The 56,796-nt window shown below is 67.2% G+C and carries 50 protein-coding genes (2 of these 50 cut by a window edge); 32 read left to right on the forward strand and 18 right to left on the reverse strand.

Going from position 1 to position 56,796, the window contains the following annotated elements; translation table 11 throughout:
- From DOM67_RS18110 to DOM67_RS18120, 3 genes are all read right to left on the reverse strand, one after another.
- Positions 1 to 1,193 carry the 5' portion of an enolase C-terminal domain-like protein gene (locus DOM67_RS18110; protein ID WP_110678524.1) on the reverse strand. 175 nt of this gene lie to the left of the window's left edge, so the window shows 1,193 of its 1,368 coding nt (coding positions 1–1,193); the start codon lies at positions 1,191 to 1,193; its stop codon lies beyond the left edge, outside the window.
- Positions 1,194 to 1,323: 130 nt separating this feature from the next.
- Positions 1,324 to 2,241: a 5-dehydro-4-deoxyglucarate dehydratase gene (gene kdgD / locus DOM67_RS18115; RefSeq protein ID WP_110678526.1), complete on the reverse strand. Its 918-nt coding sequence runs from the start codon at positions 2,239 to 2,241 to the stop codon at positions 1,324 to 1,326.
- Between the two features lie 274 nt (positions 2,242 to 2,515).
- Entirely contained in the window at positions 2,516 to 3,007 is a 492-nt protein-coding gene (locus tag DOM67_RS18120) for an Lrp/AsnC family transcriptional regulator (RefSeq protein WP_110678528.1), read from the reverse strand.
- Positions 3,008 to 3,235: 228 nt separating this feature from the next.
- On the opposite strand from DOM67_RS18120, the gene DOM67_RS18125 reads away from it, so the two are divergent.
- A complete protein-coding gene (locus tag DOM67_RS18125) occupies positions 3,236 to 4,252 on the forward strand; it encodes a 1-aminocyclopropane-1-carboxylate deaminase (RefSeq protein ID WP_035471958.1) in 1,017 nt (338 codons plus the stop codon).
- 60 nt (positions 4,253 to 4,312) lie between these two features.
- Positions 4,313 to 5,797: an amidase gene (locus DOM67_RS18130; RefSeq protein ID WP_198651862.1), complete on the forward strand. Its 1,485-nt coding sequence runs from the start codon at positions 4,313 to 4,315 to the stop codon at positions 5,795 to 5,797.
- A gap of 53 nt (positions 5,798 to 5,850) precedes the next feature.
- Here the strand turns inward: DOM67_RS18130 and DOM67_RS18135 are convergent, their stop codons facing one another.
- From DOM67_RS18135 to DOM67_RS18145, 3 genes are all read right to left on the reverse strand, one after another.
- Positions 5,851 to 7,704 (reverse strand): M14 family zinc carboxypeptidase, encoded by a 1,854-nt coding sequence (locus DOM67_RS18135; RefSeq protein ID WP_232825314.1) that lies wholly within the window; start codon positions 7,702 to 7,704, stop codon positions 5,851 to 5,853.
- Between the two features lie 242 nt (positions 7,705 to 7,946).
- On the reverse strand, positions 7,947 to 9,248 hold the full coding sequence (locus DOM67_RS18140) for an SLC13 family permease (protein WP_110678530.1): 1,302 nt from the start codon (positions 9,246 to 9,248) through the stop codon (positions 7,947 to 7,949).
- Positions 9,249 to 9,347: 99 nt separating this feature from the next.
- Positions 9,348 to 10,181, reverse strand: coding sequence for an amidohydrolase family protein (locus DOM67_RS18145; protein WP_110678532.1), 834 nt, complete (start codon positions 10,179 to 10,181; stop codon positions 9,348 to 9,350).
- Positions 10,182 to 10,363: 182 nt separating this feature from the next.
- Between DOM67_RS18145 and DOM67_RS18150 the strand changes: the two genes are divergently transcribed.
- From DOM67_RS18150 to ugpC, 6 genes are all read left to right on the forward strand, one after another.
- Entirely contained in the window at positions 10,364 to 11,101 is a 738-nt protein-coding gene (locus DOM67_RS18150) for a GntR family transcriptional regulator (RefSeq protein ID WP_110678534.1), read from the forward strand.
- Positions 11,102 to 11,254: 153 nt separating this feature from the next.
- The gene (sbmA, locus tag DOM67_RS18155) at positions 11,255 to 12,481 is read left to right on the forward strand and encodes a peptide antibiotic transporter SbmA (protein WP_110678536.1); all 1,227 of its coding nucleotides are present in this window, start codon (positions 11,255 to 11,257) and stop codon (positions 12,479 to 12,481) included.
- Between the two features lie 169 nt (positions 12,482 to 12,650).
- Positions 12,651 to 13,973, forward strand: a complete 1,323-nt coding sequence (gene ugpB, locus DOM67_RS18160) for a sn-glycerol-3-phosphate ABC transporter substrate-binding protein UgpB (RefSeq protein WP_198651863.1) — start codon at positions 12,651 to 12,653, stop codon at positions 13,971 to 13,973.
- Positions 13,974 to 14,055: 82 nt separating this feature from the next.
- Positions 14,056 to 14,931, forward strand: a complete 876-nt coding sequence (gene ugpA, locus DOM67_RS18165; RefSeq protein ID WP_110678538.1) for a sn-glycerol-3-phosphate ABC transporter permease UgpA — start codon at positions 14,056 to 14,058, stop codon at positions 14,929 to 14,931.
- Entirely contained in the window at positions 14,931 to 15,776 is an 846-nt protein-coding gene (gene ugpE, locus DOM67_RS18170) for a sn-glycerol-3-phosphate ABC transporter permease UgpE (protein ID WP_110678540.1), read from the forward strand. The genes ugpA and ugpE overlap by 1 nt, the downstream gene beginning before the upstream one ends.
- A 25-nt stretch (positions 15,777 to 15,801) precedes the next feature.
- Positions 15,802 to 16,983 carry a sn-glycerol-3-phosphate ABC transporter ATP-binding protein UgpC gene (gene ugpC, locus DOM67_RS18175; RefSeq protein ID WP_110678542.1) on the forward strand — a complete coding sequence of 394 codons (1,182 nt, stop codon included), beginning with the start codon at positions 15,802 to 15,804 and terminating at the stop codon, positions 16,981 to 16,983.
- 21 nt (positions 16,984 to 17,004) lie between these two features.
- Here the strand turns inward: ugpC and DOM67_RS18180 are convergent, their stop codons facing one another.
- The 5 genes from DOM67_RS18180 to DOM67_RS18200 all read right to left on the reverse strand — a co-directional run bounded on the left by DOM67_RS18180 (position 17,005) and on the right by DOM67_RS18200 (position 22,685).
- Positions 17,005 to 18,003 carry a dipeptide ABC transporter ATP-binding protein gene (locus tag DOM67_RS18180; RefSeq protein WP_110678544.1) on the reverse strand — a complete coding sequence of 333 codons (999 nt, stop codon included), beginning with the start codon at positions 18,001 to 18,003 and terminating at the stop codon, positions 17,005 to 17,007.
- Positions 18,000 to 19,043, reverse strand: coding sequence for an oligopeptide/dipeptide ABC transporter ATP-binding protein (locus tag DOM67_RS18185; protein ID WP_110678546.1), 1,044 nt, complete (start codon positions 19,041 to 19,043; stop codon positions 18,000 to 18,002). Before DOM67_RS18185 ends, DOM67_RS18180 begins: the two co-directional genes overlap by 4 nt.
- A 63-nt stretch (positions 19,044 to 19,106) precedes the next feature.
- Positions 19,107 to 20,006 (reverse strand): ABC transporter permease subunit, encoded by a 900-nt coding sequence (locus DOM67_RS18190; protein ID WP_110678548.1) that lies wholly within the window; start codon positions 20,004 to 20,006, stop codon positions 19,107 to 19,109.
- Between the two features lie 11 nt (positions 20,007 to 20,017).
- Positions 20,018 to 21,022 carry an ABC transporter permease subunit gene (locus tag DOM67_RS18195; protein ID WP_110678550.1) on the reverse strand — a complete coding sequence of 335 codons (1,005 nt, stop codon included), beginning with the start codon at positions 21,020 to 21,022 and terminating at the stop codon, positions 20,018 to 20,020.
- A gap of 73 nt (positions 21,023 to 21,095) precedes the next feature.
- The gene (locus DOM67_RS18200; RefSeq protein ID WP_110678552.1) at positions 21,096 to 22,685 is read right to left on the reverse strand and encodes an ABC transporter substrate-binding protein; all 1,590 of its coding nucleotides are present in this window, start codon (positions 22,683 to 22,685) and stop codon (positions 21,096 to 21,098) included.
- A gap of 382 nt (positions 22,686 to 23,067) precedes the next feature.
- On the opposite strand from DOM67_RS18200, the gene DOM67_RS18205 reads away from it, so the two are divergent.
- From DOM67_RS18205 to DOM67_RS18255, 11 genes are all read left to right on the forward strand, one after another.
- Positions 23,068 to 24,039, forward strand: a complete 972-nt coding sequence (locus DOM67_RS18205; RefSeq protein ID WP_110678554.1) for a LysR family transcriptional regulator — start codon at positions 23,068 to 23,070, stop codon at positions 24,037 to 24,039.
- 125 nt (positions 24,040 to 24,164) lie between these two features.
- Positions 24,165 to 25,217: a TRAP transporter substrate-binding protein DctP gene (gene dctP, locus DOM67_RS18210; protein ID WP_110678556.1), complete on the forward strand. Its 1,053-nt coding sequence runs from the start codon at positions 24,165 to 24,167 to the stop codon at positions 25,215 to 25,217.
- Positions 25,218 to 25,301: 84 nt separating this feature from the next.
- Entirely contained in the window at positions 25,302 to 25,823 is a 522-nt protein-coding gene (locus DOM67_RS18215) for a TRAP transporter small permease (protein WP_110678558.1), read from the forward strand.
- Positions 25,820 to 27,100 (forward strand): TRAP transporter large permease, encoded by a 1,281-nt coding sequence (locus DOM67_RS18220; RefSeq protein ID WP_110678560.1) that lies wholly within the window; start codon positions 25,820 to 25,822, stop codon positions 27,098 to 27,100. Before DOM67_RS18215 ends, DOM67_RS18220 begins: the two co-directional genes overlap by 4 nt.
- Positions 27,101 to 27,107: 7 nt before the next feature.
- Positions 27,108 to 27,890 (forward strand): M15 family metallopeptidase, encoded by a 783-nt coding sequence (locus DOM67_RS18225; protein WP_232825315.1) that lies wholly within the window; start codon positions 27,108 to 27,110, stop codon positions 27,888 to 27,890.
- A 155-nt stretch (positions 27,891 to 28,045) separates the two neighbouring features.
- Positions 28,046 to 29,110, forward strand: a complete 1,065-nt coding sequence (locus DOM67_RS18230) for an iron ABC transporter permease (RefSeq protein WP_110678650.1) — start codon at positions 28,046 to 28,048, stop codon at positions 29,108 to 29,110.
- Positions 29,107 to 29,901, forward strand: coding sequence for an ABC transporter ATP-binding protein (locus DOM67_RS18235; RefSeq protein ID WP_110678562.1), 795 nt, complete (start codon positions 29,107 to 29,109; stop codon positions 29,899 to 29,901). Before DOM67_RS18230 ends, DOM67_RS18235 begins: the two co-directional genes overlap by 4 nt.
- Positions 29,902 to 30,181: 280 nt before the next feature.
- Positions 30,182 to 31,696: a glycerol-3-phosphate dehydrogenase gene (gene glpD / locus DOM67_RS18240; RefSeq protein WP_110678563.1), complete on the forward strand. Its 1,515-nt coding sequence runs from the start codon at positions 30,182 to 30,184 to the stop codon at positions 31,694 to 31,696.
- Between the two features lie 127 nt (positions 31,697 to 31,823).
- Positions 31,824 to 32,531, forward strand: a complete 708-nt coding sequence (locus tag DOM67_RS18245) for an MIP/aquaporin family protein (RefSeq protein WP_232825316.1) — start codon at positions 31,824 to 31,826, stop codon at positions 32,529 to 32,531.
- Positions 32,532 to 32,588: 57 nt separating this feature from the next.
- Positions 32,589 to 34,097 carry a glycerol kinase GlpK gene (glpK, locus tag DOM67_RS18250; protein WP_110678565.1) on the forward strand — a complete coding sequence of 503 codons (1,509 nt, stop codon included), beginning with the start codon at positions 32,589 to 32,591 and terminating at the stop codon, positions 34,095 to 34,097.
- A 227-nt stretch (positions 34,098 to 34,324) separates the two neighbouring features.
- Positions 34,325 to 36,520 (forward strand): OsmC domain/YcaO domain-containing protein, encoded by a 2,196-nt coding sequence (locus DOM67_RS18255; RefSeq protein WP_110678567.1) that lies wholly within the window; start codon positions 34,325 to 34,327, stop codon positions 36,518 to 36,520.
- A 62-nt stretch (positions 36,521 to 36,582) separates the two neighbouring features.
- Here the strand turns inward: DOM67_RS18255 and DOM67_RS18260 are convergent, their stop codons facing one another.
- Positions 36,583 to 37,626, reverse strand: a complete 1,044-nt coding sequence (locus DOM67_RS18260; protein ID WP_232825317.1) for a LysR family transcriptional regulator — start codon at positions 37,624 to 37,626, stop codon at positions 36,583 to 36,585.
- A gap of 130 nt (positions 37,627 to 37,756) precedes the next feature.
- On the opposite strand from DOM67_RS18260, the gene DOM67_RS18265 reads away from it, so the two are divergent.
- Positions 37,757 to 38,932: an alkene reductase gene (locus DOM67_RS18265; RefSeq protein ID WP_110678571.1), complete on the forward strand. Its 1,176-nt coding sequence runs from the start codon at positions 37,757 to 37,759 to the stop codon at positions 38,930 to 38,932.
- A 31-nt stretch (positions 38,933 to 38,963) separates the two neighbouring features.
- Here the strand turns inward: DOM67_RS18265 and DOM67_RS18270 are convergent, their stop codons facing one another.
- Positions 38,964 to 39,887 carry an ornithine cyclodeaminase gene (locus DOM67_RS18270; protein ID WP_110678573.1) on the reverse strand — a complete coding sequence of 308 codons (924 nt, stop codon included), beginning with the start codon at positions 39,885 to 39,887 and terminating at the stop codon, positions 38,964 to 38,966.
- 81 nt (positions 39,888 to 39,968) lie between these two features.
- A complete protein-coding gene (locus tag DOM67_RS18275; protein ID WP_110678575.1) occupies positions 39,969 to 40,412 on the reverse strand; it encodes a CBS domain-containing protein in 444 nt (147 codons plus the stop codon).
- A 293-nt stretch (positions 40,413 to 40,705) separates the two neighbouring features.
- On the opposite strand from DOM67_RS18275, the gene DOM67_RS18280 reads away from it, so the two are divergent.
- Positions 40,706 to 42,274, forward strand: a complete 1,569-nt coding sequence (locus tag DOM67_RS18280; protein WP_110678577.1) for an alkaline phosphatase D family protein — start codon at positions 40,706 to 40,708, stop codon at positions 42,272 to 42,274.
- A 238-nt stretch (positions 42,275 to 42,512) separates the two neighbouring features.
- On the opposite strand, the gene DOM67_RS18285 is transcribed toward DOM67_RS18280, so the two are convergent.
- Positions 42,513 to 43,334: a helix-turn-helix transcriptional regulator gene (locus tag DOM67_RS18285; RefSeq protein ID WP_110678579.1), complete on the reverse strand. Its 822-nt coding sequence runs from the start codon at positions 43,332 to 43,334 to the stop codon at positions 42,513 to 42,515.
- 232 nt (positions 43,335 to 43,566) lie between these two features.
- On the opposite strand from DOM67_RS18285, the gene DOM67_RS18290 reads away from it, so the two are divergent.
- Positions 43,567 to 45,039, forward strand: coding sequence for an alanine/glycine:cation symporter family protein (locus DOM67_RS18290; protein WP_110678581.1), 1,473 nt, complete (start codon positions 43,567 to 43,569; stop codon positions 45,037 to 45,039).
- A 67-nt stretch (positions 45,040 to 45,106) separates the two neighbouring features.
- On the opposite strand, the gene DOM67_RS20245 is transcribed toward DOM67_RS18290, so the two are convergent.
- Positions 45,107 to 45,469 (reverse strand): FAD-linked oxidase C-terminal domain-containing protein, encoded by a 363-nt coding sequence (locus tag DOM67_RS20245; RefSeq protein WP_348627309.1) that lies wholly within the window; start codon positions 45,467 to 45,469, stop codon positions 45,107 to 45,109.
- A 4-nt stretch (positions 45,470 to 45,473) separates the two neighbouring features.
- Complete coding sequence (locus DOM67_RS18295; protein ID WP_280951082.1) at positions 45,474 to 46,526, reverse strand: FAD-binding protein; 1,053 nt, start codon at positions 46,524 to 46,526, stop codon at positions 45,474 to 45,476.
- 288 nt (positions 46,527 to 46,814) lie between these two features.
- Between DOM67_RS18295 and DOM67_RS18300 the strand changes: the two genes are divergently transcribed.
- A complete protein-coding gene (locus DOM67_RS18300; protein WP_110678583.1) occupies positions 46,815 to 48,098 on the forward strand; it encodes an MFS transporter in 1,284 nt (427 codons plus the stop codon).
- On the opposite strand, the gene DOM67_RS18305 is transcribed toward DOM67_RS18300, so the two are convergent.
- Positions 48,095 to 48,679, reverse strand: a complete 585-nt coding sequence (locus DOM67_RS18305) for an NAD(P)H-dependent oxidoreductase (protein ID WP_110678585.1) — start codon at positions 48,677 to 48,679, stop codon at positions 48,095 to 48,097. The two genes, DOM67_RS18300 and DOM67_RS18305, sit on opposite strands and share 4 nt — an antisense overlap.
- A 189-nt stretch (positions 48,680 to 48,868) precedes the next feature.
- Here DOM67_RS18305 and DOM67_RS18310 point away from each other — a divergent pair, with 189 nt between their 5' ends.
- The 9 genes from DOM67_RS18310 to DOM67_RS18350 all read left to right on the forward strand — a co-directional run.
- Positions 48,869 to 49,771 carry a LysR substrate-binding domain-containing protein gene (locus tag DOM67_RS18310; RefSeq protein WP_110678586.1) on the forward strand — a complete coding sequence of 301 codons (903 nt, stop codon included), beginning with the start codon at positions 48,869 to 48,871 and terminating at the stop codon, positions 49,769 to 49,771.
- Positions 49,772 to 49,976: 205 nt separating this feature from the next.
- On the forward strand, positions 49,977 to 50,981 hold the full coding sequence (locus DOM67_RS18315) for a LacI family DNA-binding transcriptional regulator (protein WP_110678588.1): 1,005 nt from the start codon (positions 49,977 to 49,979) through the stop codon (positions 50,979 to 50,981).
- 61 nt (positions 50,982 to 51,042) lie between these two features.
- Entirely contained in the window at positions 51,043 to 52,065 is a 1,023-nt protein-coding gene (locus tag DOM67_RS18320; RefSeq protein WP_198651866.1) for an ABC transporter substrate-binding protein, read from the forward strand.
- A gap of 2 nt (positions 52,066 to 52,067) precedes the next feature.
- A complete protein-coding gene (locus DOM67_RS18325) occupies positions 52,068 to 52,946 on the forward strand; it encodes an ABC transporter permease (protein WP_198651867.1) in 879 nt (292 codons plus the stop codon).
- Positions 52,947 to 52,967: 21 nt separating this feature from the next.
- Complete coding sequence (locus DOM67_RS18330; protein WP_110678592.1) at positions 52,968 to 53,783, forward strand: ABC transporter permease subunit; 816 nt, start codon at positions 52,968 to 52,970, stop codon at positions 53,781 to 53,783.
- Entirely contained in the window at positions 53,780 to 54,862 is a 1,083-nt protein-coding gene (locus DOM67_RS18335; protein ID WP_110678595.1) for an ABC transporter ATP-binding protein, read from the forward strand. Before DOM67_RS18330 ends, DOM67_RS18335 begins: the two co-directional genes overlap by 4 nt.
- Entirely contained in the window at positions 54,856 to 55,677 is an 822-nt protein-coding gene (locus DOM67_RS18340; protein ID WP_110678597.1) for a phosphodiesterase, read from the forward strand. Before DOM67_RS18335 ends, DOM67_RS18340 begins: the two co-directional genes overlap by 7 nt.
- A 136-nt stretch (positions 55,678 to 55,813) precedes the next feature.
- On the forward strand, positions 55,814 to 56,521 hold the full coding sequence (locus tag DOM67_RS18345; RefSeq protein WP_110678599.1) for a GntR family transcriptional regulator: 708 nt from the start codon (positions 55,814 to 55,816) through the stop codon (positions 56,519 to 56,521).
- Positions 56,518 to 56,796 carry the 5' end (the start) of an ADP-ribosylglycohydrolase family protein gene (locus DOM67_RS18350; protein ID WP_110678601.1) on the forward strand. It continues 753 nt past the right edge of the window, so only the first 279 of its 1,032 coding nucleotides appear in the window; the start codon lies at positions 56,518 to 56,520; its stop codon lies beyond the right edge, outside the window. The genes DOM67_RS18345 and DOM67_RS18350 overlap by 4 nt, the downstream gene beginning before the upstream one ends.

The following is a 56,796-nucleotide window of genomic DNA, read 5'->3' on the forward strand; positions in this document are numbered from 1 at the left end:
CGGCCGTCGACGATGGTCGGCGGCTCGCGGGTCAGGCGCGCATCGCCCTCCTGCCAGATCCAGTGGGTATCGAGCGCTGTGACCCGCCCCACCGCCGCGGCGCCCACATGCGCGAACATCGCCAGCGAGACATCGAAATGGTTGTTGGAGTGCGAGCCCCAGGTCATGCCGTGATCCTGGCACAGCTGGGAGACGCGCACGGCGCCGGAGAGCGTCCAGAAGTGTGGATCGGCGAGCGGGATATCCACCGCTCGCAGCATCAGCGCGTGGGCCATCTCGCGCCAGTTGGTGGCGACCATGTTGGTGGCCACCGGCAACCCCGTGGCGTGGCGGAACTCGGCCAGGATCTCGCGCCCCGAGAAGCCCTGCTCGGCGCCGCAGGGGTCCTCGGCATAGGCGAGTACCCCATGCAGGCCGCGGCAGAGCTGGATCGCCTCGTCGAGGGACCAGGCGCCGTTGGGGTCGAGGGTGGTCCGCGCCTCGGGGAAGGCCGCATGCAGCGCGCTGACCGCCTCGATCTCCTGCGCCCCCGGCAGCACCCCACCCTTGAGCTTGAAGTCCCGAAAACCGTAACGGTCGTGCGCGACCTGGGCCTGCTCGACGATCGCCTGCGGCGTCATCGCGGCTTGGTCGCGCAGGCGATACCAGTCGTGCCCCACCCCGCCGCGGCCATCCGCGGTCTCGCGCCGATAGCCGAGCGAGGTGGCGTGGCCGTCGCCGACGAAGAAGAGATAGCCGAGCACCTCGACCTGGTCGCGCTGGCGCCCGTCACCCAGCAGATCCACCACCGGCACCCCGAGGAACTGGCCCATCAGATCGAGCAGCGCCGCTTCCAGCGCCGCCACCGCGTTGACACGCAGCTCGAAGGTCCAGGAGCCACGGCCGAAGTCTTCGAAATCGGCATGGCGCCCGCGCGAGTGCAGCGACGCCACCACGCCGCGCAGCTGGCCCAGCGACTGGCCCAGTACGCGCTCGCGGGCCTGCTCCAGCGAACGCTGGATGGTCTCGCCCCCCGGCGCCTCGCCGACCCCGACATGGCCGGCACTGTCTTCGAGAATCACCAGGTTGCGGGTGAACCAGGGGGCGTGGGCACCACCGATATTGAGCAGCATGCTGTCGCGGGCGGCGACCGGGATCACCCGCATGGCGGTGATGGTCGGCGTGGCGTGACGGGTCCGTGCGTGGCTGGGCATGGCGACTCCCGCGATGAGATCGGTGCGGCCCGCCGCCGAGCGGACCGCGCAGGGATAACGACAGCGGCCGCCGGCGATGGGCGGCGCTGAGATAACGACAGCGGCCACCGCAGCGCGGCGGCCGCAAGGATCACAGACGCTCGGCGCGCTCGATCAGCCGTTTCAGCGTCTCCAGCTCCTGGGCGCTGGGCATCACCAGCGGCGCCCGCACCTCGCCCGCCGGATAACCGACCAGCCCGGCGCCGGCCTTGATCAGGCTCACCGCATAGCCCTTGGTGGTATCGCGCAGGGTGACGAAGGGAATGAAGAACTCCTGGGTGACCCGGCGCACGAAGTCGTGGTCGCCCTCGCGCAGCGCCTGATAGAACTTCACCGCCAGCGACGGCACGAAGTTGAACACCGCCGAAGAGTAGGTGCTGACGCCGATCGCCAGATAGGCCTCGGCGATGATCTCGGCCGTGGGCACACCACCGACGTAGGCCAGGCGATCACCCAGCGTCTTGATGGTGATGTTGAGCGACTGCATGTCGCCCTTGCCATCCTTGAGGCCGACCAGATTGGGGCAGCGCTCGGCCAGCGCCTTGACGCCGTCGACATCGAGCACGCCGTTGGCGCGGTTGTAGTAGATCACCGCCAGCTCGGTGGACTCGCACACGCTGGCGGCATACTCGACGATGCCCGCCTGCGGGCACTCGGTGAGATAGGGCGGCATCAGCAGAATGCCGTCGGCCCCCGCGTCCTGCGCGGCCTTGGCATGCGCCTTGGCCAGCTCGGCGCTCTGCCCGGCGCTGGCGATGATCGGCACGTGGCCGCCGAGGACCTCCACCGCGACCGTCACGATCTCGCGATACTCATCCAGCGTCAGGTTGAAGAACTCCCCGGTGCCCCCGGCGACGAACAGCGCCGAAACGTCGTAATCCTTGAGCCAGGCGAGCCGCCGGCGGTAACTCTCGGCGTCGAACTGGCCGTGGGCATCGAAGTCGGTCACCGGAAAGGAGAGCAGACCGTCGGTGATGGAGGCTTTGAGCGCGTCTCTGGAAAAATTCACCTGGATTCCTCGCTAAGGGCTGGCAAGCACATAAACGCTGGCACGAGCATGAGCGCTGGCACGGGCAGACGGCGACAGCGCCATACCAGCATCGCGCCTGGCGGTGCGGCACCGGCAGGCTTTATGACGGCGATGTTGTCATACATCATACTATAGTGCCGTTATACCTTAGCCCAAAGCCCCCGGGACGCCCACCCGGCATCCGTTGCCGCGCGTCCGCGTGGAGGCGAGGCCATGCCTTTCCGGGGGCGAGGTCGGCTCAGCCGGGGAAGGCTCAGCGCCCCAGCGGAATCTGGGTACTCGACAGCACCTCGCGCAGGCCCATGAAGGAGCGGATCTGGCGCACCCCGGGCAGGTAGATGAGCTGCTCGGCATGCAGCCGATTGAAGCTCTGGCTGTCGCGGGTGCGGATCATCAGGAAGTAGTCGAACTCACCGGTGACCAGATGACACGCCATGCAGCCGGAGATATGCCGCGCCGCCGCCTCGAAGTCGGCGAACGACTGCGGCGTGGAGCGATCCAGGACCACGCCGATCACCACCACCATGCCGGCATTGAGACGCTCGGCATCGAGTAGCGCCACCACCCCCTTGATCAGGCCGGCGCGCTTGAGCCGCTCGACCCGGCGCAGGCAGGCCGGCGGGCTGAGATTGACCCGCTCCGCCAGCGCCACGTTGGAGAGCGAGGCGTCGTGCTGCAGCACATCGAGTATCTGACGATCGATACGATCCAGCGGTGGCGCCTCGGGCGCGTCAGAGAGGGGCATGACAGAGCCTCCGCTTAATTTTGTTGTCGATAATCTCTTTTTAGCACAATGAAAGATGCCACAAATCTAAATCCTTATTACATGAGATCGAAAATCGCGATTAACTTGCAATATCACTCACCGACTTTCCTGATAGCGTTTTAGGCACTGCCTGCCAAGTATCCAGGCATCGCCTCTTCACGATCGGCGGCCTTGCCGCTGCTACCACAACGACAATCAGGTGACCCCATGCGACTCGACCGCTTTCCCCGCTACCCCCTTACCTTCGGCCCCTCTCCGATCACGCCGCTCAAGCGCTTGAGCGAACATCTCGGTGGCGAGGTCGAGCTCTACGCCAAGCGCGAAGACTGCAACAGCGGGCTCGCCTTCGGCGGCAACAAGACACGCAAGCTCGAATACCTGATTCCGGAAGTGCTCGAGGGCGGCTACGACACCCTGGTCTCGATCGGCGGCATCCAGTCCAACCAGACCCGACAGGTCGCCGCGGTGGCCGCACATCTCGGTCTCGAGTGCGTGCTGGTACAGGAGAACTGGGTCAACTACGACGACAGCCACTACGACAAGGTCGGCAACATCGAGCTGTCACGCATCATGGGTGCCGACGTGCGCCTCGATCCGGCGGGATTCGATATCGGCATCCGCGCCAGCTGGGAGCGCGCGCTGGAGGATGTGCGCGCCCGCGGCGGCAAGCCTTACCCGATCCCCGCCGGCTGCTCGGAACACCCCTACGGCGGCCTCGGCTTCGTCGGCTTCGCCGAGGAGGTCCGCCAGCAGGAGCGCGAGCTGGGCTTCACCTTCGACTACATCGTGGTCTGCTCGGTGACCGGCAGCACCCAGGCCGGCATGGTGGTGGGCTTCGCCGCCGACGGCCGGGCGCGCCAGGTCATCGGGATCGACGCCTCGGCCAAGCCGGAGCGGACCCACGCCCAGATCCTGCGCATCGCCCAGAACACCGCCGAGCTGGTCGAACTCGGCCAGCCGATCGAAGCCGACGACGTGATCCTCGACACCCGCTTCGGCCATCCGGAGTACGGCCTGCCCAACGACGGCACCCTGGAAGCGATCCGCCTCTGCGGCCGGCTCGAAGGCGTGCTCACCGATCCGGTCTACGAGGGCAAGTCGATGCACGGCATGATCGACAAGGTCCGCCGCGGCGAATTCCCCGCCGGCTCCCGCGTGCTCTACGCCCACCTCGGCGGCGCCCCGGCGCTCAGCGCCTACAGCGAGCTGTTCCACGCCGGCTGAGCGCCCTCGGCCCGAGGTATGCTGGAGGCTTCCCGCCACCCATGCAGCGAGGAGACACGCATGCCCCCTGCCAACGCCGGCCCCGACGCCATGGGCGCGCTCGATGAGATCGTCACCTGGAGCGCCACCACGCTCTCCCGGCGCATCCATGCCCGCGAGGTATCCTGCCACGAGGTGATGAGCGCCTATCTGGCGCATATCGATGCCGCCAATCCGCAGCTCAACGCACTCGTCTCCCGACGCGCACCAGAGGCGCTGCTGGCAGAAGCGCAGACGGCCGACCACGAACTCGCCGCCGGGCGCTCGCGGGGCTGGCTGCACGGCATCCCCCAGGCGATCAAGGATCTCTCCGACGTGCAGGGGCTGCCTACCGTGCAGGGCTCGCCGCTGTGCATCCATCATCGCGCCGACGCCGACAGCCTGATGGTCGAGCGCATGCGCGCTGCCGGGGCCATCGTGATCGGCAAGAGCAACACCCCGGAGTTCGGGCTCGGCTCCCACACCTACAACCCGGTGTTCGGTGCCACCCGCAACGCCCATGCCCCGACCCGAACCGCCGGCGGCTCCAGCGGCGGTGCCGCCGCCGCGCTGGCCATGCGCCTGCTGCCGGTGGCCGACGGCAGCGACATGATGGGCTCGCTGCGCAACCCCGCCGCCTTCAATCAGGTGATCGGCCTGCGCCCCTCCTTCGGACGCGTCCCCTGCGCGGCGCCGGAGGCGTTCGGCCAGCAGCTCGCCACCTATGGCCCCATGGGCCGCAGCGTCGAGGACGTGGCCCGGCTGCTCGCCGTGCAGGCCGGCTACGACCGCCGTGCGCCGCTCTCACTGGGCGAGCCGCTGCTGCCCGCCGGGCAAGACCCGGCCGCGGCGCTCGAGCGCGATGGTGACGGCCTGCGTATCGCCTGGCTGGGGGACTGGTCGGGGCATCTGGCGCTGGAACCGGGGGTGCTCACGCTGTGCGAAGCCGCGCTGCAGCGGCTGGAAGCGGGCGGCTGCCGAATCGAACCGGCGGCCCTGCCCTACTCGGCCGAGGCCCAGTGGCAGAGCTGGACCACCCTGCGCCACTGGGCGGTATGCGGCAGTCTCGGCGGCTACTACGCCGACCCCGACAGCCGACGCCAGCTCAAGCCGGAGGCGCAGTGGGAAGTCGCCCGCGGGCTCACGCTCTCGGCCCAGGACATTCATGACGCCAATGTGCGCCGCAGCGAGCTCTATCGCGCCTGGTGTGCGCTCTTCGAACAGGTCGACTACGTCGCCATGCCCAGCGCCCAGGTGTTCCCGTTCGCCCTCGACACACCCTGGCCCGAGACGATCGACGGCCGCAGCATGGACACCTACCACCGCTGGATGGAGGTGGTGGTGCCCGCCTCGCTGGCGGGTCTGCCCGCGATCAGCGTGCCCGCCGGGGTCGATGCCCGGGGCCTGCCGATGGGGCTGCAACTGATCGGCGCACCGCGGGATGACTGGGGGTTGCTGCAACTGGCACGTCTCTACGAGCGCATCAGCGGCGAGCTGGCCCCCATGCCCGCCGCGCTGAACGGTTGAGGCACCTCATCGGCCGATCGGCACCAGACCCGCCCCGGAGGTATCCCGGCCACTCACGTCGGGTCCGGTTCGAGGAGCGCCGCCGGCAGACGCTGAAAGGCCTCGTAGGCCGCCAGCACCGTGGCCCGCTGGGCCGCGGCGGCGGCCTGGAAGGCGTCGGTGTAGACGGTCTCGTCGGGATATTCGGTGATCAGTGTCAGCGGCACCCGGTGGCGCTCGTCGACCGCGAGCCAGCAGGGAAAGCCGTTGATCCGCTCGAAGCCATCGTCGCCGGCGTGGGCGTTGAACTGCGCCAGTTGGCGCCGATTGAGTGCCTGCAGCGCCGCCTCCTCTGCCAGCGCCCGGGTGACCGCCTCCAGCAACCAGCGCGCGGCCGCCTCCCAGCCCGGGCGATAGCGCAGGATCAGGAAGCATCCCTTGGGGATCGTCCACATCTCGAAGCCCCGCGGCACATAGCCGGAGAGCGGCCGGGTCCACTCGTGCGCCGGGTAGCCATGCAGATTGAGGTGCAACTGCGCACCGCTGAGCTGCTCGGCCTGGCTGCGGATGGTGCTCTCGAAGCGTGCCGGCTCGCGGTACTCCAGATCGTCGCCCAGCGCGGTGTAGCGGGCGGCGTGGTGCATGTGCCTTGGGTTGTCGGCGATCAATTGCTGGTGCAGCGCATAGCCGTCCGGGTTCTCCAGCGGACACAGGGTGAAGTGGGCGCCGGGCCGACGCGCCAGCGTGAACGCCGCCTGCAGCGAGCCGGCAGGCGATGAGGTCTCGTTGGCATGCTGGCCGGCGGAGATTATCACCGCACGGTCACGACCGGCGATATGGCACCCGCTCAGCGTGCGCCCGGCGACCGAGCGCGCCTGGAAACGGCTGCCGGGCAGCGCCGCCAGCGCGGCTTCGATCACCGCCGGCGGCAGCGGCCCCTGGGGCGCCGAGAGCTGGGCCTGCCAGTCGCCCGCGGGTATGGCCGGAAGTGTGGCCTGCGGTAATGCCGCGTGGGCGACGGCCCGCACGCTGAGCGTCTCGCCGCGACGCACTTGGGGCACGATCTGGCCCGGCTGCAGATGGCGGTCCCCCGGCGGGCGGCCGCTGCGACGCTGGAAGACCTCCAGCAGCGAGAAGTAGAGCTCCTCGTGGAGCGCCTCGCGCAGCGACAGCACCTCGTCGTCGTAAGCCAGCGGCTCGTCGTCCACCGGCAGCGTCACCGCGATCTCGAGCCGCGCGAAATAGGGCTCGTTCCCCCAGTCGGCATCGCGGATCGCACTCACGCTGTCGTGATAGAGCGCCTCGAAGGCGGTCCACAGCGCCCGTCCCCCACTTGCCGTCTCGGCCGCTTTCTCCTCCATCGCCGCCCCCGCCAACCCACCCTCGCGGCACCAGCCGCAGGGCGAGAGCGCCGGTTCGCCGGTGAAGTCGTCATGCACGCGGTTGGGCGCCAGTACCTCGCACTCGCGCTCACGCCCATCGGCATAGCGCAGACGCAGCCGGTAAACCGGCAGCGCCGCCCGGCACACCCCGGCGACGAAGCGAAACGCCACCTGTGGATAGCAGGCGGCGAGGGGGTAGCTCTCCAGGCGGAAGCGCTGCTCGCTGGCCTGGGGGTGGCGCGGATAGATGACTTCGCAGGCGAGGAGATCGCGGGTCTCGATCTCCTCGCGGAAGGCGCACAGCAGCGGCTTGTAGGCGGAGCGGCAGCACGCCGCGATACCGCGCTCGGCCAGCGCCGCCTCGGCCTGGCGCCGTGTCGCCCGGTCGTCGAAGGTCCAGGTCTCGAGGCGCTCACCGCTGAACTCGGCGGCGAGCGTCGTCAGCGTGGCGGCGTAGGTTCGAGAGAACAGCTCAGTGGCAGAGGCGCCGGTGACAGAAGCGTCGGTAAAAGCGGTGTCTGTGGCAGAGACAGCTGACGGGCTCAAGGCGGGCTCCTGATGGTTGATGACATCCTGAGGGCCGGCCGTGCACGCCCGCCGGCCAGCGCGATGCAATAGCGCAGTGTAGCGCGCATCGGGCGCTGCTCGGCGTCTCCTGGCACCCGACGTCGATTCGCTCGCCGCGAACACGGATACGGCGCCGCGGATACGCAGAGACACAGAAAGACCAAGGGCGGCATCGAGGATGCCGCCCTTGGTGTAGCGCACGTTGATCCCGCAGACGGTGCCTAGAAGATGAAGGTCAGCAAAAGGTTGAACACCATCGCCGCGACGAAGCCCAGCGGTGCGGCACGGAACAGCAGCTTCGGCAGCAGGCCGGCGCGGGCACGGTCGTCAGGGCAGGAGCCGAGGATCAGGCTGCCGCCGGAAGAGAACGGCGAGATCGAGGTGGCCTGGGCGCCGACCACGATGGCGATGAAGATGATCATCGGATCGATGGCCAGGGTGTTGGCGATCGGCAGCACCAGCGGGAAGAGCGCCGGAGTGACTACGCCCAGCGTGCTGGCGAACAGCGACATCAGCGCCGCCGCCACGCCGAAGGCGACCGGGATCAGCGCCGGCGGAATATTGGTGCCGATCCACGAACCCAGCAGATCGATGGTGCCGGCCTTGATCGCCACCGAGATCAGCATGCCGACCCCGCAGATCATGATGATGGTGCCCCACGGCAGCGAGGCGATCGCCTGACGCTCGTCGCCCAGCTTGAGCAGCAGCGCGATGACCGAGAACACGCTGGCGATCAGGCCGATGTCGACCTTGGCGTTGACGAAAGCGACCGCGGCATTGTCCGGCAGCAGCAGGCTGGCGATCGGCGGCAGCAGCACTGTGGCCATCATGATCAGGGTCAGGGTCAGGGTGGTCTTCTGCTCGCGGTTGAGCGGCGACGGGCGTTCGACATGTTCCAGTGAGGCCACCGCGCTGCCGCGCCGGCGCCCGACCACGATCAGCCCGGCGAGTACCACCACCGGCACGATCAGAGTACTGGCGAAGATACCCAGGGCGTTGAGGAAGGCCTGGTTGTCGGAAACCCCGGCGCTGGTCATCAGGGTGCGGAAGATGATCCCGCTCTGGCTGGAGACGAAGTTGGCCCCGGCCAGCGCGCCGTAGTTCACCGCCATGCCGCCGACGATCAGGCTAAGCCCGGTGCGATTGCACAGCAGCAAAGTGATCGGCGCCATGAACGCCAGCACGGTGTAGTAGCCGGCGCCGAGCCCGGAGATCACCGTGGCGGCGAGGAAGATCGCGAACGGCATCAGGCTGGGCACGTTGCGGCAGCGATACATCAGATGCTCGGCGAGCTTCTCCAGGGTGCCGTTGACGATGGCGAAGCTGTAGAACAGGCAGACCGAAAAGATGATGAAGAAGATCTTCAGCGGCCAGGTGGCGATCACCTCCTTGGGACTCATGCCCATCCCGAAGCAGCCGATCAGATAGGCAAAGGCGATCGCGAACAGCCCGATATTGAGCTTGAAGCGGTAACCGAGAACGATGGAGACGATGATCGCCCCCACCACCAGCAGACTCATCATGTCAGTTCCCCTCGTGCGTGATCCCGGTACCGGCGCATCCGGCTCCCGGTGTGATGTTATTGGCGTGCCTGCGCAGGCGGACGCTCATGTCTCTGTCATTCACTCCCCGCTCAGCGCGATCCGAAACAGCCGCGCCGGGTTGTCGACCAGCACCTGGCGGCGCTCCACCGGGTCGGGCAGCAGTCTCTCCAGCAGCGCGAACTGGGCGTCGTAGTCGGTGTCGGCCTCGAAGCGGGTGTGCGGCCAGTCACTGCCCCACAGCAGGTTCTCACTGTGGCCGTAGGCGTCGCGCAGGCGCTCGATCGAACGGCTCGCCTGATCCAGACTCGAGCGGCTGCGATAGGTGGCCGACAGCTTGACCCACAGCGGCTGGTACGCCATCCGTGACAGCAGGGCGCGATGCGCCGGGTTCACCGGATCGATCTCCCCGCCCGGCAGGCCGAAGTGATCGATCACCACGTCGCAGCCAGCGCCCAGGATCGGTGCCACCACGCTGTCGAGATCCTCCATCCCGCGCTGGATCTCCACCGACCAGCGGCGCCGGGCCAGATCCGTGAAGAATCGCTGCCACGCTGCCGAGGCGTAGTCGTCGAGCGTCTTGCCGATCAGGTTGAGGCGCACGCTCACCACCCCGGCGTCGGCCAGCGTGTCCAGCGCCGCGGCGGAGATCGTCGGCTCGACCACCGCGGTGCCGCGCAGCCGCTCGGGATAACGGCGTAGCGCCGCCACCAGATAGTCGTTGTCGGTACCGAGAAAGCTGGGCTGCACCAGGACACCGTGCGACAGGCCACAGCGGTCCAGATGTGCCAGATACGTTTCCACCTTGGCGTCGTAGTCCGGGCTGTAGCGCCGCCCCTCAGCCAGCGTCAGATCGCGCTGGAAGATGTGAGCGTGAGTATCAACGCCCGTCACGACCTTGGCAGTAGACTGCATCTAGGAATCCTTGAATCACGTGATATAAACCTGTGCAATCGAGCACATGCGGTCGCTTCGACCCAACTATTCATATATATGAATAGTTGAATTCTCAGCATACACGCTTTTAGTCGCACTTGGCGTTACCTACGACTAAAGGTGATACATTGAGATGAATAACAGGCAGGGAACCCAACGTGATGAGAACTTCGGGCACGCAGACCGACGAACGTCTGCCGCTCTATCAGCGCCTGCGCGACGACATGCTTTCGCGCATCGCCTCTGGGGAGTGGACCCCCGGCATCGCCATCCCCACCGAAGCGGAACTCACCAAACAGTACGGCGTGGCGGTGGGCACCCTGCGCAAGGCCGTGGACACCCTGGTCCGGGACGGCCTGATGGAACGCAGCCAGGGTCGCGGCACCTTCATTCGCCGCCCCAACTTCCAGGGCTCTCTGTTCCGCTTCTTCCGCCAGGTGGATACGCTCGGCGAACGCCAGGTACCCACCAGTCGAATTCTGAGTCGAACCCGAATCCAGGCCTCGGAGAGCGTGGCCCAGGCACTGGAGCTCGCCCCGGAGAGCGAGGTGATCCGGCTCGAACGGCTGCGTCAGATCGGCGGCAGCAACGTCTCGCGGGAGGAGATCTGGTTGCCGGCGTCACGCTTCGGCGGATTGATGTCGGTGGAGCCGGAAGCGTTCGGCAATCTGCTCTACCCCTTCTACGAGACCCAGTGCGGCCAGCTGGTGGCCTCGGCGCGCGAGACCCTCACCGTGGAGACCGCCGACGCCCGCACCGCCGAGGCGCTGGAGATCGCCCAGGGAGCACCGGTGGTGAACATCGAGCGCCTGGCACTGGGTTACGACGGCACCCCGCTGGAGTACCGCCGCACCCTGGGGAATGCCGAGACCTTCCGCTACCAGGTCGATATCACCTGAGACGATGGCCCGTTAGCGGGTACCGCCACTCTCCCGGTGGCAGCCCGCGAGACGCGGGTAATGGCCGGTAAGGGAACGTAACGCGCGCGTCACGGTCGATGGAGAGGGGCCCGCGATCCCGGGCCCGCTCCCATCGCCGCTCAGGACGTCACCGTGTTTCGATCCTTCTTTCCCCGACCCGCGCTGCTCGCCGTCAGTGCGCTCGTCTGGTCCCTGCTGTGCCTGGTGCTCTGGGACACCACCGCCAACGCCTGGGGCGCCGTCATCGGCCTGCCTCCGCTGGCCCCCGGCGCCGAGCTGCCGATCGACGTCTCGCGCTTCTGGGCCCCGTCGTTTTTATGGTTCTATCTCTACTATGCGCTGTGCACTGCGCTCTTCGCTGCGGCCTGGTTCCGGTTCAGCCCGCACCGCTGGCAGCGCTGGTCGATTCTCGGCAGCGCGCTGATCGTGTTCATGACCTACTTCTCGGTTCAGACCAGCGTCGCGGTCAACGCCTGGTACGGGCCGTTCTGGGACATGGTGCAGCAGGCCCTGGGCGGTGACAGCTCGGTGAGCGCGGCCGATCTCTACCGCGAAATGCTCGCCTTCGCCGGGATCGCCTTCGTCGCGGTCACGGTGGGCGTGTTCAACCTGTTCTTCGTCAGCCACTACATCTTCCGCTGGCGCTGGGCGATGAACGACTACTACATGCACCACTGGTCGCGCCTGCGCCACGTCGAGGGCGCGGCCCAGCGCGTCCAGGAAGACACCATGCGTTTTTCCACCACGCTGGAGGGGCTGGGCGTGAGTCTGCTCAAGTCGGTGCTGACGCTGATCGCCTTCCTGCCACTGCTGGTGACGATGTCGCACAACATCACCGAGCTGCCGCTGATCGGGCACGTCTCCAACGCTCTGGTGTGGTCGGCGATCGCCTGGTCGCTGTTCGGCACCCTGTTTCTGTCACTGGCGGGGATCAAGCTGCCGGGGCTGGAGTTTCGCAACCAGCGGGTGGAGGCGGCCTACCGCAAGGAGCTGGTCTACGGCGAGGACGCCGCCGAGCGCGCCCGGCCGGCCACCGTGGCGGAGCTGTTCCAGGCGGTACGGCGCAACTACTTTCGGCTCTACTGGCACTATGCCTACTTCAATATCGCGCGCATCTTCTATCTGCAGGCGGACGTGGTCTTCGCCTTCATCGTGCTGGCACCCTCGATCGTCGCCGGCAAGCTGACCTTGGGTCTGCTGCAGCAGATCCTCAACGTCTTCGGCCAGGTGCGCGACTCCTTCCAGTATCTGGTCAACTCCTGGTCGACCATCATCGAGCTGCTCTCGATCGTCAAACGCCTGCGTACCTTCGAACGGGTGATCGAAGGCGCACCGGAGGCCCCCCAGGCGGCAACCTGAACGATAACGGCAGGGCGCGCGCCGTGCCCTGCCGACGTCGTTGACCTCGTGCCGTCATCTCGCAGTCACGACGCCATCATCCCCGTGACATCCGAATGTCACAGTACTGACATCGTGCCGTCCTAGGGTACGCACCACACCCTGTAACGCCCTGTCAGGAGATGTCACCGTGCGCCTTAGCCACCTGCTTCCGTTCGTCGCTGTCACCGCGCTATCCCTCTCCCCCTCGGCCCAGGCCGCCACCACCATCACCTGGTGGCACGCCATGGAGGGCGTACTCGGCGAGAAGGTCAACGCCATCGCCGACGAATTCAACGCCTCCCAGGACGACTATGTGGTCAAGCCCGTCTACAAGGGCAGCTACAGCGACAACCTGACCGCGACCATCGCCGCCTTCCGCGCCGGCCAGGCGCCGGCGATCACCCAGGTGTTCGAAGTCGGCACGGCGACGATGATGAGCGCCAAGGGCGCGATCTATCCGGTCTACCAGCTGATGCAGGACACCGACACGCCGTTCGATCCCGACGCCTTCCTGCCGGCGGTGAAGAGCTACTACACCTCGAGCGACGGTCATATGCTGTCGATGCCGTTCAACTCCTCCACCCCGGTGCTCTATTACAACCAGGACGCCTTCGCCAAGGCCGGCATCGAGACGCCGCCCAAGACCTGGGCCGAGCTCGGCAAGGACGCCCACAAGCTGGTCGAGAGCGGCGCCGCCGAGTGCGGCCTGACCACCGCCTGGCCGAGCTGGACCCAGCTTGAGAACTTCAGCGCGGTCAATGACCTGCCCTTCGCCACCCAGGCCAACGGCTTCAATGGCACCGACGCCCGCCTGGTGTTCGACCAGCAGCCGGCCACGGTGGCCCATATCCAGGATCTGGCCGAGTGGCAGAAGAGCCACGCCTTCGAGTATGGCGGCCGCGCCGACAACGGCACCAAGCGCTTCCAGTCGGGCCGCTGCGCCATGCTGACCACCTCCTCCGCCTCGCGCGCCGGCATCCAGGAGGCCGCCAAGGGCAAGTTCGGCTTCGGCATCGCGCCGCTGCCCTATGACGCCAATGCGGTGAGCCAGCCCCGGAACTCGATCATCGGTGGGGCCTCGCTGTGGGTCATGCGGGGGCAGTCGGACGCGGTCTACAAAGGCGTGGCCGAATTCATGAACTTCCTCTCCTCACCGGCGGTGCAGGCCGACTGGGCCAGCTTCACCGGCTATGTGCCGATCACTACCGCGGCCTACCAGCGCCTGAAAGACGATGGCTTCTACGCCAAGACGCCGGGCGCCAGCGTGGCGATCGACCAGCTGACCCGGGGCACGCCGGATGACAACGGCCGCGGCCTGCGCCTGGGCAACATGCCGCAGATCCGCAATATCATCGCCGAGCAGCTGGAGAAGGCGTTCAACGGCAGCGAAACCGCTGCCCAGGCGCTGACCACCGCCGCCAAGCGTGGCAATGCGGAGCTCGAGCAGTTCGAGCGCAGCGTCTCGAACTAGGCACCCATTTCCGGCGTCGACACCCCTTTCTCCTGCTGAGTCCCTGAAAGCGGGCGGCGCAAGCCGCCCGCTGCCGATCAAGATGACCACCTTCGAACGTCACTCCCTCACCCCGTGGCTGCTGCTGGCGCCCCAGCTCGTCGTGGTCGCCATCTTCTTTTTCTGGCCCGCCGCCGAATCGCTGCGCCAGGCGTTCTACGTGCAGGATGCCTTCGGCCTCGGCGAGCGCTTCGTCGGGCTCGCCAACTTCCAGCACGTGCTCGCCTCCCCCGGCTACTGGCACGCCTTCGGCGTCACCGCGCTGTTCAGTCTGCTGGTGGCGGCAGGCGCCATGGGCCTGGCGCTGCTGCTGGCGGTGCTCGCCGACCGCGTGCTCCATGGCGCCAGGCTCTATCGCGTGCTGCTGACCTGGCCCTATGCCGTGGCGCCGGCGGTGGCGGGTCTTCTGTGGCTGTTCATGTTCGACCCGGTGCTCGGCGTGCTGACCCACGCCCTGGCCGCCATCGGCGTGCACTGGGATGCCCAGCTCGATCCCGGCCAGGCGCTGGCGCTGGTGGTGATCGCCTCGATCTGGCAGCAGATGAGCTACAACTTCGTGTTCTTTCTCGCCGGGCTGCAGATGATCCCCGCCTCGCTGCTCGAAGCCGCCGCCATCGACGGCGCGGGCCCCTTCCGGCGCTTCTTCGGTATCACCCTGCCGCTATTGTCGCCGACCGCCTTTTTCCTGCTGGTGATGAACAGTGTCTACGTACTGTTCGAGACCTTCGCCACCATCGACAGCACCACCCTGGGCGGCCCCGGCGGCGCCACGCGCACGCTGGTCTACAAGCTCTACGAGGATGGCTTCGTCGGCCGTGACCTGGGCGGTTCCAGCGCCCAGTCGGTGCTGCTGATGATATTGGTCGGGGTGCTCACCTTCATCCAGTTCCGCTACCTCGAACGCAGGGTCGCCTACTGATGCGCTATCGTCGTCCCGGCCTCGACGGCCTCACCCATCTGCTGCTGATCATTGGCGCGGTGATCTTCGGGCTGCCACTGTGGCTCGCACTCACCGCCTCCACCCACAGTGCCGGCGACCTGCAGAGCGGCATCGCCCCGCTGTGGTTCGGTGACCAGGGGCTCGCCAACTACTGGCAGCTACTGTCCCAGCCGATGCCCGGGCTGGGGGTCAGTGCGCTGCGCCTGCTCGGCAACTCGCTGGTGATGGCGCTGGGCATCGCGCTGGGCAAGATCGCGATCTCGCTGCTGGCCGCCTACGCCATCGTGTTCTTCCGTTTCCCCTGCCGCACACTCTGCTTCTGGCTGATCTTCGTCACCCTGATGCTGCCGGTGGAGGTGCGCATCGTGCCGACCTACGGCGTGGTGGCGCGCTTCGGGCTGATCGACACCTACGCCGGGATGATCCTGCCGCTGATCGCCTCGGCCACCGCCACCTTCCTGCTACGCCAGTGCTTTCTGAGCCTGCCGTCGGAGCTGTTCGAGGCGGCGCGGCTGGATGGCGCCGGGCCGCTGCGCTTTCTCAAGGATTTCGTGCTGCCGCTGTCGCGGACCAATCTCGCGGCACTGTTCGTGATCATGTTCATCTACGGCTGGAACCAGTATCTGTGGCCGCTGCTGGCGGCCAACTCGCCCGATCACGCCACCGCCGTGATCAGTCTGAAGAACCTGGTGCAGTCCACCGACACCCTGCCACCGTGGCAACTGGCCACCGCGATGACGGTGCTCACGGTCCTGCCCCCGGTGGTGGTGATCGTCGCCATGCAGCGCTTCTTCGTGCGCGGGCTGACCGATGCCGAAAAGTGACCTTCAACGCAGAGAGACTCGACCCATGGCCACACTGACCTGTCGCCAGCTCGTCAAGACCTACAAGGGCGGCCAGCGCGCCGTCGATGGTATCGACCTGACCCTAGAACCCGGGGAGCTGATGGTCGTGGTAGGCCCTTCGGGCTGCGGGAAGTCGACCTTCCTGCGGATGGTGGCGGGGCTCGAGACGATCAGCGACGGCGAGCTGAGAATCGGCGGGACGCTGGCCAACCAGCTGGAGCCGGCCCAGCGCGGGGTCGCGATGGTGTTCCAGAACTACGCCCTCTACCCGCACATGAGCGTGTTCGACAACATGGCCTATGCGCTCAAGCTGCAGAAGCGCCCGCGCGAGGAGATCACGCGCCGGGTGCGCGAGGCCGCGGCCCTGCTGGGGATCGAGGCATTGCTCGAACGCCGCCCACGCCAGCTCTCCGGCGGCCAGCGCCAGCGCGTGGCGATGGGCCGGGCGATCGTGCGCGAGCCGCGCGTGTTCCTGTTCGACGAGCCGCTCTCCAATCTCGACGCCGCGCTGCGCGTGCAGATGCGCCTGGAGATTCGGCGCCTGCAGCAGCGCCTGGGTGCGAGCATGCTCTATGTCACCCACGATCAGGTCGAGGCGATGACCCTGGCCGACCGTTTAGTGGTGCTGCGCGATGGCCGGATCGAGCAGATCGGCACCCCGATGAGCCTGTTCGAGACACCCGCCAGCTGCTTCGTGGCGCGCTTCATCGGCTCACCGGCGATGAACCTGCTGCCGGTGACCCAGGCCGACGGCCGTGCACGGCTGCCCGGCGGCCTGATCCTCGACACAGAAGCACTCAAGACCGAAATCATCGAGACAGCCCCCGAAACCAAGGCCGATACGGCGGCGAGCGCAGACGCCGCCGAGCCCCCCGCTGCCGCCACCCTAGGGGTGCGCCCGGAGCACCTGCGCCTCGACCCGCAGGGCGAGTTCGCGGTCACGCTGGAGATGATCGAACGCCTGGGGGTGGATGCCCTGGCCTACTGCCGCCTGCCGGGACTCGACGCACCGCTCACCGCACGGCTGCCGCTGGCCACACTGGAGGCCGCGGCACTGCGCGAGGGCAGCGAGATACGGCTCGCGGTCGACGGCCCGCTGCACCTGTTCGACGCCGAGGAGCGCCGTGTGGCACGGCGGGCGCGCCTCAGCGCCGACACGTCGGCGGCGACATCGAGCATCGCCTGAGAGGGCATCGGGCCGACGAGTTCAGGAAGCCGCCTGGCTGGCTCGGGTCTCGACATGGATACAGGCCACGCTGACCGCATCGTCCACCGGCTCCAGCGGCGGGTCGGTGCGGCTGCAGGCCTCGGTGGCACGATGGCAGCGCGGGGCGAACGGGCAGCCCGGCGGCGGCGCCAGCGGCGAGGGCGGCTCGCCCTTGAGCCGCACCCGCTCGCGACGCCGGTTGGGATCGGCGACCGGGGTGGCCGAGAACAGCGCCTGGGTGTAAGGGTGGCGCGGCTGACTGAACACCGTCTCCGCCGGCCCCGTCTCCACCGGCTGGCCGAAGTACATCACGATGACGTCGTCGGCGATGCGCCGCACCACCGAGAGGTCGTGGGAGATGAACACGTAGGCCAGCCCGAACTCCTCCTGCAGATCCGCCAGCAGATTGAGCACCTGGGCCTGGATCGACAGATCCAGCGCCGAGACCGGTTCGTCGAGCACCAGGATCTTGGGGTTGAGCATCAGCGCCCGGGCGATCGCGATACGCTGGCGCTGGCCGCCGGAGAACATGTGTGGGTAGCGGTCGGCGTGCTCGGGCCGCAGGCCCACCTTCTCGATCATCTCCAGCGCCGCCGTGCGCCGCTCGCTGGCGCTCATCTCACGACGGTTGAGCTTGAGCGGCTCCTCCAGCATGGTCGCCACGGTCTTGCGCGGGTTGAGCGAGCCATAAGGGTTCTGGAAGATGATCTGCACCTCGCGGCGCAGCGCCGCCGGTGGACGTTGCCCCGGCTTGAGCGCCACCGCCTGGCCGTTGATGGTCAGCTCGCCACTGGTGGGCGGCTCGATCATCGTCAGCACCCGGGCCAGGGTCGACTTGCCACAGCCCGACTCGCCGACCACCGCCAGCGTCTGACCCGCGAACAGCTCGAACGAGGCCTCGTTGAGCGCCTTGACCGTGGCCGGCTTGGAGAAGGGCCCACCCTTGATCTCGTAGTAGCGCGTCAGATGACGCGCGCGCAGTACCGCTTCACGGCTCATGGACGCACCTCCGGTCGCGACGGGGAAGATGTCTCGGGCGAGACGCCGGGTGAAGGTCCGGAGGATGGCTCGGCATCCGGCCGCCCGAGCGGATAGTGGCACAGCGTGCGCGCCGGGTCGTCCGGCGCCGCCACCGGCTCCACCTCGCGGCAGCGCTCGGTGGCATAGCGACAGCGCGGGTTGAACAGGCAGCCCGTGGGGCGGTCGTGCTGGCCCGGCACCACGCCGGGGATGGTCGGCAGCCGCGTCTGCCCCGCGGCGCGCTCCGGCAGGGCCGAGAGCAGCGCCTCGGTGTAGGGATGGCGCGGATGGGCGAACAGCGATCTCACCTCCTGCTGTTCCACCTGGCGCCCGGCGTACTGCACGATCACCTGCTTGGCGGTCTCCGCAACCACACCCATGTCATGGGTGATCAGGATCAGCGCCATGCCCTTCTCCTCCTGCAGCTTGAGCAGCAGTTCGAGGATCTGGGCCTGAATGGTGACATCCAGCGCCGTGGTCGGCTCGTCGGCGATCAGCAGCCGCGGGTCGCAGGAGATCGCCATGGCGATCATCACCCGCTGACTCATGCCGCCGGAGAGCTGATGCGGATACGCCTTGATCCGCCGCGCCGGGTCGGGAATCCCCACCTGGGCGAGTAGCTCCAGCGCCCGCTCGTGGCGCTCGCGGCGCGAGCCGCCCTTGTGCTGCTTGATCATCTCGTCGATCTGGGTGCCCACGGTGAAGCACGGGTTCAGGCTGCTCATCGGCTCCTGAAAGATCATCGACATCTCGCCGCCGACGATGCGCCGGCGCTGACGCGAGCCCAGCTGCTGCAGATCCTGGCCGTCGAAGGCCATGCGCTCGGCGCTGACCTGGGCGGTCCACGGCAGCAGCCCCATGGTCGCCAGCATCGAGACCGACTTGCCCGAGCCGGACTCGCCCACGATCGAGAGCACGTCACCGTGGTCGACCTGGATGTCGACGTTCTCGACCGCCGTGAACAGGCCGCTGTTGGTCTGGAACCGAACGCTCAGGCCTGCGATATCAAGTAATGCCATGTGAACTCCTCATCGCGTCGCCGTGCCCGCCCCGGACGCCAGGCGCCGGGGTGGGCGAGGCGCTCACGATCGTTTCATCTTCGGGTCCAGCGCATCGCGCAGCCCGTCGCCCATCAGGTTGATCATCAGCACGGTCAGCAGAATGATCAGCCCCGGGAAGGTGACCGCCCAGTAGGCGCTCCCCATGAACTCGCGCGCGTTGGCCAGCATTGCGCCCCACTCGGGGGTCGGCGGTTGCACGCCCATGCCCAGAAAGCCCAGCGCGGCGATATCCAGGATCGCGGTGGAGAACGACAGGGTCGCCTGCACGATCAGCGGCGCCATGCAGTTGGGCAGCAGGGTGTTGAACATCAGGCGCATGTGGCCGGCCCCGGCCAGACGGCTGGCGGTGACGTACTCGCGGCTCTTCTCGCCGATCACCGCAGCGCGCGTCAGGCGCACGAAATAGGGCAGCTGTACCAGCGCGATGGCGATCATCGCGCTGGTCAGCCCCGGGCTCAGGATCGCCACCAGACCCAGCGCCAGCAGCAGGCTGGGAAAGGCCAGCACCACGTCCATCACGCGGGTGATCACGGTCTCGACCCAGCCACGGAAGTAGCCCGCCAGCAGCCCCAGGAAGATGCCGCCGCACATCGAGATCAGCACTACCATGGCACTGATCGAGAGCGAGTAGCGGGCGCCATAGATCAGTCGCGAGAGAATGTCGCGGCCCACCGCATCGGTGCCCAGGATGTAACGCCAGCTGCCTTCGGCGTGCCACACCGGCGGCACCAGCAGTGCCGAGCGGTCCTGCAGTGCCGGGTCGTGGGGCGCCACCCAGGGCGCCAGCAGAGCTACCAGAAACACCAGCGCGATGAAGATCAGCCCGACCAGGGCGCCGCGACTGGCGCTGAAATCCTTCCAGAAGCTGCCCAGCTGATAGCGAAAGGTCCCGGGCGCGGCAGGGGTAGAAATTGCAGCCATTTTTTGGGCCCTCAGTGACGGATGCGCGGATTGATGACCCCATAGGCCACATCCACCAGCAGATTGACGATCATCACGATGAACGCGATCAGCACCAGACCGCCCTGCACCGAGGGGTAGTCGCGCCGCGAGATCGCATCGATCATCCACTTGCCGATGCCCGGCCACGAGAAGATCGTCTCGGTCAGGATCGCCCCGGCCAGCAGCAGCCCCACCTGCAGCCCGATCACCGTGACCACCGAGATCAGCGCATTGCGCAGGGTGTGCACCATGATCACGCGGTAGCTGGAGAGCCCCTTGGCCCGCGCCGTGCGCACGTAGTCCTCACCCAGCACCTCGAGCATCGAGGAGCGGGTCTGACGCGCGATCACCGCCAGCGGAATGGTGCCGAGCACGATGGCGGGCAGGATGAGGTGGTGCAGCGCCGAGAGAAAGGCGCCCCAGTCACCGGCGAGCAGGGTGTCGATGGTCATGAAGCCGGTGACCGGCTCGATGAAGTACAGGAAGGAGATACGCCCGGAGACCGGGGTCCAGCCGAGGGTGCCGGAGAAGAACATGATCAGCAGCAGGCCCCACCAGAAGATCGGCATCGAGTAGCCGGTCAGGCTGATGCCGACCACGGTGTGGTCGAGCGTCTTGCCGCGCCGGATCGCCGCCAGCACTCCGGCCGGCAGGCCGATGATCACGGCGAAGGTGAGCGCGAACAACGACAGCTCCAGGGTCGCCGGGAAGCGGCTGAAGAACTCGTGGACCACCGGCGAGTGGGTGACCAGCGAGTTGCCCAGGTCGCCGTGCAGGAGCCCCTTGAGGAATTCCCAGTACTGCACCGGCAGCGGCCGGTCGAAACCGAACTGCGCCTGGAGCTGGGCGTAGCGCTCGGCGGAGATCCCGCGCTCGCCCGCCATCAGCAGGATCGGATCGCCCGGCAACAGGCGAATGAAGGCGAACGCCACGATGGTGACGCCGATGAAGGTCGGCACTAGCTGAGCCAGCTTGACCAGAATGAACTTGAACATAGTGAGGGTCTGACTAGTCATGCGCGGACACGGGACAGCCGCCAGGCTGCCCCGTGTCCGCGAAGGGAGGGAGTTACTCTTGGATGTCGACGCCTTCGAAGCTATGCAGACCCAGCGGATTGATCACATAGCCGGTGACCTCCTTGCGGATCGGCATGAACACCGTCGAGTGGGCCAGGGTGTCCCACGGCGCCTGCTGCTTGAAGATCACCTGCGCCTTCTCGTAGAGCTTGGCGCGCTCGGCCTGGTCGTCCAGCGTACGCGCCTGCTGGATCAGATCGTCGAACGGCTTGTAGCACCACTGCGAGCGGTTGGCCCCGCCCACGCCGGCACAGCTCAAGAGCGTCCCCATGAAGTTGTCCGGATCGCCGTTGTCACCGGTCCAGCCCAGGATCACCGCGCCCTTGCGGTCGACGGCGGAGGCGCGCTTGAGGTACTCGCCCCACTCGTAGGTGACGATATTGACGTCGACCCCGACCTTGGCCAGATCCGCCTGCATCAGCTCGGCGGCACGCCGGGCGTTGGGCATGTAGGGGCGCTGGACCGGCATCGCCCAGATATCCATCTTCAGGTTCTTCACCCCGGCATCCGCCAGCATCTGCTTGGCCTTCTCGGGGTCGTAGGGGTCATCCTTGACGGCGTCGTTGTAGCTCCACATGGTCGGCGGAATCGGGTTCTTGGCCACTTCCCCCGCGCCCTGGAACACCGCGTCGATGATCGCCTGCTTGTTGATCGCCATATTGAGTGCGCGGCGCACTTCCGGCTGATCGAACGGCTTCTGCTGGGTGTTGTAGGCGAGATAGGCGACGTTGAGACCCGGCTCCTGGAGCACCTTGATCTCGTCGTTCTTTTTCATCGCCTGGACGTCGGACGGATTGGGGAACGGCATCACCTGGCACTCGCCCGCCATCAGCTTCTGGTAGCGCACCTGGGCATCCGGGGTGATGGCGAAGACCAGGTTGTCGATCGGCTGCTTGCCGCGGAAGTAGTCCGGGTTGGCCTGGTAGCGGATCGCTGCGTCTTCACGATAGGCGACGAACTGGAACGGGCCGGTGCCGATCGGCTGCTGGTTGGCCTGCTGCGGCTTGCCCTCGTCGATCAGCTGCTGCTCGTACTCCTGGGAGTGGATCGCAGCGAAAGGCATCGCCAGGTTGGCCAGGAACGGCGCATTGGGCTCGGTCAGCACGAACTTGACGGTATGGTCGTCGACCTTCTCGATCGACTTGATCAGCTCTCCCATCGACATCGCGTTGAAGTACTCGAAGTTGCCGTTGGCGAGCTTGTAGTAGGGGTTGTCCTTGTCCATCTGGCGCTCGAAGCTCCAGATCACGTCGTCGGCGTTGAGCGGTCGGCTGGGGGTGAAGAAGTCGGTGGTCTGGAACTTGACGTCGTCACGCAGATGGAAAGTCACGCTCAGGCCGTCGTCGGAGACTTCCCAGCTCTTGGCGATGGCCGGCTCCAGCTCGGTGGTGCCCGGCTTGAACTGCACCAGCATGTTGAAGACCGTCTCGCTGGTCGCGTCGAAGGTGGTACCGGTGGTGTAGATCGCGGGGTCGAAGCCCTCCGGCGAGCCTTCGGAGCAGTAGACCAGCGTCTTGGCCATGACCGGGGTCGCACCCATCATCATGGCCGCCACACCGGCAGCCAGCAGCGTCTTTTTCATTGGAGATTCTCCTGCACAGCGGTCGCTGTCATTGTCTTTGTCGGCTTGTGGCCGTTTGTTATGCGTTTATCGTTGTCGCATTGCCCGCCACGGCTAGGCCCAGCGGGCAGTCGCCTGAGGTTAGTTCCTCAATTAGCGTTTAATCAATTGTCCGATAGCGTGAGACACGGTGCTTGCACTGGCGGCGCAATAGGGTTACACGCGCCAGCCACCGTGGCGACGCCGGGTCTGCCCCCCTCGGCCATCCGTAATGGCTCACGGGGCCTCGCGCCAGGCGTAGCGCCCAACCGGGGCCCGACATGGGCATGGGCGCACCGGAGGAGGATAATGGCCACGCCGCCCGCTCACGGGCGGCGTTACCGCCCACCTGGCCGAGGCAACGATGAGCCCGTTCAAGACCCGTGCCCTGGAGTATCTCGATGCCGTCGTCCATCACGGTTCGCTGCGGCGTGCCGCGGCGCATCTGGGGGTCAACCCCTCGGCGCTGAGCCGCCAGCTGCGCGGGCTCGAAGAGGAGCTGGGAACCGCCGTGCTGGCGCGTGCGGCACGCGCCACCCTGACCCCGGCCGGCGAGCTGCTGCTGCGCCACTACCGTGATCAGCGCGCCGCCGAGCGCGCCACCCTGTCGCGTCTCAACGCGCTACAGAACCTCGAGCGCGGCGAGGTGCGCGTCGCAGTGGGTGAAGGCTTCATCGCCGATTTGATCTCGACGCCGCTGCAGCACTTCCTCACCACCTACCCCGGGTTGGAGATCGAGGTGCGCATGGCCGGGCTCTCCGAGGCGATGATGCTGGTGAAGGAGGACGCGGTGGATCTGGCGCTGCTGTATGCACCGCCGGAAGATCCGCAGTTGATCTCGCACATCGACCGCCGCCAGCCACTCGATCTGATCCTGCCAGCCGGCCATTCCCTGGCGGCAACGACCACACCGCTACCGCTGGCGGCGATCGCCGAGCATCCGCTGGCGCTGATCGATGGCCACACCGGTATGGGCCAACTGGTCGGCATGGCGCTCTATCAGGCGCACCTGGCGTTCCGCCCACGCATGAAGACCAACTCGGTCTCGGTGCTCAAGAACTTCGTGCGCTCGGGGCTGGGCGTGGCCTTCATGCCCGAGCTCAGCGTGGTCGAGGAGATCGGCGAGGGCAGCATCGTGGTGCGCGAGGTCGAGCCGCGTCTGCTCAGCGACGCCCGCACCCGTATCGTCAGCCAGGCCGAGCGCCCGCTGACGCTGGCGGCCCAGGCCTTTATCAAGCATCTGCGCGCCAGCATGCGCTTTTTCAGCGGCGACGCCCCGCGTGTTGCTTCAAAGGCAACAGGCATGACATTGAAAGGTCAACGAGGCAACAGCTAGGGTAGCGTTGGCAGTGCGGCCTGCGCCGCGCCGCCCCGGTTCGCCCGACAATGACTCTTGCGACGACTTTTCAGACACCGAGTCCTCCGACAACGAGTCCTCCGACAATAACAAGGAGAAGCTCCATGCCCCTGTCCAAGCGCCGCCTTGGTGGTCTACAACAGGCCCTGCTGGCCGCCCTCGCCACGGGTCTGTTGGCCGTGACCAGCCCGGTCAACGCCGCCACCACGCTCAACCTGAGCTACAACGGGCCGCCCGACGCCGACAAGAACGCCGTGCATCTGTTCGCCACCAATCTCAAGCGGCTGGTCGAGGAGAAGAGCGACGGCGACATCCAGCTCAAGCTCTACCCCAACTCCATGCTCGGCGAGGAGCAGGAGCGCATGGAGCAGGTGATCAACACCCCCAGCCTCAATATCGCCTCTTTCGCCGGGCTGTCGCCGATCGTGCCCGAGATCTATGTCAGCGCGATCCCGTTTCTGTTCGAGGACTATCAGGCCGCCCACCGTTTCTTCGACGAGGGCGAGTACTGGAAACAGGTCGAAGGCGCGCTCAAGCAGCGCACCGGGGCCGAACTGCTGGGTGTGATCGAGGAGGGTGGCTTTCTCGACTTCACCAACTCCAAGCGTCCGATCCATAACCCGGACGACTTCAAGGGGCTGCGCTTCCGCGCCATGGACCCGAGCCAGGTGGCGCTCTACGAGGCGTTCGGCGCCTCCGGCACCCCGATCCCCTGGAGCGACACCTACATGGGGCTGAAGACCAACGTCGCCGATGGCCAGATGAACCCGCCGATGTACATCATCATGGGCAGTCTCTACGAGGTGCAGAAGTACCTGACGCTGGCCAACGTGCAGTACTCGGATCAGTTCCTGGTCGCCAACGGGAGCTGGTACGAGGGCCTCTCCGACGCCGACCGCCAGGCGCTCGACGCCGCGGTGAAGGAGGCCAATGCGCTCAACCGCGAGGATGTCGAGAAGCGGGTCGACGCGCGTATCCAGTTCCTGGCCGATCAGGGCATGGAGGTGATCGAGCCTTCGGCCGAGGATCTCGCCGCCTTCCGCGACAAGGGGCAGCCGGCCTATATCCGCTGGCTGCAGGAGGATCAGGGCATCGACCGCCAGTGGATCGAGACCGCACTCGACGACGCCGGCCAGCAAGGACTGCTCTCCCAGTGATAGCGCGCTGACCGCGCCCGCCCTTCCCTCCTACTGCCAAGAGGCGCGCGCCGCGGCGAACTGCCGGCGGCGCGCGAAGCCACCATGTTCCGAGATACCCTGCTGAGCCTGCTGGGGCGACTGACCACCGCGCTGGGCGGCGTGGCGCTCGTCGTCACCCTGATCGACATCCTCTACGGCGTCGTCACGCGCTACCTGGTCGGCCAGGCGCCGATCTGGAGCGACGAGCTCGCCCGCTACTGCCTGATCGCCTCGACCCTGCTGATCGCCGGCAGCGTCTGGGTGCGCGGCGAGCACATGCGCGTGGCCCTGCTCGAGCGCCACCTGGGCAACACCGCCCGCCGCCTGCTGCTGGGCTACCAGTGGCTGCTGACCCTGGCGCTGGCCGTGGCGCTCACCTGGTGGAGCTGGCACTACGCGCTCTCGGTGGGCTACTTCACCTCCCAGGGCCTGGGGATCAGCCGCACCATTCCCATGCTGGTCATGCCGCTGGGCTTCGGCCTGCTGGCGCTGCAGGTGCTGCTGTACGGGCCGCGGGCGCTGCCGCAGCCCGGTAGTGACGAGAGCACCGATAGCGCAGCGACCCCGCCGGAGGCCCGCCCATGATGGTCGCGACCATGTTCGCCGCGCTGCTCGCCAATACCCTACTCGGCCTGCCGCTGTTCCTGACCCTGATCGTCACCGCGCTGGTGGGCTTCGTCTTCATCGATCCCGGCCTGGTCGCGCGCATGCTGCCGCAGCAGTTCTTCGGCGGGCTCAACAGCTTCTCGCTGATGGCGATTCCGCTGTTCATCCTCGCCGGCAACCTGATGAACGCGGTGGGCATGACCGAGCGCCTGATGCGCGTGGCGCGGCTGTTCGTCGGCCATCTGCGCGGCGGGATCGGGCATGTCAACGTGGTCGGCAGCGTGTTCATGTCCGGCGTCAACGGCTCGGCCGCGGCCGATGCCTCGGCGCTGGGCTCGCTGCTGGTGCCGGCGATGACCCGCGAAGGCTACTCCACTGCCTTCGCCGCCGGGCTGACCGCCGGCAGCTCGCTGATCGGCCCGATCATCCCGCCGAGCATCTTCATGATTCTCTACAGCGCCCAGACCAACACCTCGGTGGGCCAGCTGTTCCTCGGCGGCGTGGTGCCGGGGTTGCTGCTGGCGCTGGCATTCATGACGATGAACGCCATCCATGCGCGCCGTGTGGGGCTCCAGCGGCGCGCCTCGCTGCCCGCGCGGTCCGAGATCGGCACGGCGCTGCGCGGGGCCATGCCGGCGCTGGTCGCGCCCTTCATCATCGTCGCCGGCATCGTGCTGGGGCTGGTCACACCGACCGAGTCCGGCGCGCTGACGGTGCTCTACGTCGCCCTGTGTGGCCTGGCGCTGAAGGCGCTGTCGCCGGCTGCCTTCTGGCGCGCGGTGGTCGAGACCACCCGCCTGAGCGCGGCGATCTTCATGATCATCGGCATCTCCTCGGTGATCAGTTGGGAGCTGGCCTACGCGCAGGCCCCGGAACGCTTCGCCGGGCTGCTCGAACCCTTCATCGAGTCGCCGATCCTGGTGCTGCTGATGCTCAGTGCGATCACCTTCGTCACCGGCATGTTCATGGAAGAGGTCTCGGCGCTGATGCTGCTCTCGCCGGTGTTCACGCCGGTGGCGCTGGCCGCCGGTATCGACCCGGTGGCGCTGGGCGTGATCATCACGCTCAACATCACCATCGCCCTGATCACGCCGCCGATGGGTGCCTGCCTGTTCATCGCCGCGGCGGTCAGCCGGCTCGATATCACCGTCCTGTTCCGCACCATCTGGCCGTTCATTCTCACCGCGGTGAGCGTGCTGCTGCTGCTGATCGTCTTCCCCGGCCTGATTACCTGGCTACCCCACACTCTGGGCTGATTGCATCTTGGACACCCTTCGCTCGACCGTGACCGACCCCACCCTAAGCCCCATCCCGGCGCCGACCGACCCGGACTGGACGGCGATCGGCGCGCTGCCGATCGCCGACGCCGGCGGCGGGCTGATGCCCCTCGGCCTGGCCGCCCCGACCCTGCGCACGCTGCCGATCTACCACGCCCTGGGTGTGCCCGGCGCGGTGCCCGAATGCTGGGCCCGCGAGGCGGTCTACCTCCGCCTGCTCACGGTGGCCCGCCGCCTGCCCGCGGGCCTGGGGCTGGTGGTGCTGGATGCCTGGCGCCCCTATGCCGTGCAGCGTTACCTCTACGACACCTTGATGGGTCTGATCGAGATCCGCTACGCCGATCACGACGAAGCCGAACGTCGGCACCTGGCACGCGCCTTCGTCTCGCCGCCCAGCGTGAACGCCGAACGTCCGAGCCCGCACCTGACCGGCGGCGCGGTGGATGTGGCGCTGTGCGACGCCGACGGCGTGCTGCTGGAGATGGGCTCGGCCTTCGACGAGGCGTGCGCGGCGTCGCATACCGTCCACTTCGAACACGCCGCCGACAGCGAGGCCGCGCGCACCTGCCGCGCGCGCCGGCGTATTCTCTACCACGCCATGATCGAGGCCGGCTTCGTCAATCTGCCCAGCGAGTGGTGGCACTACAGCTACGGCGATCAGATGTGGGCCTGGTATCGGGACACGCCCCAGGCACTGTTCGGCCCCAGCGCCCCGGACAGCCTGGAAGCGCGCTTCCAACGCTCGCTGGGGCTGCCCCAGGTACGCTGAGCGGAGCGTACCTGCGCCGCCTGTGCTACCCGCCCGGCGCGCAGGGTGGTGGTTACCCGCCGGGGTCGTCTGTACAGGATGACGGGCGGTGTTATGATCGAGAATCATTTTTGTTCGCCCGCGGATTCTCCCTCCATGCCCTGCCGCTACCCGTCATGACCGCCTCCGTTGCCGCCTCGTCCAGCAGCGCCGATCGCTATCTTTCCCGGCGCCGGCGCCACTATGCGCTGATCGCGGTGACCGCCGTGCTCACCTGCCTGTCGCTGCTCGCCGATGTCGCCATCGGCCCCGGGCACTATCCGCTGCCGGCGGTGGTGGCGGCGATCGTCTCCCCCGACAGCGCGCCGACCACGCTGGCCATCGTGGTGTGGGAGATCCGCCTGCCGGTGGCGCTGATGGCGGTCGTGGTGGGGCTGTCACTGGCCAGCGCCGGGGCCGAGATGCAGACCATCCTCAACAACCCCCTGGCCGACCCCTTCACCCTCGGGGTCTCCGCCGCCGCCAGCTTCGGCGCAGCGCTGGCGATCGTGCTCGGGGTCGGCCTGCTGCCCGGCGGCGAGGCACTGCTGACCACGCTCAACGCCTTCGCCATGGCGATGCTCGCGTCACTGCTGATCTGGCTGGTCAGTCGGCTGCGTGGGGTCAGCGTGCAGACCATGGTGCTGATGGGCATCGCGCTGATGTTTTTCTTCAACGCCCTGCTCGGCATCCTGCAGTACGTCGCCTCGGCGCAGTCCCTGCAGCAGCTGGTGTTCTGGTCGCTGGGCTCGCTGTCGCGTACCAGCTGGCCCAAGGTGGGCATCGCCTGCGCCGCGCTGGCACTCACGCTACCGGTCTTCTTCATCGCCGGCTGGCGCCTGACCGCACTGCGCATGGGCGATCTGCAGGCGCGCGCCATGGGCATCGATGTCCCCCGGCTACGGCTGCTGGTGCTGCTGTGCTGTTCGCTGCTCGCCGCCACCGCGGTCGCCTTCGTCGGCACCATCGGCTTCATCGGGCTGGTGGGGCCGCATATCGCGCGGCTGCTGGTGGGTGAGGATCAGCGTGTCTTCCTGCCGCTCTCGGCGCTGGTGGGGGCGCTGCTGATGTCACTGACCTCGATCGCCTCGAAGACCCTGATCCCCGGCGTGCTGCTGCCGATCGGCATTCTCACCGCACTGATCGGGCTGCCGTTCTTCGTCTCGCTGATCATCAAGAGCCGGCGCGAGGTGTGGGGATGACGCTGACGGTAGAAGCGCTATCGGTGACACTGGGGCGCACGCCGGTGCTGCAGGCGGTCACCGGGCTGCGCGCCGCCCCCGGCGAGGTGACCGCGCTGATCGGCCCCAACGGCGCCGGCAAGTCGACCCTGCTCAAGGCGATCGCCGGGCTGGTGCGCTACCACGGCGAGATTCACCTCGAGACACAGGACCTGGCCGGGCTGGCCCACGCCGAGCGCGCGCGGCGGGTCTACTATCTGCCCCAGGAGAGCACCACCCGAGCTGCGCTGAGCGTGTTCGAGGCAGTCCTGCTGGCGCGGCGCACCACCCATCCGGCGCGCGGCCGCGAGGATCTGGCGCGGGTCGAACGCCTGTTGCACACGCTGGCGCTGACACCGCTGGCCGAGCGTGACCTGGGCCAGCTCTCCGGCGGCCAGCGCCAGCGCGTGGCGATCGCCCAGGCGATCGTGCGCGAGCCACAGGTGCTGATGCTCGACGAGCCGACCAGTGCCCTCGACCTGCACCACCAGCTGCAGGTGCTGGCGTGGCTGCAGGCCACGGCCCGCGATCAGAGTATCGGCGTGATCATCGCCATCCACGATCTGAGCCTCGCCGCGCGCTTCGCCGACCATCTGTGGATGCTGGGGGCCGGCGGCCGGGTATGCGCCACCGGCACGCCACGGGAGGTGCTCAATGCCGCCCGGCTGCGCGAGGTCTACGCCATTCACGCCCACGTCGAGTGGCCCGCGAACGAACCACCCCGGGTAACACCGCTGGCGGCACTAAACCCGCTCGGTGGTGTCGAACTCTGAAGGCGCAGAATCGTCAGCGCCCCTCCCCTACGCCCCGCAGTCGGGACACAGGTAAATGGATGTTGTGATACGAAAGAACCCGTATTCTCGACACCCATATCTTTTCACAATCGAAACCCTCCAGGCACTCCTCGGAAAACCTCTTTACCCACTCATTTCATAGAGATACCCGAAAGAGCCCTCTCTATCCGCATGCCACTACGACCTTTGTCTCACATCCATGATGTTCACTTTCGCGCAATAATGATTCAAAGCGAATCATTAGAGAGCGAACTCGAACATGCGGACAGACACCTACGACCTGATTGTCATCGGCGGGGGGATCAACGGCGCCGGCATTGCACGAGATGCCGTGGGTCGAGGGCTGTCGGTACTGCTGGTCGAAGCCGATGATCTCGCCAGCCACACCTCGTCGGCCTCCACCAAGCTGATTCACGGCGGCCTGCGCTATCTGGAGCAGTACGAGTTCAAGCTCGTGGCCAAGGCGCTCTCCGAGCGGGAAGTCCTGCTCAAGATGGCGCCCCATATCATCTGGCCGATGCGCTTCGTGCTTCCGCATCAGAAGCACCTGCGACCGGCCTGGATGATCCGCACCGGCCTGTTTCTCTATGACCATCTCGGTGGCAAGCAGTCGCTGGCGAACTCGCACGGCATCAAATTCGCCGACCATCCGGCCGGTGTCCCGTTGAAAGCGGCGTTCACCAAGGGCTTCGTCTATTCGGATGCCTGGGTCCAGGATGCCCGGCTGGTGGTGCTCAACTGCATGGACGCGGCCGATCGCGGCGCGCGGATCATGCCCCGCACCCGGGCCGAGACGGCGACACGCAGCAGCGATGGCTGGGCGGTCTCGCTGAAGACCGCCGAAGGCGAAACCCTCGAGGTGCACGCACGCGCCCTGGTCAACGCGGCCGGCCCCTGGGCGGTGCGCTTCCTGGACGATATCGCCGCCCAGAACCACCCCTACTCACTGCGCCTGATCAAGGGCAGCCATATCGTGGTCGAGCGCCTGTTCGAGCATGACTACGCCTATATCTTTCAGCAGCCGGATGGCCGCATCGTCTTCGCCATCCCCTACGAGCGCGACTTCACCCTGATCGGCACGACCGATGTCGAACACTCGGGACCGCCGGGCAAGGTGGCGATCGAGCCGGACGAAATCGCCTACCTCTGTGAGTCCATCAACCGCTATTTCGAGCGCTCGATCAGTGCCGACGACGTGGTCTGGAGCTACTCCGGCGTGCGCCCGCTGCTCGATGATCACGAAGACAACGCCAGCGAGATCACCCGCGACTACCGCATCCAGATCGACACGGCCGGTGGCGCGCCACTGCTCAACGTCTTTGGCGGCAAGCTGACGACCTACCGCCGGCTGGCCGAGGATGCCGTCGACCAGCTGGCACCGACGCTCGGCCAGCGCGAGAAGTCCTGGACCCACAACGGCCATCCGCTGCCGGGCGGCGATGACGCCAATCCGCAGCAGCTCGTCGCGTCGTTGCAGACTCGCCACGCCTTTCTGCCATCGGCGATGGCGACCCGTCTGGTGTTCAACTACGGCACCCGAGCGCTGACGATCCTGGGCAAGGCCAAGTCCCTGGCCGACCTCGGCGAACACTTCGGCGCCGATCTCTATGCCGCCGAAGTCGATTACCTGTGCGAACACGAATGGGCGCGGACCGCGGAAGACATTCTCTGGCGCCGCTCCAAGCTAGGGTTGCGACTCGACGACCGCGAGCAGCGTCGACTCGCCGACTATCTCGCAGCATCCGCTGCCCACACGGAGGAAGAAAAAGCGTAAACGTCCACCCAGTCACGCTCCGGCCATCGGCTTCACGATCGATCCGTCACCGCCGTTCAGGTCCGTTCGGAGCACACCACATCTAGACGAGTATCACGGGAGTCCTATGGGAGTCATAGAAAAGATAGTGCTGCACGAGATTGCCGGTACGGCCTGCATGACGCTGCTCGGCTGCGGCGTGGTCGCCAACGTGCTGCTCAAGAAGACCGGCGGTCACAATGGTGGCCCGCTGCTGATCTTCTTCGGCTGGGGGCTCGCCGTCTATTGCGGCGTGTGGATCGCGTTCGATACCGGGGCGCATCTCAATCCGGCCATCACACTGGCACTGTGGCTGGGCCCGGCCACGGAGTACGCGAAAGGCATTCCCATCACCCTGGACAATACGCTGGCCTACTTCACCGGCGAATTCGTGGGTGCCTGGCTGGGTGCGGTGCTTTGCTACCTTTGCTACAAGAAGCAATACGACGACACCGAGGATGCCACCACCATCCTGGCCACCTTTTCGACCATCCCCCAGATCCGGTCGCGTGTCTGGAACTGCGTGACCGAAGCCATCGGGACCTTCGTGCTGGTGTTCGTCGTCATCATGTTCGGCCATACGCCCAACGGGTTGGGGCCCTTGGCCGTGGCGCTGCTGGTGGTCTCGATCGGCGCCTCGCTGGGCGGGCCCACGGGCTATGCGATCAACCCTGCCCGCGACATGGGGCCGCGTCTGGCCCACGCCATGTTGCCCATCAAGCACAAGGGCACCAATGACTGGGGCTATGCGTGGGTGCCCTTCGTCGGCCCGATCACCGGCAGCATCCTCGCTGCACTCGTCGCAACGGTCTATTGAGCTGCAACGGGCTCTTCAGAGACACGTCGCCTCACCATTCGGAAGGAGAGATCTCCCATGAGTGACAAGAAGAAATACATCCTCGCCATCGACCAGGGCACCACCAGCTCGCGAGCCATGCTGTTCGATCACCAGGGCAAGATCGCCGGCCTGGCCCAGCGCGAATTCGAGCAGATCTTCCCGCGGCCGGGCTGGGTCGAGCACAACCCGCGCGACATCATGACCAGCGTGCTGACCACCCTGACCGAGGTGATCAACAACTCTCAGGTCAACGTCGAGGAGATCGCCGGTATCGGCATCACCAATCAGCGCGAAACCACGGTGATCTGGGACAAGCACACCGGTCAGCCGGTCTACAACGCGATCGTCTGGCAATCCCGCCACTCGGCCGAGATCTGCGACGAGCTGCGTAGCGCCGGCCATGCCGACAAGGTCCGCGACAAGACCGGCCTGGTGATCGATGCCTACTTCTCGGGGACCAAGATCAAGTGGATCCTGGATAACGTCGATGGCGTCAGGGAGAAGGCCGAGAAGGGCGACCTGCTGTTCGGCACCATGGACTCCTGGCTGATCTGGAACCTGACCGGCGGTGCCGAGCACGTCACCGACGTGACCAACGCATCGCGCACGCTGATGTTCGATATTCGCGAGCGCCGCTGGGACCCGGAGCTGCTGGAGATGCTCGGCGTGCCGGAATCGATGCTGCCCGAGGTCAAGTCCTCCAGCGAGATCTACGGCTACATGCTGCCCAAGTTCCTGTTCGGCACGGAGCTGCCGATCGCGGGCATCGCCGGCGATCAGCAGGCGGCACTGTTCGGTCAGGCGTGCTTCAAGCCCGGCATGGCCAAGAATACCTACGGCACCGGCTGCTTCACGCTGATGAATACCGGCACCGAGGCGACGATCTCGGACAACGGCCTTCTGACCACCATCGCCTGGGAGATCGACGGCGAGGTCGAGTACGCGCTGGAAGGCGCGATCTTCGTGGCCGGTTCGGTGGTGCAGTGGCTGCGCGACGGGCTGCGCATGCTCGGCAAGGCCTCCGACTCCGAAGCCTACGCCGAACGCGCCGGCGACAACGAGGGCGTCTATCTGGTGCCGGCCTTCACCGGTCTCGGCGCGCCCTACTGGAACTCCAATGTGCGGGGGGCGATGTTCGGCCTGTCGCGCGGCACCAGCAAGGAGCAGTTCATCCGCGCGGCCCTCGAGTCGATGGCCTACCAGACCGCCGACGTGCTCACGGCGATGCAGGCCGACGCGGGTATCGATCTGACCGAACTGCGCGCCGACGGTGGCGCCATCACCAACAACTTCCTGGCCCAGTTCCAGGCCGATATCCTCGGTGTCGACGTGCTGCGCAGCGAGATCAGCGAGACCACCGCACTCGGCGCGGCCTACCTCGCCGGACTGGCGCTCGGATTCTGGGAATCCCGCGAGCAGATCTCCGAGCAGTGGGCGATCGAACGCCGCTTCGAACCGGCCATGCGCCAGGATCGACGCGACGCGCTCTACGACGGCTGGAAGCGGGCGGTACAGGCGACCATGGCATTCCAGGTCGCTTCATAAGCGTCCCGCACCTCGCGTCGGAACCGACAGGGCCCGAGTCCTCTCAGCCGGGAGGCTCGGGCCCTTGTCGTCCCATCGGCCGGACACACCTCCACCCCCACCTGCCGCCAGGCGCTTCCACTTCCCAGTACGCCCCCAAGACGAAGCGCCCTCAAACCCGGATAATGGCCGCCATCCACCTCCCGTCGGTCACGGAGGTCAGCCACTTATCAACGCGGTCTCTCTCCATGGAAATCAAGGTCAACTATCTCGACAACCTGCGCCAGGAAGCCAAGTTCGACGACTTCACGGTGATCACCGACCAGCCGATCCGCTACAAGGGCGACGGCTCGGCGCCGGGTCCGTTCGACTACTTCCTCGCCTCCACGGTGCTCTGCGCGGCCTATTTCGTGCGGGTCTACTGCAACGCCCGCGAGATCCCCACCGAGCACATCCGGCTGTCGCAGAACAACATCGTCGACCCGGAGAACCGCTACAACCAGATCTTTCGCATCCAGATCGAGCTGCCGGCGGACATCTCCGACAAGGATCGCACCGGCATTCTGCGCTCGATCGAGCGCTGCTCGGTCAAACGGGTGATCCAGAACAACCCCGAGTTCCAGATCGAGGCGGTGGAGAACATCGACGAGAACGCCCAGGCGCTGTTGATGGGCGGCTCGCTCGACAAGGACGCCGAGAGCCAGGAGACCTGGATCGAAGGCAAGGACCTGCCGCTGGAGCGCACCATCGCCAACATGACGGGCATCCTCGAGGCGCTCGGCATGAAGATAGAGATCGCCTCCTGGCGCAATATCGTGCCCCACGTCTGGTCGCTGCACATTCGCGATGCGGCCTCGCCGATGTGTTTCACCAACGGCAAGGGGGCGACCAAGGAGGCCGCGCTGTGCTCGGCGCTGGGCGAGTTCATCGAGCGCCTCTCCTGCAACTTCTTCTACAACGATCAGTTCTTCGGCAGCGAGATCGCCGCCAGCGAGTTCGTCCATTATCCGAACGAGCGCTGGTTCCAGCCGGGGCCGGACGACGCGCTGCCCAGCGAGATTCTCGATGACCACTGCCGCGCGATCTTCGATCCGGAGGGCGAGCTCAGAGGCTCGCACCTCTATGACACCAACTCCGGACGCACCGACCGCGGCATCGTCTCGCTGCCGTTCCAGCGCCACTCGGACGGCGAGACGGTATGGTTCCCCTCCAACCTGATCGAGAACCTCTATCTCAGCAACGGCATGAGCGCGGGCAACACCATCGCCGAAGCGCAGGTGCAGTGTCTCTCCGAGATCTTCGAACGGGCGGTGAAGCGCCAGATCATCGAGCAGGAGATCGCGCTACCGGACGTGCCCGAGGCGGTGCTGGCGCAGTACCCGACGATTCTCGAAGGCGTGCAGGCGCTGGAAGCCCAGGGCTTCCCGGTGCTGGTCAAGGATGCCTCGCTCGGCGGGCGCTTCCCGGTCGCCTGCGTCACCTTGATGAACCCGCGTACCGGCGGCGTGTTCGCCTCCTTCGGCGCGCACCCCAGCCTGTCGGTCGCCATCGAACGCAGCCTCACCGAGCTGCTGCAGGGGCGCAGCTTCGAAGGCATGAACGACCTGCCGCCGCCCACCTTCAACTCCCAGGCGGTGAGTGAACCGAACAACTTCGTCGAGCACTTCATCGACTCTTCCGGCGTGGTGTCGTGGCGCTTCTTCAGCGCCACGGCGGATGTCGACTTCGTCGAGTGGGATTTCTCCGGTACGAACGACGAGGAGGCCGAGCGCCTGTTCGCGATTCTCGAGGAGGAGGGCCTGGAGGCCTATGTCGCCCTCCACGATGACCTCGGCGCCCCGGTGTGCCGCATCCTGGTGCCCGGCTACTCCGAGGTCTATCCGGTCGAGGATCTGGTGTGGGACAACACCAACATGGCGCTGACTTTCCGCGAAGATATTCTCGCGCTGCACGCCCTGGATGAGGCGCAATTGACCGATCTGCTCGACCGCCTGGAGGAGAGCGAGCTCGACGAGCAGATGAAGATCGTCACCCTGATCGGGATCGAGTTCGACGACAACACCGTGTGGTCGGAGCTGACCATCGCCGAGCTGAAGTTGCTGATCCAGCTGGCGCTGGGCCGCCTCGAGGACGCCCTGGACGGCGCACAGATGTTCTTGCAGTTCAACGACAACACCGTCGACCGCGGGCTCTTCTATCAGGCGCTGTCGGCGGTGCTCGAGATCGCCCTGGACGACGATCTCGACCTCGACGACTACCGCCACAACCTGACCCGGATGTTCGGCGAGGCGAAGATGGCGGACGCCATCGGCGCGGTGGAGGGCTCGGTGCGCTTCCCCGGGCTGACACCGACCAGCCTTGAGCTCGACGGCATCGAGCGCCACCAGCGCCTGCTCGAGAGCTATCACAAGCTGCATGCCTGGCGCGCGACGCACCGGGGCTGAGCGCCTCCAGCCCCCCGCCGCCCTCTCTCGAGGTGGCTGCGGGGGGCTCGTGCGCCCTGGCCTTAACTCCGCCGCGCCAGCTTCTCGATCATCCAGCGGTGAATCGCGCTCTCCTGGGTGCGCGGATGCCAGGCAACGGCCACCTCGAACGTCGGCGTGGCGAAATCGATGGTGAGCGGCACCACCTTGGGATTGGGCAGCAGCCGCGCGGGATAGAAAGCGATCAGGTCGGTGGTGTAGAGCACATCCGGCGCCGCCTTGAACGTCGGCACGGAGATGACGATATGGCGCTCCAACCCCTGGTCGGCGAACCACTGATCGTGGGAGCCCTTGAGCGCCGAACGTGACGGCGAGACCACCAGCTGCGGCAATGCGGCGATCTCCCCGATCGACAGCGTCCGGCCGTGCAGCGGCGAACAGGGGCTGGCGACGCAGACGTGGCGATCGTCGAAGAGCGTGAGATAGGGCAGCGAATCGGGCAGAAAGTCCGGGAACGAGAGCGCCAGATCGAGCTCCCCCGACATCAGCTTGCGCTCGACCTGATCACTCTCGAAGGGCTGCACGATCAGCCTGAGAAACGGCGCCTGCTGACGCACCTCGCGCAGGAAAGCCGGCAAGATCGCCTGCATCGCATAGTCGGTCGCGCTGAGCGTCACCACGCCCTCGTAGGTGGCCGGGGTGAACTCGACCGGCGCCAGCAGCGCATCGATCTCATGAAGAATACGCTCGACCCGCTCGCCGAGTTCGAGCGCCAGCGGCGTGGCGGTCATGCCGTTGCCCTGACGCAGAAAGAGCCGGTCGTCGAAGAGCTCGCGCAGCTTGCGCAGCTGTTCGCTGATCGCCTGCTGGGTCAGCCCCATGCCGACGGCGACGCGGGAGAGATTGCGTTCGCGCAGCAGCGCCTGGAGTACCCGCAGCTGCTTCAGATCGAGCCGATTGAGCCGCCCGGCACGTCGCGTGCGTTCTCCTCCGCCCGGCCGCCTGGCGCTGTCGCTTATCTCATGCTTCTCTCCCTCGCGCCCCTCTCCCCCGAGACCCTCTCCCCCGAGACCCTCTCCCCCGCGACTCCCTCGATCGCTATCGCCCTCCCTGTGCTCATCTTCCACGCCCTCACCATTCATATTGGTAACCTTTACAAAGAAACATTGTTTCTAATGGTAGCTCGGACTCCTTACCCTCTCGCCATCGAATTCGACCGAGAGGCGGCACCGCCACGACGCCCGGAGAGGGAAGAGAATGGATAATGCAGCACTGTTCGAAACGGTCGGCCTGGGGCCGTATACCCTGAAAAATCGCATCGTGATGCCGCCGCTGACGCGCTCGCGCAGCAGCCAGCCGGGCAACGTTCCCAACGACTGGATGGTCGAGTACTACGCCCAGCGTGCGGGTGCCGGCTTCATGGTCACCGAAGGTACACAGATCGAGCCGCGGGGCCAGGGCTACGCCTGGACACCGGGCATCCATTCGCAGGAGCAGATCGCGGGCTGGCAGGCAGTCACCGCAGCCGTTCACGCCCGCGGTGGCGTGATCTTCTCCCAGCTCTGGCATGTCGGGCGGGTTTCGCACCGCTCGCTGCAGCCGGGCGGCAAGGCGCCGATCGCACCGTCGGCGATTCGCGCCGACTCGGTCAGCGTCTTCGTCGAGACCGCACCGGGCGAAGGCATGCTCACCGCGCCGAGCGAACCCGAGGCGCTGACCACTGCCGGCGTCGAAGAGCTGGTCGAACGCTACGCCCAGGCAGCGCGCAACGCCCTGGCGGCGGGCTTCGACGGGGTTGAGCTGCACTGCGCCAACGGCTATCTGGTCAACCAGTTCATTTCCGAGCACACCAACACTCGCACCGACCGTTACGGCGGTAGCCTCGACAACCGACTGCGCTTTCTCGAGGAGATCGTCGACGCGGTGGCCGGCGTATTCGGTGCGGAGCGCGTCGGCGTGCGCTTCTCGCCGCTGTTCGAGAGCACCGAGGAGGATCGTGTCTATCTGGGGCTGGTCGAGAGCGATCCGCACACCACCTACGTCACCGCCATCGAGCGCCTGGAGCAGGCCGGCGTCGCCTACGTGTCACTCGCCGAGGCGGACTGGGACAATGCGCCGGACCTGCCGGAGACCTTCTACCGAGCCGTGCGCGAGACTTTCTCCGGCTGCCTGCTCTATGCCGGGCGCTACACCCCCGAGAAGGCGCTCTGGATGCGCGAGCGGGGCTACGGCGATCTGTTCGCCTTCGGGCGTCCTTTCATCGCCAACCCGGACCTGCCCCAACGGCTCTACCACGGTTGGCCGCTGAACGACGTCGACCCGGCGACGATGTACGGCGGCACTGACGTCGGCTATATCGACTATCCCACCTACGCCGAGGCCACGCGCGAGACCGCTACTGCCACCCCGGCGGAGGTGGACGCAGCACGATAGGGAAGGCGCCCCAGCGCGCCGCCCTAGCGACTCAGCCGCTGGCTTCGACGATATAGCGCGCGATCATCAGATCGAGATGGGCACCACCGCCGTTCTTGTAGAGCGTGATATCGCTGTCGTCCCGGCGGCCGGGGGCGCCGCCGAGCAGCTCACGCAGATCACCCAGCACGTCGCTCTCCGCGATGGTGCCGGCGGCCAGCGGGATAGCCAGCTCGCCGATATGGCCTAAGGTACTGTCGCGGCTGTCGACGAACAGCCGCGCGCGGGTCAGCAGGGCATCGTCGGCCTCGCGCATGTCGGCCTTGAAGGCGCCGATCAGATCGACATGGGTGCCGGGGCGCACCCACTCGCCGCGCAGAAACGGCTCCCGTGCCAGGGTGGCGGTGGCGATGATATCCGCCTGGCCGGCGGCCTCGGCCAGCGCGTTCGCTGTCACCACGGGCACGCGGTGGCCGGCATAACGTTCGGCCAGTGCCGCCGCCCGGGCTGGCGTGCGGTTCCACAGGCTGATGCGTTCGAGGGACGGGAACAGCGCGCTATAGGCCTCGATCAGGCTCGCCGCCACTGCCCCGGCACCACAGATCAGCAGTTGGCGGCTCTGCGGCCGCGCCAGGCACAGCGCCCCCAGCACCGAGTCGCTGGCGGTCTTGATCTCGGTGACCAGGCGACTGTCGAGTACCGCCTGCAGCCGGCCATCCTCGGGGGCGAAGTAGAGCATCGCCCCCTGCACCGTCGGCAGCCCGCGCGCGGCGTTGGCCTCGAATACGGTCACCGCCTTGGCGCCGTAGCCGAGCCCGGGGATGAAGCAGGAGCGGTTGAGTAGCGTGCCCTCGGCCGGGCCGAGAAAACTGTCGTCGATCTGCGGCGGTGCGCCCAGATGGCCCTGGCGCAGAGCCTCGACCGCGCCCGCCCACTCCAGCGCGCCGCGCGCGTCCTCATAGCCGATCTGGCGCATCCGTTGGCCCTCGCTGCTGGTGTCGTATTGGTCGTCTCCGATCGACCCTAGCCAGTGTGGGTGCCGCAGCGCAAGCGCCGCTCAGGCAGGCTGGGCCTCGAGCAGGCGCACCGCCAGGTGTACGAAGTCCACCGACGAGACGATCCCCACCAGCCGCCCGTCGCCATCGACCACCGGCATCGCGCCCTGGCGATTGTCGAGCAGGGCGCGGCCGGCTTCGGCCAGGGGCGTCTCCGGCGTCAGCGTCGGCACGTCGCCGGTGAGCACCTCCTCGACCGGGATCAGGGCCAGGTGATGGCTCAGGCGATTCGACCCGTAGACATTGGTGATCTGCAGCGCCTCACGCAGCACCACCTTCTGATTGAGCATTCCCACCAGCTGCGCCTGCGCATCGAGCACCGGCAGATGACGAATCTTGTGCTCGCGCATCGCCTCATTGCCATCGTGCAGTGACTGGTCGAGACGCAAGGTAAGCACATCACGGATCATGATATCCGCAACGCGTTGGGGTAACGCCTGACTCATGCCGACTCTCCTTGAGTGACCTCCGAAGCCTTGACCAATCCTGCGATTGACCAACCGTTCCGGTGATTATCGGCAGCCGGGCGGCGCAGCGTAGGCCCTAAATTAGTTCTTGTGCGAAAACCGCCTGCACTCAACGACTTCGCGCACCCAACCGGATTCCCCGCATCTGCCTTGCCTAGGCCCTGTACGAAAACTACCTGCGCTCGGCGGCATACAGCGGCGCTTCACGCTGTCGTCATCTGCCCCCACTAGCCTCTGGCGTAACGCCCGTGACCGCCCGAGGAGACGACACCATGCAGCCCACCAAGCCCCCCATCACCCGCCGCGACCTTCTGGTCCGAGGCGGCCAGCTCGGCCTTGCCGCCGTCGGCCTGCTCGGCGCCCCGGCCATCGTGCTCGCCGAGAGCCGCCGCCCGGCGCTCCAGGGAGGCGTGATGAGCGGCGACGTACTGCCCGACCGCGCCATGCTGTGGGCCCGCGCCGACCGCCCGGCGCGGATGCTGATCGAGGTCGCCGACAATCCCGACTTCCGCGCCGCCCGCCAGCTGCCCTGGGTCGATGTGCTACCCGACAGCGGGCTGATCGGCAAGCTCGATGCCACCGGGCTCGGCGGCATGCCGGAAGTCCACTATCGGGTGCGTTTCGCTGCTCTGGGTGACGCCCGGGCGGTCAGCGAGCCGGTGGTCGGCCGCCTGCGCCTGCCGCCGAGCGCACCGCGGGATCTGCGCTTCGTGTGGTCCGGCGACGTGGTCGGTCAGGGCTGGGGCATCGATGAGTCCCGCGGCGGTATGCGCACCTGGGAGGCGATGCGCCAGGTGCGCCCGGACTTCTTCATCCACTCCGGCGACAGCGTCTACGCCGACGGCCCGCTGGCGCCGGAGGTCGCGTTACCCGATGGCAGCACCTGGCGCAACGTGGTCACCCCAGCCAAGCAGAAAGTGGCCGAAACCCTCGAGGAGTATCGCGGCCAGCACGCCTACAACCATCTCGATGCCAACTTCCGCCGCTTTGCCGCCGAGGTGCCTATCCTGGCCCAGTGGGACGACCACGAGACGATCAACAACTGGTACCCCCAGGAGATCCTCGACGACGACCGCTATACCGAGAAGCGCGTAGCCCTGCTCGCGGCCCGCTCGCGTCAGGCGTTTCTCGACTACATGCCGCTGCGGCTGTCGGCGGCGGCGCCGCAGCGCATCTACCGCCGCTTCTCCTACGGCCCGGGCATGGAGGTGTTCATGCTCGACATGCGTAGCTACCGCGGCCCCAACAGCGCCAATCTTCAGGCCGAGGACTCGCCGGCCACCGCTTTCATCGGCGAGGATCAGTTCCGCTGGCTGCACCAGGCGCTCAAGCGCTCCACCGCGACCTGGAAGATCATCGCCGCCGACATGCCGATCGGCCTGGTGGTGCCGGACGGCGACGACTTCGAGGCGATCGCCAACGCCGACCCCGGCCAGCCCCTGGGCCGCGAGCTGGAGATCGCACGCCTGCTCAAGGCGATCCGCGACGACGACATCGCCAACGTGGTGTGGTTCACCGCCGACGTGCACTACACCGCCGCCCACCACTACGCGCCGGAGCGCGCCGCCTTCAAGCAGTTCAAGCCGTTCTGGGAGTTCGTCAGCGGCCCGCTCCACGCCGGCACCTTCGGCCCCAATGACTTGGACGCCACTTTCGGCCCCAAGGTGGTATTCCAGAAGGCGCCGCCGGCGGGTCAGAAGAACCTGCCGCCCTCGGCGGGCTATCAGTTCTTCGGCCAGGTCGACCTCGACGGCGAGAGCGAAACGCTCACGGTAACGCTGAAGAATAGCGACGGCACCGCCCTGCATACCCAGGTGCTGACGCCCGAAAATCGCGCCTGAGTTCGTCGACTTTTCAGGCAGCACCTGGCACACAGCGCCGGCGTGGCAGCTCGCCCGCCGGCGCTGGCTCTTAGAACGCCTTTCACACCCCCTAGACGACGTGGGCTTGTCCGGCGACAGGACGTCGCGAGGGCGCTGTGAACCCCTCCCTGGGCGCTACCTTTGCCATCCCTGGCAAAGGACCCTCGCTTTGCCCTGCCACCAGCGCCCATCGTCAGAGGGGGTTGGAAACACCCTCTTAGACGTAGCGCGCCCGAAACTGCCACTCCCCCGGCCCCACCTCGTTACGAATCGCCGCCACCAGCGCCGGGTCGAGGCGCGGGTCGTCCAGCGCATACAGGCCGCACCCCGCCAGCGCCTGGCGCACGTTCAGTGCCCCCGCGAGGCGCTCGTAGACCACCCGCACGCTGCAGGGCATCCGCTCGCTGCTGTCCGCCACCCCGAGCTTGAGACCGGAGAGCCTAAAGACTTGACTCTTGAAGCTGGGGAACAGGATCGTCTGGGTGATCTCGTGGCCGTTGAGCGACTCGTGGTCGACCAGGAACAGACGGTCGCTCAGCAGCATCGCCACGCCGCGATAGCGGTTGTGACATAGCCGCCCACCGCCGACGGCCGGCATGCGCTCGGTGCGCTGGTAGACCACATCGTCGCCGTGGCGCTCGAGGCACACCAGCGTGCACAGCACGTGCCCGGGTCGCGACATCGCCAGGTAGTACTCGTGGTAGTAGCCCAGATAGCGCGACATCCCCTGGCGGCCCGTCTCCAGCAGCGCCGCCGGTAGCCCCAGGTCGGGAGCAGCGCCCTCGGCGTCTCCCTGCCCCGGCGTGCCGGGGCGCAGGCGCACCAGCGTCTGGAACTCGGCGTGGGGCAGCACGATCTCGTGGAGCTCGACCCCGAAGAAATCGCAGACCCGGCGCATGGTGTGGCCGGCGGGCCGGTAGCGCCCGCTGAGGTAGCGGTTGAACTGCGCCCGGTTGATCTCGAGCCGCCGGCAGACCTCGGCGATCGAGCGGTAGTAGCTGCACAGCAGCCGCAGATTGGCGGCGAAATCGTCCTGCATGAGAAGGGCTCACTGGAGACTGGCGCACTCTGGTGCACTGGGTGCGCAAAAGAGTGCGTCAGGCTGCAACAGGACGTCAAATTCCCCTCCGCTCAGCGAGTGATTAAATGCGTGGCGACGCCTCGATGCCGTCCACAACGACACGCTTCACGACGGCTCGTCCGCGATCACACGTTCCCCAACGACTCGTTCACGACACTCGTTCACAACAACACAAGAGCGGAGACAACGCATGCTGGATTTCCTCAACGACCTGCTGTGGGGCAAGGTCCTGCTGGTGCTGCTGATCGCCGTGGGCGTCGGCTTCACCCTCGCCTCGCGCTTCGTGCAGTTTCGCTACTTCGGCCAGATGTTTCGCATCCTCGGCGCCAGCCAGGCCTTCCGGCGCGACAAGCACGGCCATCTGAGCTCCTTCCAGGCGCTGGTACTGTCGGTGGCCGGACGTGTCGGCGGCGGCAACATCGCCGGCGTGGCGGTGGCGATCACCCTCGGCGGCCCGGGGGCCATATTCTGGATGTGGGTGGTCGGTCTGATGGGCATGGCCACCAGCTTCCTGGAGTGCACTCTGGCGCAGACCTACAAGGAAGCCGAGGCCGACGGCACCTACCGCGGCGGCCCGGCCTACTACATCTCGCGCGGGTTGGGGCGGCGCTGGCGCTGGCTGGCCGCGGTCTACTCGGTGCTGCTGCTGGCGACCTTCGGTTTCGCCTTCACCGCGCTGCAGTCCTACGCCGTGGCCACCTCGTTCGGCGATGCCTTCGGCGTGCCGGTGCTCTACAGCGGGCTGGGGCTGGCGCTGATCGTGGGTCTGATCATCTTCGGCGGTATCAAGCGTATCGCGCGCATCTCCGAGGTGCTGGTGCCGTTCATGGCCGGCGGCTATCTGCTGATCGCACTGCTGGTGCTGGGCCTCAACATCGAGAAGATTCCGGACGTGATCGTGCTGATCGTGAAGAGCGCCTTCGGCCTCGAACCGGCGATCGGCGGTGGTATCGGCGCGGCGATCATGATGGGCGTCAAGCGCGGCCTGTTCTCCAACGAGGCCGGCCTGGGCAGCGCGCCCAACGTGGCGGCGGTGGCCTATGTGCCGCACCCGGCCAACCAGGGCATCGTGCAGGCGTTCTCGGTGTTCATCGATACCGTGGTCATCTGCTCGGCCACCGCCTTCATGATCCTGCTCAGCGGCGTCTACGATCCGACCTCGGCCAGCGATGTGGCGGGGATCGCGCTGACCCAGGCGTCGATGGCCGACCATGTCGGCGAGTGGGGGCGCACCTTCGTCAGTCTGGCGCTGCTGCTGTTCGCCTTCAGCACCATCCTCTACAACTACTATCTGGGCGAGAACAGCCTCAACTACTTCAGCCGCGACAACCAGACACTGTTCAACGCCTTCCGCGTGGCCATCGTGCTGCTGGTGTGCTGGGGCGCGACCACCGATCTGGGCACGGTCTTCGGCTTCGCCGACGTCACCATGGGGCTGCTCGCGGTCGCCAACCTGGTCGCGCTGATCCTGCTGTTCAAGTCGGGGCTGCGCATCCTCAAGGACTTCGACGGTCAGCGGCGCCAGGGCATCGAACGCCCGATCTTCAACGCCAAGGACCATCCGGAGCTGAATCTGGACCCGCAGGCGTGGGAACTGGCACCGGAAGATCTCGAACGCGCCCACCGCACCCTGGGCAATACCCCCGCCACCAGCCGGGGCTGAACCCCTAGATCACGGCCCCGCTCCCAGCGGAGCAGGGCCGTCTTCTGCCCGAATGGCCCCGTCAGTGCTATACCAGCTTGCCGGGGTTCATGATGCCCAGCGGATCGAGTGCGGCCTTGAGGGTGCGCATCACCGCCCAGCCCTCGCCATGTTCGGCCTCCATATAGGCGCGCTTACCGCTGCCGATGCCATGTTCGCCGGTGCAGGTGCCTCCGGCGGCGAGCGCGCGTTCGATCAGGCGCCGGTTGAAGGCCGCCAGCGTCTCGAGTTCTTCGGGACTCTCCCGATCCACCGCGACGACCAGATGGAAGTTGCCATCCCCGACATGGCCGAGCAGCGGCGCTATCAGGCCGCTGGCGGCCACGTCGGCCTGGGTCGCTTCAATGCAGGCGGCGAGCTCGGAGATCGGTACGCAGATATCCGTGGCCAGAAACTCAGCCCCCGGGGCGCAGTGCCTTGGCTGCGTAGGCCGCGTCGTGACGCGCCTGCCACAGCGCGCTGCGCTCCTCCTCTTTGGTCGCCCAGGCGAAGTCGCTGCCGCCGAACTCCTGACACAACGCGGCCATGCTCTCCGCCTGCTCCTTCACGCCCGCGTGGGTGCCGTGAAATTCGAGGAACAGGGTCGGCTTCTCGGCGTAGTCGAGGTGCGAGAAACGGTTGACCGCGCGCATGGCGAGCGCGTCCATCAGTTCGATGCGTGCCATGGGGATACCGTACTGGATCGAGGCGATCACGGTATCGACCGCCCCGGCGACATCCTCGAACGCCACGGTCGCCGCCGACACCGCCTCGGGCAGGCCGTGCAGCCTGACGGTCAGCTCGGTGATGATGCCGAGCGTGCCTTCGGCGCCGATCATCAGATGGGTCAGGTCGTAGCCGGCAGCGGACTTGCGCGCCCGGCTACCGGTCTTGACGATGCGCCCGTCCGGCATCACCACCGTCATCGCCAGCACGTTCTCGCGGATGGTGCCGTAGCGCACGGTGTTGGTGCCGCTGGCCCGGGTCGAGGCCATGCCCCCCATGCTCGCATCCGCGCCCGGGTCGACGGAGAAGAACAGGCCGCTGGCGCGCAGGTGGGTATTGAGCTGGGTCCGGGTCACGCCGGGCTGGACGGTGGCGTCCATGTCCTCGGGGCGCACGGCGAGAATCGCATTCATCGCCGAGAGATCGACACACAGCCCACCGTGCTCGGCGATCACCTGACCTTCGATCGAGGTGCCGACCCCGTAGGGGATCACCGGTACCCGATGGCGGGCGCAGGCCGTGACGACCGCGGCCACCTCTTCGGTGGTGTGGGGAAAACAGACCGCATCCGGCGCGCCCGGGTGATGCCAGGACTCGTCATGACCGTGCTGATCGCGGACGCCGCGGGCGGTGGTGATCCGCTCGCCGAGTCGCGGCGCGAGTTCGCCGATCAGCGCCTCGAGCGCGACCTCCGAGGGCCGTGGTGGCAGAGCAAGCGATGGGGAAGCGGTAGCAGGGGTCATGGCGAAACCTCGTGAGTACATCGGTACCGTGCCGACGATGAGCAGGCTATCGGTTGTGCCACTAGCATACCCAACCGTGGGCGGTGGGGGGCAACTACCGGACACGGCTGGCACCGCCATGTCTTCACTATGTGGTCTCCATCTAGCCTCTATGTGGTCTCCAGGTAGCCTCTATGTGTCGATCACGCCGATCATCGCCGGTGGTCCCTCCCCGCGCGGGGGCCGTCTCGGCACATCCCGGCTACACTGGCTGTCGCCGCAGCCCGCGGTGGATGCCCGAGAGCCCCCATGCCGCCAGCGCCACAGCCCGCCGAGAACCCGCCTCTCGAATCACATGCGTCTGCCCCATCTCATACGCCCTCAAGGCGCAGCCAACGCGGCCTGGATGGCCTGAACTTTTTCCTCGCCGACGTGCGCGACGGCGTGGGGCCCTTCCTGGGGATCTACCTGCTGACCCGCTTCGACTGGAGCGCAGGGCAGATCGGTCTGGCGATGTCGGCGATGACCTTCGCCACCATGCTCTCCCAGAGCCCCGCCGGGGTATTGCTCGACATCACCCGCCGCAAGCGCCTGCTCACCGCCCTCGCCACCCTGGTGGTGGCGGTCTGCAGCGTGCTGATGACACTGCCGGCCTTCGTCAATCTGCCCTCGATCCTGCTGCTGCAGGCGCTGATGGGGGTCAGTGCGGCACTGCTGCTGCCGGCGGTGGCGGCGATCACTCTGGGCATGGTGGGGCGCCGGCGCTTCCCCGCGCGCCAGGGCCGCAACGAGGTGTTCAACCACGCCGGCAACGTGGTCTCGGCACTGCTCGCCGGGCTGCTGGCGCACTTCCTCAGCATCGAGTGGCTGTTCTACTCGCTGCTGCTGTTCGCCTGCGGCAGTCTGATCAGCGCGCTGGCGATCCGCGAGACGGACATCGACCACGTCGCCGCCCGCGGCGCGGTGGCGCAGGAGACAGCCGACGCGCAACCCCACGCCAGCGGCTTGCTGCAGGTGCTGCGCGACCGCCGGGTGCTGATGCTGGGCGCGGCGTTGACGCTGTTTCACTTCGCCAACGCGGCGATGCTGCCGCTGGTCGGCCAGTACCTGACCCTCGGCGATCAGGAGGCCGCCTCGCTCTACATGTCGGCGTGCATCGTGATCGCGCAGCTGGTGATGATACCGGTGGCCTGGTGGGCGGGGCGCCGGGCGATGAGCTGGGGGCGACGGCCGGTATTGATGATCGGCCTGCTCGCGCTGCCGCTGCGCGGCCTGCTCTACGGAGTCAGCAACGATCCGGTGTGGCTGCTGCTGGTGCAGGCGCTGGATGGCATCGGAGCGGGAATCTTCGGCGTGCTGTGGCTGATCGTGGCCGCCGACCTGACCCGCGGCAGCGGGCGCTACAACGCCACCGTCGGGGTCCTCGGTACGCTGTTCGCGCTTGGCGCAGCCGCCTCCAACCTGGTCGCCGGCTATGTGGTGGATGCCAGCGGCTATGTCGGCGGCTTTGTGTTCCTCGCTGCCTTCGGCGCGCTGGCACCGCTGGTATTCTGGTTCGGGGTGGGCGAGACACGCAGCGCCGATGCAGACTAGGCCGTGCCGAACACCTCGCGCAGGTGAGAGCGATAGGCGGCGACGTCACGCTCGACGTCGGGCGCCTTGATCACGTCGTTGGCGATGAAGGTGGGCAGCGCGGCCAGCCCGATGAACTGCTGCGCCTTGTGGAACGGGAAGTAGACGCCGTCGACGCCACGCCCCTCGAAGAAGTCATCGGGCGCCTCGAATGCCTCGCGGGGGGCGTTCCAGGTGAGCGAGAGCAGGTAGCGCCGCCCCTGCAGCAGGCCACCGCTGCCGTACTGTTTGGTAGGGTCCTGGCGCGAGCGGCCGTCGCTGGCATAGAGGGTGCCGTGGCCTTCGGTGAAGACCTCGTCGAGATAGCGCTTCACGCTCCAGGGTGCGCCCATCCACCAGCCGGGCATCTGGTAGACGATGGTGTCGGCCCACAGAATCTTGTCGACCTCCGCCGCGCTGACGTAACCCTGCTCGATCACCGTCTCGCGGATCTCGTGGCCGAGCGCTCCCAGCGTCTCCACGGCCACCGCGTGCAGGGTATTGTTGAGTTCACCGCGGGAATGCGCGAAGGCCTTGCCGCCGTTGATCAGTAGTATCTTCATCTCGAGATCTCCTCCAATGCGTGGTCGTGACCGCGCTTCCGGCGCTGCGCGCCGCTCGCTGTCAGCGATCGATGGACGCTATTGTGGGGATCTCGGGCACGCGAAAAACCCGCGCCCGGGTAAGTCACCTTTGCTTTAGAATCAACAAACCGCGCCGACACGCCTTCCGCCACCGACGGCTTCCGGATCATGAAAAGCACTCTCGAAGAACAGCAGGCCTTCATCGCCGTGGTCGACTGCGGCTCGATCACCGCCGCCGCCGAGCGGCTCGGCATCACCGTGTCGGGGGTCAGCCGCGCGCTCAACCGCCTCGAACGCAAGCTCGAGACCACCCTGATGCGGCGCACCACCCGGCGCCTGGAGCTGACCCAGGAGGGCGAGACCTTTCTCGACCACTGCCGCCGTATCCTCAACGCGGTGGAGGCTGCGGAGGAGTCGGTGGTCGGGCACCATGACCAGCCCCAGGGGCGGCTGCGGGTCAACGCCGCCCCGAGCTTCATGCAACTGGTGCTCGTGCCGCTGATCGGCGAGTTCCGCCGCCGCTATCCCGGTATCACCCTGGAGCTGGATACCCACGACCGCTTCATCGATCTGCTCGAGCAGCGCGTCGATCTGGCGATCCGTATCGGCGACCTGGAGGACTCCTCGCTCCACGCCCGCACCCTGGGGCACAGCCCGTTGCGCCTGGTCGCCAGCCCCGCCTATCTCGAGCGCCGCGGTGCGCCGGCAAAGGTGGCGGCGCTGGCGGATCACGACCTGCTCGGCTTCAGCCAGCTCGATCATCTCAACCGCTGGCCGCTGCGCGATGCCCAGGGCGAGCCGTTGCTCATCACCCCCACGCTCAGCGCCTCCAGCGGCAGCACCCTGCTCAGTCTGGCGCTGGCCGGCGAGGGCATCGCCTGCCTGGCCGACTACATGACGCTGCCACCCCGCCAGCGCGGCGAGCTGGTCGAGGTGCTGGCGACGGCGACCGAGCTGCAGACCCAGCGGGTCAGCGCAGTCTACTACCAGCAGACCGCGCTGACCCGCCGCGCCCGCGCCTTCATGGACTTTCTCGCCGAGCGGCTGCCGACGCGCTATCTCGACGCGTGACGCGGTTTCGGCCGCTCGACGCTTCCGTTAACGCTTCACCCAACTGACATACCGGCGTCACGCCAGCGTCATGCATTCACCCCAGACTGCAAACGTTTTCATTGCCATGGGCAGGTGGGTCGATGTCGTCATGCTGTGGTTCGGGTCGGATCGTCGCGAGCGCGTTCAGGGATATCGTGCAGGCAGCCACGCCGGGAGGTAGCTCATGGCCTCGCGCCCGTCGCTGACCCAGGTCGCCGAGCAGGTCGGCGTCTCGCCGGCCACGGTGTCGCGGGCGTTCAACCGCCCGGAGCTGCTGAATGCGGCCACTCGCGAGCGCATTCTGACCACCGCCAAGCGTCTCGGCTTCCGCCCCAATAAGGTCGGAAGCAGCCTGCGCTCGGGCAGCACCCGTACGCTGGGCCTGCTGCTGCCGACTCTAGCCAACCCGGTGTTCGCCGCCTGCTTCGAGGGCGCGGAGATGGCCGCGCTAGATGCCGGCTACAGCGTGATGCTGGCGACTACCGGCTACGACAGCGAGCGTGAGCGCCTGGCCGCGCGCAGCCTGCTCGATCACCGTGTCGAGGGGCTGATCCTGACCGTGGCCGACCCCGCAGATAGCGCCACGCTGGGCGAGCTCGGCAGCAGCGGAGTGCCTTTCGTGCTGGCCTACAACGAGTCCGACTGCCACCCCTGCGTCAGCGTCGACAACCGCGCCGCCGCCGCCGACATGGTTTCCCATCTGGCCGCGCAGGGGCATCGCCAGCTGGCCATGATCAGCGGCCCGCTGGCCGCCTCCGACCGCGCGGTACACCGCCTGGCGGGGGCAATGGCGTGCGCGGAGACACTGGGGCTGCCGCCCCCGATCCACGTCTCGATGTCACGCCACACCGCCGCCGACCGCGGCCGACTCAAGGAGTTGCTCGCTGCCCCGCAGCCACCGAGCGCGCTGTTCTGCTCCAATGATCTGCTCGCCGCCGCGGTGATCGCCGAGCTGGCCACCCTGGGTCTGCGCGTGCCCGACGACCTCTCGGTGTGCGGCTTCGACGGCATGGATTTCGGCGCGCTGATGGTGCCATCACTGGCCAGCGTGCATCAGCCCAGTACCGATATCGGCAAACACGCCTGCCGCGAGCTGCTGGCCGCACTCGCCGGGCGCCCCAGCCGTTCGCGGCGCCTGCCCCACTGGTTGTTCGATGGCGGCACCATCACCGCGCCGGGCTCGCCATGAAGTTTCCCACTCGCCATGCGATTTCACCCACGCCGCCCCCGCGGCACTCGAGGACCCTGAGATGCTGAACAAGACACTGCGCGCTGCCTGTCTGGCGCTGGGCATGACCACCGTGACCCTGGCCTCGCTGCCGGTTCACGCCACCGACGATACCGCGATCTGCTACAACTGCCCGCCGGAGTGGGCCGACTGGGGCACCCAGTTGAAGGCCATCGAGGCCGATACCGGCGTCCATGTCCCCCAGGACAACAAGAACTCCGGCCAGTCGCTGGCCTCGCTGGTGGCGGAGAAGAACAACCCGGTGGCGGACGTGGTCTATTACGGCGTCACCTTCGGTATCCAGGCCGCCAAACAGGGGCTGGTACAGCCCTACAAGCCGGCCCACTGGGATGCGATCCCTGCCGATCTCAAGGACCCGGACGGCAAGTGGTTCGCGATCCACTCCGGCACCCTGGGCTTCATGGTCAACGTCGATGCGCTGCACGGCCTGCCGGTGCCGCAGTCGTGGAGCGACCTGCTCAAGCCCGAGTACCGCACCATGGTCGGCTATCTCGACCCCGGTTCGGCGTTCGTCGGCTATGTCGGTGCGGTCGCCGTCAACCGCGCCCTGGGCGGCACACTCGACGACTTCACCCCGGCCATCGAGTGGTTCCAGAAGCTGCAGGCCAACAGCCCCATCGTGCCCAAGCAGACCGCCTACGCCCGGGTGCTCTCCGGCGAGATTCCGATCCTGCTCGACTACGACTTCAACGCCTATCGCGCGCGCTACCAGGACCACGCCAATGTGCGCTTCGTGATTCCGCAGGAGGGCACCATCAGCGTGCCCTACGTGATGAGCCTGGTGGCCAATGACCCGAACCCCGCGGCGGCCAAGAAGGTGCTCGACTATGTGCTCTCCGACAAGGGTCAGGCGATCTGGGCCAACGCCTACCTGCGCCCGGTACGCCCGGAAGCGATCTCGCAGGAAGCCCAGAGCAAGTTCCTCCCGGCCAGCGACTACGCCCGCGCCGGTACCGTCGACTACACCCAGATGGCGGCGGCGCAGCGCGCCTTCGCCCAGCGCTACGCCGACGAGGTGAATTGATGATGGCGGCCCCGCACCGGGCCGCCCCGCTCACTTCGCGGGGCGGTCGCCGGGCGGCGCTGGCGGGGCGCCGCGCCTGGCTGCCCATCGCCATACCCGCCGCCACGCTGTTCATCGCCTTCTGGCTGCTGCCGATGGCCAAGCTGGCCGGGCTGGGGGCGGCCACGCCCCAGGGCATGGAGAGCTCGGCCTACTGGCTGGTGGTGACCCAGCCGCGCTACTGGCAGAGCCTGGCCAATACGGTGGCGCTGTCACTGGGGGCGACCCTCGCCACCCTGGCCATCGCGCTGCCGGTCAGCCGCTTTCTGGCCCGGCATCCGCACTTCCCCGGGCGCCGGGCGCTGATGGCGCTGCTGCTCTTTCCGCTCGCCTTCCCCGGCGTGGTGGTGGGCTTTCTGGTGATCCTGACCACGGGCCGTCAGGGGGTGCTCAATACGCTTTCGCGGGCACTCACCGGCGAGCCGACGGTGCTCGCCTACGGCATGGCCGGGCTGTTCATCGGTTATCTCTACTTTCTGCTGCCGCGCACCATCGGCGTGCTGATGGCAGCGGTGGAAGGCATCGACAAGCAGTGGCTGGAAGCGGCGCAGACCCTCGGGGCTCGGCCGTGGCGCCGGTTCGTCGATATCGAGCTGCCGGCGCTCTCCAGCGCGCTCACTGCCGCCGGGGCGATGTGCTTCGCTACCGCCATGGGCGCCTTCGGCACGGTCTTCACCCTCGGCACCCGGATCGACGTGCTGCCGATCACCATCTACGACGAGTTCACCCACTACGCCAATATCCCGGTCGCAGCGGCGCTCTCCGTGGTACTGGGGCTGGCCACCTGGGCGGTGCTCTACGCCGCCAATGCATTTGCCGGCCGCGCGGCGCACGGGCGCTGAGATGAGCGCAGGAGTTCACCCATGACGCATTCGCGTTTCGACACCCGGCTGGGCCTGGCAGTGACGCTCGCCGTCACCGCCTTTCTGATCGGCCCGGTACTGCTCTCGGTCAGCGCGGGGCTGACCCGCAACTATTTCGTCGGTCTCGACAGCGGCCTGACGCTCAAGTGGGTCGCCCAGGTGTGGGAGCTCTACGCCGATACGATCTGGCGCTCCTACGCCGTGGCACTGATCACCCTCGGCGTGACGCTGGCTATCGGGGTACCCGCCGCCTGGGTGCTGACCCTCTACCCCGGCCGCCTGGCCCGCCTGCTGGAGGAGCTGCTGACCCTGCCGGTGGCGGTGCCGGGGCTGGCCACGGCGCTGGCGCTGATCGTCTCCTGGGGCAGCGTCGGCTGGCTGCGCAGCAGCGTCGCCTTCATCGTCATCGGCCATGTGCTGTTCACCCTGCCGTTCATGGTGCGCGCCGCCCGGGCCGGCATGCAGGGTAGCGATCTGCGCACCCTGGACGAGGCCGCGGCGACCCTCGGCGCCAGCCACCGCCAGCGCTTCTTCGACATCGTGGTGCCGGCTGCCAGAAGCGGCATCGTCACCGGGGCGCTGACCGTGGTGACGCTATCCATCGGCGAGTTCAACCTGACCTGGCTGCTGCACACGCCGCTGACCAAGACCCTGCCGGTGGGGCTGGCCGACAGCTACGCCTCGATGCGGCTCGAAGTCGCCTCCGCCTATACCCTCGTTTTCCTGCTGATGCTGCTGCCGCTGATGATCGGCCTGCAGTGGTTCGCCGCGCGCTCGACCCGCAGCGGCGGCCTCGCCCTCGGAGCCTCGACATGAACATCGCAACGCCCGCCCGCTCGGTGGCGTCCGGCACGACCGGCGCACCGCCCCACCCCAGCACCGCCAAGACGCCGACCGCCACGGCGCTGGCGATTCGTCTGACCCGCTGCGCCAAGACCTGGCCGGACGGCACCCGCGCGCTCGAACCGCTCGATCTGGAGGTACAGGCCGGGGAGACACTGGCACTGCTCGGCCCCTCGGGCTGCGGCAAGACCACCCTGCTGCGCATGATCTGCGGGCTGGAGCAGGCCGACGACGGTAGCCGGATCGACTTCGGCGATACGGACGTCACCCGGGTGGCGCCAGAGGCGCGCGGGGTCGGGGTGGTCTTCCAGGGCTATGCGCTGTTTCCCAACATGAGCGTGGCGGGGAACGTCGGCTACGGCCTGAAGATCCGCGGCGTGGATGCCGCCACCCGCAGACGACGGGTCAGCGAGATGCTGGCGCTGGTCGAGCTGGAGGCGCTGGCGGAACGCCGGATCGATCAGCTCTCCGGCGGCCAGCGCCAACGCGTGGCGCTGGCCCGGGCGATCGCCATCGAGCCCCGGGTGCTGCTGCTCGACGAACCACTCACCGCCCTGGATGCCCGCCTGCGCCAGCAGTTACGGGTCGATCTCGCGGCGCTGCTGCGCCGGCTCGGGATCACCTGCGTGATCGTCACCCACGATCAGGAGGAGGCGATGATGCTGGGCGACCGCGTGGCGGTGATGTCCGCCGGCCGCCTGGAGCAGCTCGGCACCCCGGAAACCCTCTACCGCCAGCCGGCTTCGCCGTTCGTCGCCGACTTCCTCGGCACCCTGTGCCGGCTGCAGGGCGAGGCGGTGCGCCATCACCACGGCGTCGACACGCTCACCTTCCGCCCCCATGAGGTTCGTCTCGATGCCCCCGGTAGCGGGCTCGAGGCGCGGATCGAGGCGCGCTTCTTCCTCGGCAGCCACGTGCGCTTCGAGCTACGCCTCGACGACGGCCAGCGCTGCACCGCCCTGGCCACGGCCAGCGCCGGCTGGCAGCCGGGCGAGCGCGTCGGTATCAGCCTCATCCCTACCCCGCCGGCCCAGGAGACCCTGCCATGCTGATCGCCCAGATCACCGACCTGCATCTACGCCGCCCCGGCCAGAAGGCGTACCGGGTGGTCGAGACAGACCGTTATCTCACCCCGGCGGTGGCTGCGCTGAATGCCCTCGATCCGCGCCCGGACGTGGTGCTGATCAGCGGCGATGCCACCGATTTCGGCCGCCCGGAAGAGTACGCCACGCTGGCCGAGCAACTCCAGCCGCTGGAGATCCCCTGGTACCTGATCCCCGGCAACCACGACGATCGCCAGGCGCTACGCGCGGCCTTCCCGACCCACGACTACCTGGGCGGCCCGGAGCAGACCTTCATCCAGTACGTCGTCGAAGACTTCCCGCTGCGCCTGATCGGGCTCGATACCCTGGTTCCCGGCGAGAGTCGCGGCGAGCTCTGCGCCGAGCGGCTCGACTGGCTCGCCGCGCGGCTCGCCGAGCAGCCCGAACGCCCGACCCTGATCTTCATGCATCATCCGCCATTCGCCACCGGCATCGCGCACATGGACGCCATCGGCCTGGCCGGCGCTGCCGAGATGGCCGCGATCGTGGCCGATTACCCCAATGTGGAGCGCATCATCTGCGGGCACGTGCATCGCACCATCTTCCAGCGCTTCGCCGGCACCCTCGCCAGTTGCTGCCCCAGTACCGCCCACCAGGTCGCCCTCGACCTGCGCGAAGACGGCGCCTCCGCCTTCGTGCTGGAACCGCCGGGCTACCATCTGCACCTGTGGCGCGACGGGGTGCTGACCACCCACCATGCGGTGATCGGCGACTACGCCGGGCCCTACCCGTTTCGCGAGGCTGGCGGGCTGATCGACGAGTGAGGTGAGGATGAGTGGGGAGTGAGAATGAGAGAGGTGAGCCGGCCGGCGTAGCAGGTCGCGTCGGCCCGTCGCGATCGCGCCCCGCTCGACGAAGGTCTAAGTGCCAAGTGTCCGCCGAGACTGTACAAGTTTGTACATGAGCAAACCTGTACGATTTGATAAAAAGCAACGCGTCGTCGATGAGCTGGGCCGCCGCATCCGCAGCGGTGAATGGTCCTCCGGCCATCAGCTGCCCGGCGAGCACCAGCTGGCGAGCGAGTTCAACGTCAGCCGCGGCACGCTGCGCCAGGCCTTGCTGGAACTTCAGCGCCAGCAGTACATCGCCACCCAGAGCGGCGTGGGCTCCTTCGTCACCTTCGACGGCATCGCCCTCGACCAGCAGCAGGGCTGGGCCCGCGCGCTGGCCCGCTCCGGGGTGCGTATCGTCACCGAGCTGTTGAGTCTCCAGTGCGTCGATGAGACGGCCCTGGGCGAGCGCGTCGACTGCTCCCGCTTCGTGGAGATCGTGCGCCGCCGGCGTCTGGCCGAGGGCGAGATCGTCTCGCTGGAGCGCTCGCTGATACCGGCACGCGGCCAGCTGGCCCAGCTCCCCGAGCGCGGGCTGATCAACGACTCCATCACCGACACCCTGGCCGCCCATGAGCTGGTGGCGGCGCGCGGCGAGCAGTGGCTGAGCCTGGCCGCCCTCGATGCGCAGCAGGCCGATAGGCTAGAGCGGCCGGCGGGCACCCTGTTCATGCAGTCGACGCGGCTAACCCTGGATACCCAGGATCGTTTCGTCGAGCACGTGACCAGCCTGCTCGATCCGGCCCACTTCCACTTCCATCTGGCTTTCGATTCATGACCGACTCCTCTGCCGCGCCCGACCTGCGCCGTCGGGCGCTGGGCGCTTTTTACGGCCTGGCCCTGGGCGATGCGCTGGGCATGCCGACCCAATCCTTCAGCCGCGCCGAGATCCGCCAGCGCTTCGGCACCCTCGACACCCTGCACGACGGGCCGGCGGATCAACCCATCGCCCCCCACATGCCCGCCGGCTCGATCACCGACGATACCGAGCAGGCCGTGCTGGTGGCCGAACTGCTGATCAGCGGTCACGGCCATATCGAGCCGTTGGCCTTC

Source organism: Salinicola sp. RZ23 (genome assembly GCF_003206675.1).
Taxonomy (GTDB): Bacteria; Pseudomonadota; Gammaproteobacteria; order Pseudomonadales; family Halomonadaceae; genus Salinicola; species Salinicola endophyticus.

What these genes read in the sequence shown, in the direction of transcription:
- DOM67_RS18315 (WP_110678588.1), top strand. Translation starts at nt 49,977, where the DNA reads ATGGCCTCGCGCCCGTCGCTGACCCAGGTCGCCGAGCAGGTCGGCGTC.
- DOM67_RS18185 (WP_110678546.1), bottom strand. Translation starts at nt 19,043, where the DNA reads ATGGCATTACTTGATATCGCAGGCCTGAGCGTTCGGTTCCAGACCAAC.
- DOM67_RS18290 (WP_110678581.1), top strand. Translation starts at nt 43,567, where the DNA reads ATGCTGGATTTCCTCAACGACCTGCTGTGGGGCAAGGTCCTGCTGGTG.
- ugpA (WP_110678538.1), top strand. Translation starts at nt 14,056, where the DNA reads ATGACCACCTTCGAACGTCACTCCCTCACCCCGTGGCTGCTGCTGGCG.
- DOM67_RS18145 (WP_110678532.1), bottom strand. Translation starts at nt 10,181, where the DNA reads ATGCAGTCTACTGCCAAGGTCGTGACGGGCGTTGATACTCACGCTCAC.
- DOM67_RS18325 (WP_198651867.1), top strand. Translation starts at nt 52,068, where the DNA reads ATGGCGGCCCCGCACCGGGCCGCCCCGCTCACTTCGCGGGGCGGTCGC.
- DOM67_RS18150 (WP_110678534.1), top strand. Translation starts at nt 10,364, where the DNA reads ATGAGAACTTCGGGCACGCAGACCGACGAACGTCTGCCGCTCTATCAG.
- DOM67_RS18305 (WP_110678585.1), bottom strand. Translation starts at nt 48,679, where the DNA reads ATGAAGATACTACTGATCAACGGCGGCAAGGCCTTCGCGCATTCCCGC.
- DOM67_RS18275 (WP_110678575.1), bottom strand. Translation starts at nt 40,412, where the DNA reads ATGAGTCAGGCGTTACCCCAACGCGTTGCGGATATCATGATCCGTGAT.
- DOM67_RS18200 (WP_110678552.1), bottom strand. Translation starts at nt 22,685, where the DNA reads ATGAAAAAGACGCTGCTGGCTGCCGGTGTGGCGGCCATGATGATGGGT.
- DOM67_RS18300 (WP_110678583.1), top strand. Translation starts at nt 46,815, where the DNA reads ATGCCGCCAGCGCCACAGCCCGCCGAGAACCCGCCTCTCGAATCACAT.
- DOM67_RS18310 (WP_110678586.1), top strand. Translation starts at nt 48,869, where the DNA reads ATGAAAAGCACTCTCGAAGAACAGCAGGCCTTCATCGCCGTGGTCGAC.
- DOM67_RS18285 (WP_110678579.1), bottom strand. Translation starts at nt 43,334, where the DNA reads ATGCAGGACGATTTCGCCGCCAATCTGCGGCTGCTGTGCAGCTACTAC.
- DOM67_RS18255 (WP_110678567.1), top strand. Translation starts at nt 34,325, where the DNA reads ATGGAAATCAAGGTCAACTATCTCGACAACCTGCGCCAGGAAGCCAAG.
- DOM67_RS18205 (WP_110678554.1), top strand. Translation starts at nt 23,068, where the DNA reads ATGAGCCCGTTCAAGACCCGTGCCCTGGAGTATCTCGATGCCGTCGTC.
- DOM67_RS18140 (WP_110678530.1), bottom strand. Translation starts at nt 9,248, where the DNA reads ATGATGAGTCTGCTGGTGGTGGGGGCGATCATCGTCTCCATCGTTCTC.
- DOM67_RS18220 (WP_110678560.1), top strand. Translation starts at nt 25,820, where the DNA reads ATGATGGTCGCGACCATGTTCGCCGCGCTGCTCGCCAATACCCTACTC.
- DOM67_RS18270 (WP_110678573.1), bottom strand. Translation starts at nt 39,887, where the DNA reads ATGCGCCAGATCGGCTATGAGGACGCGCGCGGCGCGCTGGAGTGGGCG.
- DOM67_RS18180 (WP_110678544.1), bottom strand. Translation starts at nt 18,003, where the DNA reads ATGAGCCGTGAAGCGGTACTGCGCGCGCGTCATCTGACGCGCTACTAC.
- glpK (WP_110678565.1), top strand. Translation starts at nt 32,589, where the DNA reads ATGAGTGACAAGAAGAAATACATCCTCGCCATCGACCAGGGCACCACC.
- DOM67_RS18265 (WP_110678571.1), top strand. Translation starts at nt 37,757, where the DNA reads ATGGATAATGCAGCACTGTTCGAAACGGTCGGCCTGGGGCCGTATACC.
- ugpC (WP_110678542.1), top strand. Translation starts at nt 15,802, where the DNA reads ATGGCCACACTGACCTGTCGCCAGCTCGTCAAGACCTACAAGGGCGGC.
- DOM67_RS18320 (WP_198651866.1), top strand. Translation starts at nt 51,043, where the DNA reads ATGCTGAACAAGACACTGCGCGCTGCCTGTCTGGCGCTGGGCATGACC.
- DOM67_RS18195 (WP_110678550.1), bottom strand. Translation starts at nt 21,022, where the DNA reads ATGTTCAAGTTCATTCTGGTCAAGCTGGCTCAGCTAGTGCCGACCTTC.
- DOM67_RS18130 (WP_198651862.1), top strand. Translation starts at nt 4,313, where the DNA reads ATGCCCCCTGCCAACGCCGGCCCCGACGCCATGGGCGCGCTCGATGAG.
- DOM67_RS18345 (WP_110678599.1), top strand. Translation starts at nt 55,814, where the DNA reads ATGAGCAAACCTGTACGATTTGATAAAAAGCAACGCGTCGTCGATGAG.
- DOM67_RS18230 (WP_110678650.1), top strand. Translation starts at nt 28,046, where the DNA reads ATGACCGCCTCCGTTGCCGCCTCGTCCAGCAGCGCCGATCGCTATCTT.
- DOM67_RS18125 (WP_035471958.1), top strand. Translation starts at nt 3,236, where the DNA reads ATGCGACTCGACCGCTTTCCCCGCTACCCCCTTACCTTCGGCCCCTCT.
- ugpE (WP_110678540.1), top strand. Translation starts at nt 14,931, where the DNA reads ATGCGCTATCGTCGTCCCGGCCTCGACGGCCTCACCCATCTGCTGCTG.
- glpD (WP_110678563.1), top strand. Translation starts at nt 30,182, where the DNA reads ATGCGGACAGACACCTACGACCTGATTGTCATCGGCGGGGGGATCAAC.
- dctP (WP_110678556.1), top strand. Translation starts at nt 24,165, where the DNA reads ATGCCCCTGTCCAAGCGCCGCCTTGGTGGTCTACAACAGGCCCTGCTG.
- DOM67_RS18295 (WP_280951082.1), bottom strand. Translation starts at nt 46,526, where the DNA reads ATGACCCCTGCTACCGCTTCCCCATCGCTTGCTCTGCCACCACGGCCC.
- DOM67_RS18280 (WP_110678577.1), top strand. Translation starts at nt 40,706, where the DNA reads ATGCAGCCCACCAAGCCCCCCATCACCCGCCGCGACCTTCTGGTCCGA.
- DOM67_RS18335 (WP_110678595.1), top strand. Translation starts at nt 53,780, where the DNA reads ATGAACATCGCAACGCCCGCCCGCTCGGTGGCGTCCGGCACGACCGGC.
- DOM67_RS18330 (WP_110678592.1), top strand. Translation starts at nt 52,968, where the DNA reads ATGACGCATTCGCGTTTCGACACCCGGCTGGGCCTGGCAGTGACGCTC.
- DOM67_RS18190 (WP_110678548.1), bottom strand. Translation starts at nt 20,006, where the DNA reads ATGGCTGCAATTTCTACCCCTGCCGCGCCCGGGACCTTTCGCTATCAG.
- DOM67_RS18340 (WP_110678597.1), top strand. Translation starts at nt 54,856, where the DNA reads ATGCTGATCGCCCAGATCACCGACCTGCATCTACGCCGCCCCGGCCAG.
- DOM67_RS18120 (WP_110678528.1), bottom strand. Translation starts at nt 3,007, where the DNA reads ATGCCCCTCTCTGACGCGCCCGAGGCGCCACCGCTGGATCGTATCGAT.
- DOM67_RS18215 (WP_110678558.1), top strand. Translation starts at nt 25,302, where the DNA reads ATGTTCCGAGATACCCTGCTGAGCCTGCTGGGGCGACTGACCACCGCG.
- DOM67_RS18235 (WP_110678562.1), top strand. Translation starts at nt 29,107, where the DNA reads ATGACGCTGACGGTAGAAGCGCTATCGGTGACACTGGGGCGCACGCCG.